The organism is Prauserella alba, assembly GCF_024171735.1.
Taxonomy (GTDB): domain Bacteria; phylum Actinomycetota; class Actinomycetes; order Mycobacteriales; family Pseudonocardiaceae; genus Prauserella; species Prauserella alba.
Genome location: NZ_JAMTCH010000003.1, coordinates 343,527 through 401,197, shown reverse-complemented (window position 1 = coordinate 401,197; position 57,671 = coordinate 343,527). Strand labels below are relative to the sequence as shown.

Sequence of the window (57,671 nt, the reverse complement as noted above, 5' to 3'; positions counted from 1 at the left end):
CGTACGAGCCGACGGGAAGCCCCTCCGCGACGAGCAGCTTCTTCGCGAACTCCTTGTCCATCGCCGCCGCGCTGGCGAGCACGCCCGCACCGACGTAGGGGATGTCGGCCATCTCCAGCAACCCCTGGATCGTGCCGTCCTCGCCGAAAGCGCCGTGCAGCACGGGGAACACGACGTCCACCTCGGACAGCACCTCGGCCTCCCTGCCGGGTTCGAGGCTGACGACGCTCTTGCTCGTCGGGTCGCCCGCGAGCACGAGCGCGCGGCCGTCGTCGACCGTCGGCAGTTCACGACCGCGGATCTCGAGGGCCTTGGGGTCGTCGGTGCCCAGTACCCAGCCACCCGCCGGGGTGATGCCGACGGGCACGACCTCGAACCGTTCGGGGTCGAGATTGTCCAGCACGCAGCCTGCGGACACGCAGGAAATCGTGTGCTCACTGCTGCGGCCGCCGAACACCACGGCCACGCGCGTCTTGCGGCTACTCATGACCGGTCACCCTACCGGTGCCGCATCCGGGTCAGGTCAACGAGCGTCGGCACGCATTCGGCGAGCTCGGACCGCGAGCACCCGGCGTAACCGACCAGTACGCCGTGTGCCGTCGGGGCGGTCGCGAAGTGCCGGGCGAGACCGTCGAGCAGCACGCCGCGGCGCTTCCCCGCCGCGATCCGCTCCCGTTCGTCCTCCGCCGACGGCAGCGGCACCACGAGGTGCGCGCCCGCGTCGTCCCCGAGCACGGGCACGCCCGCGGTGGCGAACGCGTCGACGAGGATCGACCGGCGGTCCGACAGCTCCCGCCGCAGCCTGCGCAGGTGCCTGCCCAGGTCGCCGTGCCGGGCGAGTTCGACGACCACGTGCTGGCCCGCGGGCGACGGGCGCGTGCCGGTCAGGTCGCGGTGTTCGAGCACGGCCCGCGTCACCGAGGGCGGCGCGACCATCCAGCCCGCACCCAACGTGGGTGTGAGGATCTTGCTCGTGGTGCCCAGGTGCACGACGACGTCCGGGGCGAGCGAGGCCAGCAACGGCAGCGGGGCGACGTCGTAGCGCAGCTCCCCGTCGTAGTCGTCCTCCACGACGAGGAAATCCCGATCTCTGGCCAGCTCGGCGAGCTCGACACGACGGGAGGCGCTCATCCGGCAGCCCATCGGGTACTGGTGCGCCGGCGAGCAGTACACGACCCGCGCTCCCGGCGGGATGCGGTCGGTGCGCAGTCCCTCCTCGTCCACCGGCACACCCGCGACGCGCATACCCGCGCGGGAGAACGCCTGCACCGCGCGCTGATACCCCGGTTCTTCGACGGCGACGAGATCGCCGGGGGCCAGCACGGCCGCCGCGAGTTCGATGACCGCGGCCGTCGTACCCCCGGTGGCCAGTACCGACTCGGTACCCGCGTCGAGTCCGCGGTGCCGCAGCAGGTGTTCGGAGATCACCTCGCGGTACTCCCCCAGCCCGGTCCTGGACAGGTACACAGCGGGAGGAGTGTCCGACGCCGCCCGCCACGCGCGCCGCCACGCCGACCGGTCCAGGCCTTCCGCCCACGGCACCCCGGGCAGCAGGGCGAGCCTGCCCGGCGGCAGCTCGTCCCGCGCGGCCGCGGAACGGTGTTCGGGACGGGCGCTCGGCGGTGACGTCGTGACGTACGTGCCGGAACCGTGTTTGCCGACGATCCAGCCCTCGGCGTGCAGCTGTTCGTAAGCGGCGGCCGTGACGGTCCGGCTGACGCCGAGCCTGCCAGCCAGCGCGCGGGTGGACGGCAGGCGGTCACCGCCGCGCAGATGTCCCGACGAGGCCGATTCGCGGAGCGCATCGGCGAGCTGCACGGCCAGTGGCACGTGCGATTCTCTGTCCAGCGTTACCGGCAGCGCCGTTTCACGTGTCGGCGTCGCCTCGGCGTGGGTCACACCGTCCCCTTCAAAGTGGACTCCTGAACTTGCCTGACTGTGGACATTCCACCATGCCACTGTGTCGACCATCGTCAGGCCCATGACGACGTCCCCGCCGCTGTCCGCCACCGCCCGCAGCACAGTGACCCGCAAACAGCAACGGGCCGCCACCGACCGCGCGGAGTTGCACGCCGTGCTCGACGCCGGTCTGATCTGCCACCTCGCACTCGTCTCCGGCGACTCCCCGCTGTGCATCCCGACCGGGTACGGCCGCGACGGCGACACGCTCTACCTGCACGGCTCCACCGGGTCCGGCAACGTGCGCACCGCCGCCCGCGGCGTGGACGTCTGCGTCACGGTCACGATTGTCGACGGCATCGTCTACGCGCGCTCGCTGAACAACCACTCGATGAACTACCGCTGCGCCGTCGTGCACGGCCGCTCCCGCGCGGTGACCGATGACGCCGAACGCGAGCACGCCCTTCGCGTGATCAGCGAGCACCTCGCACCCGGTTCATGGGATTACGCCCGCACCCCGGACGCCAAGGAACTGGCCGGCGTCGCGGTGCTCGCCCTCGACCTGACCGAGGCCTCGGTGAAGATCCGCGGCGGCGATCCGAGCGAACAGCCCGTGGACGACGATCGCGACGACGTGTGGGCGGGCGTGATCGACGTCCGCACCGTGTTCGACCCGCCTCGGGCCGCGGCGTACGTCCCGGACGACCTGCCGGTCCCGCCGCACGTCGCCGAACGAACCGCCGACCACTGACCGCGTGTCCTGCACTCAGTACCGCGTGTTCTGCACTCGCCCGTCACCCGACCACCGCCCCTCAACGCCGCGCTGTCGCGCGACTGCGCCCCGCGCGTCCTGCATTCGACGTCGTTCACACGTCGAGGCGGCCACCCGCCGGCCTGGCGCTGCCCACAGCGCGCCCTGGCACGGCCGTCCGAATTCGAATCCCGGTTGTCCGGATGCAGAACTCGGCCGACCGAGTGCAGGACACGCGTGCAGGAGTGCAGGACACGCGAGGAAGGGGTGAGTCAGCCGGGTTCGGACACGATTCCGGCGAACGGGTCGACGTGGACCGGCCGGACGGTGCGTCCCTCGGCGCGGTAGACGTGCACACTGATGGCCGGATCCGGACCGTCGTTGCGGACCTCGTGCACGTACCCGGGACCGAACACGCGGGACTGGCCCTGGCCGAGTGTGTGCACCTCGGCGGCCGCCTGCCCGGCCGCGCCGGTTCCCGCGTACTCACCGGCGGGCCTGCGCCTGACGGTTTCGATGAGCGTGCCGGACACCACGGTGAACGCTCCGGTGGCGAAGCCGTGGTCGTGCACGCCGGTGAACTGGCCAGGCAGCCAGCTCAGCAACCACACCTCGTCGTCGCCTGCGCGATCGATCAGCGCAGCGAACCGCTCGTCCGGGTCATAGCGCAACATCGTGCGCCACCGGTCACGGTCGAGCGCGTAGTCGCGGGCGACACGGACGGGGTGCCGTGCGGCGCGGGCGGCCGATTCGGGCAGGGCGACGGTGTTCTCGGGAACGGCGAACATGGGCGTGCAGGAATCCTTGCTGTCGAGAGGGAATCGTCGAAGAGACGTCGAGCGGTTGCGGTGCGGACTCGGAGGTCACCGGCAACAGCGACAACAAGGCGCGCAGCACGTACCGCGGCGACCGATGAGCGGTCGCCGTGGCGCGGATACGTTCTGCGTCAGCACATCTGCAAGAGAACCAGCCCTGCCGTGGAGCGTCAAGCCGATTCCACGGAATGAAACCTCGGGTGCGACGTGCGACACCCGCGGTGGCCGGTGCACCGGGTCGGCACACCGGCCACGCACCGGCGCCGGTGCCCAGCCGTCGCGGACGCTCACATGCGCTCGGGCTTCTGCTCCCGTCCGAGGAGTTCGGCGCCGACGGTCACGGGGTCGATGCCCTCGTGGCACACGCGGTACATCGCGTCCGTGATCGGCATGTCGACACCGGCACGGTGGGCCAGGTCACGGATCGAGCGGCACGACATGACACCCTCGGCGACCTGGCCGCCCACGGCCTCCTGCGCCTGCTCGATGGTCTCGCCGCGGCCGATGCGCTCGCCGAACGTGCGGTTCCGCGACAACGGCGAGGAACACGTGGCCACCATGTCGCCGACGCCCGCCAGGCCCGCGAAGGTCATCGGGTCGGCGCCCAGTTTCGCGCCCAGTCGCGCCGTCTCGGCCAGCCCGCGGGTGATGAGCGTCGCGACGGTGTTGGCGCCGAAGCCGAGTCCGGCCGCGATACCGCACGAGAGCGCTACGACGTTCTTGCAGGCGCCCGCGAGTTCGCTGCCGACGACATCGGTGTTGGTGTACGGCCGGAAGTACGACGTGAACGCCGCCTCCTGCACGGCGACCGCGCGATCGTGGTCGCCGCACGCGAACACGCCCGCCGCGGGCTGGCCCGCGGCGATCTCCTTGGCCAGGTTCGGCCCCGCCACGACGACGACGGAGTCCTCGGCGACACCGGCGATCTCACCGATGACCTCGCTCATGCGCTTGAGCGTGCCCAGCTCGACGCCTTTCGCCAGGCTCACGAGGATCGTGTCGGCCGGCAGCAGCTCCCGCCAGCGGCCGAGGTTGGCGCGCAGACTCTGACTGGGCACGGCGAGCACGACGGCGTCGGGGCCGTCGAGTGCCGCGGCGGCGTCCGACGTCGCGGTGAGGTTGCCCGGCAGCACCACACCGGGCAGGTACCCGGAGTTCGTGTGCTGCTCGGCGATCTCGGCAGCCACCTCGGGCCTGCGCGCCCACATCGTGACGTCGGTGCCCGCGTCGGCCAGGATCTTCGCGAACGTCGTGCCCCACGAACCCGAACCGAGCACCGTCACCGTCCGCACGGCCCGCTGCCGCGCCGGTCCTGCGCCGTCGGGGCGTCCCGGGTGTTCAGGCATCGCGGCCGGCCTTCGCGGGCGGCTCCTCACCACGAATGTCGGCCAGCAGCGTGGTGACCTCCGCCATGAGCAGGTCGGTGACCTCGCGCAGCACGTCGGGCGTCGGGGACTTGTCGCGATAGGCGCTCAGATCCACCGGCTCCCCCACCACGTGGGTCACGGTCTTGCGCGGCAGCGGGCGGAATTTCTTCGTATAGCCGTTGAGGACCTCCTGCGTGCCCCAGCGCGCACACGGGATGACCGGTACGTCGTTGGCCAGCGCCAACCGCGCGACGCCCGTCTGCGAGTGCTTCGGCCAGAACTCGGGGTCCTTCGTGATCGTGCCCTCGGGGTAGATCACGATGACCTTGCCGTCCTCCAGCGCCTGGTGTGCCGCCTTGAGGCTGTCGCCCGCCGAGCTCGTGCCGCGGGCGACCGGAATCGAGCCGGCGCCGGTCATGATCTTGCCGAAGATCGGGACGCGCACGAGGCTCGCCTTGGCGAGGAACCGCGGCACCCGTTTGGCCTGGTGCACGAACACCGCATCGACGGCCGGATCCAGGTGTGACACGTGGTTCATCACCAGCAGCACGGGACCGGTCCGGGGAATGCCTTCGAAGTTCCGGTACTCCCGCCTGCTCAGGTACGCCAACGGGTAGAACAACGCCGCCGCGGCGCCGACCCAGAAGCCGCCCTTCTCGCGATCCGCCAAGACTCCTCCTCGCACACTTCCACGCTACGGCGGTCGATCCTCCCACAGGCGCCGGACCACGAGAGATGCGCGAAGATGACCGATGTGACCGTCACACTCCTCGTGCCGATGAAGCCGCCGCACGTCGGCAAATCCCGGCTCCGCGGAGCACTCGCCTCGCCCGTTTCGCCTGGTTCTCCCGGTGACGGTGCGATGAGGGGCGCCGAGATGCACACGTCGCTGGTGCTCGCACTGGCCAGGGACACGGTGTCGGCGGCCCTCGATACGCCCGGCGTCGGCCGCGTGGTGGTCGTCACACGTGACGTCGACGGGCTCGCATCGCTGGCCGATCTGGGTGCCGATGTGATCGACGACCGCGGCGCACGGGATCTGAACACCGCCCTGCTCACGGCCGAACGGCTCGTCCGCGCCACCCTCACCACCGGGCGGCCGGGGTCGGGCTGCGCGGGCGGGACGAGTGGCACACGCGGGACGGGCGATGTCGTCGGGGCGTTGCAGGCCGACCTCCCGGCGCTGCGCAGTTCCGATCTCGTGGCGGCACTCGCCGAGGCCGACGGCCGCCGGGCCTACGTCGCCGACCGGCACGGAACCGGCACCACGCTGTTGCTGTCGGCACCGGGTCGGCCGCTGGCACCCGCCTTCGGGCCCGGTTCGGCCCACGCGCACGCGCGTTCGGGAGCGGTCGCGGTGACCGCCGCGGCGCCGTCGCTGCGCGCCGACGTCGACACCGCGTCCGACCTGCGCCACGCCCGCACGCTCGGTCTCGGCCCGGGCACCACCGACCTGCTGGGACGGGCAGGTGCCGTCGCGGCGGCGGCGCACCGTCGGGAGGGTTAAACCTGCCGACCGGACCTGCCCATCGGGCCCGGTGGTGGTGGACAATGCGTGCGTGAGCAACGACGAGAGCACCCCAGCCGCTGCGAGCTCTCCGGAAGCGAGGCGGGTGACCACCGAGCCTCCGCCGGAGGCGAACGTCGCCGACGCCGCGGGCCACGCTCTGCCGGCCGCGCTGCCCGCCGCGACGGCGACCGACCGCAGTCCGGACGAACTGCCGGACAACCGGTATTTCAACCGGGAACTCTCGTGGCAGGACTTCAACGCCCGGGTACTCGCGCTTGCCGAGGACGAGTCCCAGCCCCTGCTGGAGCGGACCAAGTTCCTCGCCATCTTCTCGTCCAATTTGGATGAGTTCTACATGGTCCGGGTCGCGGGCCTGAAACGCAGGGACGAGACCGGCCTGTCCGTACGCAGTGCGGACGGACTGACGCCGCGGGAGCAGCTCTCCCACATCGCCAAGCGCAACCAGGAGCTCGTCGGGCGGCACAACGCCGCCTTCGAGGAGCGGGTGCGGCCGGCGCTGGCGGCCGAGGGCATCCACATCGTGTCATGGTCCGGTTTGGACGAGGCGGACCACGAGCGGCTGTCGCGGTACTTCCGGGAGCAGATCTTCCCGGTGCTCACGCCGCTGGCAGTCGACCCCGCGCACCCGTTCCCGTACATCTCGGGGCTCTCGCTCAACCTCGCCGTCACGGTGCGCGATCCCGCCGAGGGCACCGAACGGTTCGCGCGGGTGAAGGTGCCGAACAACGTCCCCCGACTGGTCCGCACCGAGCCGGAGCGGGACAGCCGCACCGCCACGTTCCTCCCTTTGGAGGAGCTGATCGCGGCCCACCTGGGCGAGCTGTTCTCCGGCATGGAGGTCATCGAGCACCACGCGTTCCGCGTCACCCGCAACGCCGACTTCGAGGTCGAGGAGGACCGGGACGAGGACCTGCTGCAGGCGCTCGAACGGGAACTCGCGCAACGCCGGTTCGGCCCGCCCGTGCGCCTCGAGGTCTCCCGGGACATGAGCGAGCACATGCTCGAACTCCTGCTGCGTGAACTCGAGGTCGACCCGCGCGACGTCGTCGAGGTTCCTGGGCTGCTGGACCTGTCGTGCCTGACCCAGTTGCTGCCGCTGGACCGGCAGGAACTCAAGGACCGCCCGTTCGTCCCCGCGACGCCACCGTCGTTCGGTGAACGGGAAACGCCCAAGAGCGTGTTCTCGACCCTTCGGGACGGCGACGTGCTGGTGCACCACCCGTACGACTCGTTCTCCACGAGCGTGCAGCGGTTCATCGAGCAGGCCGCCGCCGACGACAAGGTGCTGGCGATCAAACAGACGCTGTACCGCACCTCCGGCGACTCACCGATCGTCGACGCGCTCATCGACGCCGCCGAGGCGGGTAAGCAGGTCGTCGCGCTCGTCGAGATCAAGGCGCGCTTCGACGAGCAGGCCAACATCACCTGGGCACGCACGCTCGAGCGTTCGGGCGTGCACGTGGTCTACGGGCTCGTCGGGCTCAAGACGCACTGCAAGGTTGCGCTGGTCGTGCGGCAGGAAGGATCGACGATCCGCCGTTACTGCCACATCGGCACGGGCAACTACAACCCGAAGACCGCGCGCCACTACGAGGATCTCGGCCTGTTCACCGCGGATCCGGCGATCGGGGCCGACCTGACGGACCTGTTCAACGTCCTCACCGGCTATTCGCACCAGGCGACGTACCGCAACATCCTCACCTCACCGAGCGGTATCCGGCGCGGCATCCTCGACCACGTCACCAGAGAGATCGAGCTCGCGAGGCAGGGCCATGCCGCCGGCATCCGCCTCAAGTGCAACTCGCTCGTCGACGAACAGGTCGTCGACGGGCTGTACCGCGCGTCGCAGGCCGGGGTGCCCGTCGAGGTCATCGTGCGCGGCATCTGCACGCTCAAGCCCGGTGTACCGGGGCTGAGCGAGAACATCACGGTGCGCTCGATCCTCGGCCGGTTCCTCGAGCACTCGCGGATCTTCCACTTCCGTGCCGCCGAGTCGTACTGGATCGGCAGCGCCGACATGATGCACCGCAACCTGGACCGCCGCATCGAAGCGCTCGTGCAGGTGCACAACCCGAGGCTGACCGCGGAGCTGGACGAGATCCTCAGCTCCACGATGGACCAGCACACTCGGTGCTGGATCCTGACGTCGACCGGCGAGTGGCACCCCTCCCCTGCCGATTCGTCCGAAGTCCGCGACCATCAACTCGAAACGTTACGCAAGCACGGAGCAACAGGGTGAGCACTACCACCGAGGCCGCAGACCACATCGTCGCCCACGCTGCGGGGGCGGTGCTCTGGCGCCCGGCCGCGAACGGGTCCCCGGGTGTCGAGATCGCGGTCGTCCACCGGCCGCGTTACGACGACTGGTCGCTGCCGAAAGGGCATCTCGACCCCGGTGAAACCGCGCCCGTGGCCGCGGTACGGGAGATCAAGGAGGAAACGGGCTTCCCCGCCGTCCTGCGCGCATTCCTGAAACGCGTCGAATACCGCATCGCCCGTGGCAGGAAAGTGGTGGACTACTTCAGTGCGCGCGCGGGCGAGGGCGTATTCGAGGCGAACTCGGAAGTCGACGAACTGCGCTGGGCGGCGCCGGACGTAGCGGCCGGGCTGTTGACCTACGGTTCGGACGCCGAGGTCGTCGAGCGGTTCGCCGCCCTGCCGCAGCAGGTCACGTCGATGCTGCTCGTGCGGCACGCCAAGGCGGGCAAACGGGAGACCTGGACCGGCGACGACGACCTGCGGCCGCTGAGTGATGCGGGGGAACGCCAGGCGCGGGCTCTGCGACCGGTGCTGGCCGCGTTCGGCCCCGACCGGGTCGTGTCCGCTCCTTTGCTGCGCTGTGTGCAGACCGTGCAGGGTGTCGCCGAGGACCTCGGCACCGAGGTGGGACACGACGACGCGCTGTCGGAGCGCATCTTCGCCGCAGACCCGGACAGGGCGGTGCGCCGCATCGTGGAGATGGCGGTCGAGGGCGGCACTTCGGTCGTGTGCAGCCAGGGCGGTGTGATCCCGCACGCCGTGGCCACGCTCGCCGACCGGGGTGGCGTGGTGTTGCCCCGGACCAAACCGGACGGTGTCGCGGCGAAGAAGGGCTCGGTGTGGCAGCTCACGTTCGACCGGGTCGGACGTCTCGTCGCGGCGGGCTACCTGTCGAACGCGCTGGCCACACCGCTCGCCGTCTAGGAGCCATCTCGCCGCGCTGTGCGGACGCCACGGGCACGGTCACCGGCCGGTCCCGCTCGGTCCCGCCGCGCCACGACCGGCCCACGAACGCGCCCACACAGCGACGGGCCCCGCACCAGGACTGTGGTGCGGGGCCCGTCTGCGCGCGGCGCGGCCGGCGCCACGTGAGCCGGCACGCCGGCTCACTTCTTCTTGGCGGCCGTCTTCTTCGTCGTGGACGCCTTGGCGGTGGTCTTCGCCGGCGTGGCTGCCGCCTTCGTCGTCTTGGTCGCGGTCTTCGGAGCGGCCTTGGTGGCGGGCTTCTTGGCAGCCGTGCTCTTGGTCGCCGTGGACTTGGCAGTCGTGCTCTTGGTTGCCGTGGACTTCGACGCCGTCTTCGGGGCTGCCTTCGTGGTAGCGCTCTTGGCCGTGGACTTGCCAGCGGTGGACTTCGAGGCCGTGGACTTCGACGCCGCCGGCTTCGACGCGGTCGACTTGGCAGCCGTCGACTTGGTGGCCGTCGACTTGGCCGTCGTCGCCTTGCTCGCGGTCGACTTCGACGCGGTCGACTTGGCGGCCGTCTTCGGGGCCGACTTCGTCGCCGTGGACTTCGACGCCGCCGTCTTCGACGCCGTCGACTTGGTCGCGGTCTTCGGAGCCGACTTCGTGGCCGTGGCACGGGTCGCGGTCGTCGCGCGCGAACGGGTGGTCGTGCTGCGCGTGGACGATGCGGTGGAGGTCGTGGCACGGGCGGTGGTGCCGCGCGCGGTGGTGCCGGACACCGGCTTGGCCTTCGTGGCCTTCGGCAGCTTCTTCGTGCCGCTCACCACATCCTTGAACGTGGTGCCCGCGCGGAAGGCCGGGACGTTGGTCTTCTTCACGCGGACGGTCTCGCCGGTACGCGGGTTCCGCGCGGTGCGGGCGGCGCGGGCGCGCTTCTCGAACACACCGAAACCGGTGATGTTCACCTTTTCGCCCTTGTTGACCGTCCGAATGATGATGTCGACGAGATTGTCGACGGCCTGCGTGGCGACCTTCTTGTCGCCCAGGCGCTCGCCGAGCGCCTCAATGAGTTGGGCCTTGTTGGCCATTCCAGTCCTCCATGAAGAACTACGTGTTACCCGGCCACACCGGCCGACATGCGCACACGGTATTACCTACGCAGCACAATTTCCAAACGGCACGCGGATTTTTCCCTTACCGGATGGGCGATCGCCGCCGATGAGCGGCGATCGCACCCGGGTGACTCGCGCGTCGTCTGGTGTCGGATGCCGACCGGTGGGCCGGGCCGGATTCCCTTGCTGAACAGGGAATCTTCGAGGTTCTCCTGGGAGGTCCGGGGCCTACTGCGACTGTGCGGCCGGAAGCGTGACCGGCTTGTGGGCCGGCCTGCCTCGTTCGAACTCGGCGATGTCATCCGCGTGGCGCAGCGTCAGCGCGATGTCGTCGAGCCCCTCCATCAGCCGCCAGCGCGTGTAGTCGTCGATCTCGAAGGGCGCACTGAAGTCCTTGGCCCGCACGGTCTTCTCCGCAAGGTCCACAGTGACCTCCGTGCCGGGGTCGTTCTCGAGGATCTTCCACAGCAGTTCGACGTCGTCGGGCGAGCACTGGGCGGCCACGAGGCCCTGCTTGCCCGCGTTGCCGCGGAAGATGTCGGCGAAGCGCGACGAGATGACCACGCGGAAGCCGTAGTTCATCAGCGCCCACACGGCGTGCTCCCGGGAGGAGCCGGTGCCGAAATCGGGACCCGCGACGAGCACGGTGCCCCGGTCGAACGGCTCGACGTTGAGCACGAACTGCTCGTCACCGCGCCAGGCGGCGAACAGGCCGTCCTCGAAGCCGGTACGGCTCACGCGCTTGAGGTAGACGGCGGGGATGATCTGGTCGGTGTCCACGTTGGACCTGCGCAGCGGCACGCCGATGCCGGTGTGCTCGGTGATCGGTTCCATGAGGGGTGACTCCCGTTGTGCGATCGGTCATGTGCGATCGCTCGTGTGCGATCGGTGTGAAGCGGTGGTGGATCAGAGGTCTTCCGGGGACGCCAGCGTGCCGCGCACCGCGGTGGCGGCCGCCACGAGCGGCGAGACGAGGTGCGTCCGGCCGCCCTTGCCCTGCCTGCCTTCGAAGTTCCGGTTGGACGTCGAGGCGCTGCGCTCACCCGGTTCGAGCTGATCCGGGTTCATCCCGAGGCACATCGAGCAGCCCGCCTGGCGCCATTCGGCACCCGCGTCGACGAAGACCTTGTCGAGGCCCTCCTGTTCGGCCGTCTTCCGCACGCGCATCGAGCCGGGCACGACCAGCATGCGGACGCTGTCGGCGACCTTCCTGCCGCGCAGCACGTCGGCGGCCGCGCGCAGGTCCTCGATCCGGCCGTTGGTGCAGGAGCCGAGGAACACCGTGTCGACGGCGATCTCCCGCAGCGGCGTACCGGGCTCGAGATCCATATAGGACAGGGCCTTCTCGGCGGCGAACTTGGCGCTCTCGTCGCCCAGCTGCTCCGGGTCCGGCACGCTCTCGCCCAGCGGAAGCCCCTGACCGGGGTTCGTGCCCCAGGTCACGAACGGGGTCAGCGCGTCGGCGTCGATGGTGACCTCGGCGTCGAACTGGGCGTCGGCGTCGGTGCGCAGCTCCCGCCATGCGGCCACGGCCTCGTCCCACTGCTTCCCCTGCGGGGCGTGCGGGCGCCCCTCCAGGTACTCGAACGTGGTCTCGTCGGGCGCGATCATGCCCGCGCGAGCACCCGCCTCGATGGACATGTTGCAGATCGTCATGCGGGCTTCCATGGACAGCGATTCGATGGCGCTGCCGCGGTACTCGAGCACGTAGCCCTGGCCACCACCCGTGCCGATCTTCGCGATGACCGCGAGGATGACGTCCTTGGCCGTGACGCCGGGGCGCAGCGTGCCTTCGACGTTGATCGCCATCGTCTTGAACGGCCGCAGCGGCAGCGTCTGTGTCGCGAGGACGTGCTCGACCTCGGAGGTGCCGATGCCGAACGCCATCGCACCGAAGGCGCCGTGGGTCGAGGTGTGACTGTCGCCGCACACCACGGTCATGCCGGGCTGGGTCAGGCCGAGCTGCGGGCCGATCACGTGGACGATGCCCTGTTCGGCATCACCCATGGGGTGCAGCCGGACGCCGAACTCCTCGCAGTTCTTGCGCAGGGTGTCGACCTGGGTCTTGGAAACCGGGTCGGCGATCGGCAGTTCGATGTCCACCGTGGGCACGTTGTGGTCCTCGGTGGCGATCGTCAGGTCGGGCCTGCGCACCTGACGGCCGGCGAGACGAAGACCGTCGAACGCCTGCGGGCTGGTGACTTCGTGCACCAGATGCAGGTCGATGAAAAGCACGTCGGGCTCGGCGCCTTCGCCGCGGCGTACCGTGTGCTCGTCCCACACCTTTTCGGCGAGTGTGCGGCCCCGTTTCTCCGCCATCAGGGCTCCTCCTGAACGTCGCTGGGAAGTGTCTTCCCGGGAACTGTGGTGGGTCGGCCGGGCGCGAGCGCCCGGAGCGTTCCGAACTCTGGAGTGTCCCAAATCCTGGACGTCCCAGACTTCGGGATTGTAGTATCGCTGTGTGGGACAGCATAACTCTGAGGCTCAGCAGAGCGGTATCGGTGTCTTGGACAAGGCCATCGCCGTGTTGCAGGCGGCGGCACAGCAGCCGTGTGGTTTGGCGGAGTTGTGCGCCGAGACGGGGCTGCCGCGGGCGACGGCGCACCGGCTGGCGGTGGGACTCGAGGTGCATCGGCTGCTGCGGCGCGGCCCCGACGGCCGGTGGCGTCCCGGTGCTGCGTTGGCGGAGTTGTCGGGGGGCACCGCGGATCCACTGCTGGATGCGGCGGCGGTCGTGTTGCCCAAATTGCGGGACATGACGGGTGAGAGCGTGCAGGTGTACCGCCGCGACGGGGTACAGCGGGTGTGCGTGGCGTCGGCGGAGCCGCCGAGCGGACTGCGGGACACGGTGCCGATCGGGTCGCGGCTGCCGATGACGGCGGGGTCCGGGGCGAAGGTGCTGACCGCGTGGGCGGACACCCATACGCAGCAGGCGATTCTCGCCGACGCGGTGTTCGGCGAGCGGACACTGCTGGAGGTCCGGCGTCGCGGCTGGGCGCAGAGCGTCGCCGAACGGGAGCCGGGGGTGGCGAGTGTGTCGGCACCGGTGCGGGATTCGTCGGGTGCTGTCGTGGCGGCGGTGTCGGTGTCGGGTCCGGTGGACCGGATCGGCCGCAAACCCGGCGCTCGCTGGGCGAGCGACCTCCTCGACGCCGCGGAAGGCCTCCAGGAACGCCTCTGACCCCGCGAACCGCACCCACGGAACCCGGTGAGCGTCAGCGAACCGTCGACCGAAGCGCACCGAGGTCGACGCCCCCACCCGAGCGAGGCCGGTGAGCGCCAGCGAACACGGCCGACCCACTCACCCCACGCAACCCACGAACGCCACGCAACCACAGGCAGGGGGTCCGGAGGCGGAGCCCGCCGGGCTGGGGGTGTGGGGGCTGCGCCCCCACAAGACACAACGAGAAAAGCCCTATCTGCGCTTTCCGCAGATAGGGCTCTCCCGTTTTTCTCGTACCCCCGATGGGATTCGAACCCACGCTACCGGCGTGAGAGGCCGGCGTCCTAGGCCGCTAGACGACGGGGGCTTGTTCTTTTATGTTGGAAGAGAACTTACCAGAGCGGCTTGTTCGCTTCGCAGCTGGGGTACCAGGACTCGAACCTAGACTAACTGAACCAGAATCAGTCGTGCTGCCGATTACACCATACCCCAACGGATACGTTGTCCGAGCCGTTCTGGATCACTGCCGTTCACCAGGCCCGTCCCGGTCCGTATCGCGTTGTTGAAGAAAGCATAGACCACGCTCTGTGGCCGCTTGCAGCCGGGGCCCGTTTCGTCGGCCGACTCCCCTGTTGTCGCAGGTATTGCGCGCGAGGCCGCCCTCAGCGGGGCGCGGGGACGCCGACGCGCACGAACTCGGACACCAGCAGCTCGGGCAGCGCGGCGAGTGTGGTGAGGACGTGGACGTCGGCGGGCGCTCCACCGCGGACGGCGTCATCGGCGTCGGCGGGCGCACCTCGCCCGTTTCCGGCCGTGCCTTCCGGCTCGCGGTGGAGCCAGATTCCGGTGAGACCGGCGTCACGCGCACCGACGGCGTCGGTGGTGAACTTGTCCCCGAGGTGCACGGCCTCCCGTGGATCGCAGCCGAGTTGGAGGCACACGGACTGGAACATCGCGGGGTCGGGTTTGGCGACGCCGAGCTCTCCCGCGATGGCGACGTGGTCGAAGAACCGGGCCAGACCGAGCGCGGCGAGCTTGTCGCGCTGGTGGCCGCCGGAGGCGTTCGTCACGGCGGCCAGTTGCACGCCTGCGGCGGCGAGCCATTCGAGACACGGCACGACGTCGTCGAAGAGCCGCCACGAGCGGTTCAGCAACGCCTTTCGGCGGGTTTCGAACGCGGCCACGTCGGCGAGATCGACGTCCATGCCGAGCCCGCGCAGGAACGCGTGACTGCGCCACACGTGCATGTCGGCGTAATCGAGCTCACCCGCGACGACGCGCGCGACGTGGTCATCGGTGACGCGTTCCCATTCGTCCCAGATGTCGCCGCGTCCGGTCAGGACGGCCAGCGTGCGCTTGCCCGTCGCCGTGAAGTCGATCAGCGTGTCGTCGATGTCCAGGCACACGACCCGGAGTTCGGGCGGTGCCCAGACATCGACGTCGTCGCGATCGGCGTCGGCGACGGATTGCGGAGCTGTCGGGGAGCCAAGCGCAAAAGCCACTCACGCGAGGCTAGGGGTTTTTGCGCGAGCCCGACTCTGCTATCGAGGTGATATGGCCGAGTCTGTTTCGGTCCAGCTCGTCTACGCTCAGTTGCCCGGCAATGCCCGGCGCAGCCGTCCGAGTGACACGTCACGGCCGAGCAATTCCATCGATTCGTAGAGCGGCGGTGACACCGTGCGTCCGGTCACAGCGACGCGCACGGGCGTGAAAGCCTTGCGCGGCTTGAGTCCCAGACCTTCCACGAGGGCGTCCTTGAGCGCCTGCTCGATGTCGGCCGCGGCCCACGACGACAAGCCTTCCAGCGCCTCGATGGCAGCCCGCAACGCCGGTTCGGAGTCCGGGCCGAGCGCCTTCGTGGCCGCGGCCTCCTCGGGAGCGAACTCGGCCTCGTCGACGAACAGGAACCGCAGCAGGTCGCAGGCCTCGGACAGCACCGCGACGCGTTCCTGCACGAGCGGGGCGATCGCGGCGAGCTTGGCCTGCTGGTCCCCCGACGGCTGCTCCGGCAGCACACCCGCGTCGACGAGGTAGGGCGTGACGCGTGCGACGAAATCGTCGTGGCTCAGCGCGCGCACATGGTTGCCGTTGATCGACTCGGCCTTCTTGAGGTCGAACCGCGCGGGGTTGGCGCTGACCTTGGTGATCTCGAACGCCTCGATCAGTTCGTCGACGGTGAAGATGTCGCGATCGTCGGCGATCGACCAGCCGAGCAGCGCGAGGTAGTTCAGCAGGCCCTCGGGGATGAACCCACGGTCCCGGTAGTTGAACAGGTTCGACTGCGGGTCTCGTTTGGACAGTTTCTTGTTGCCCTCGCCCATCACGTAGGGCATGTGGCCGAAGTCGGGGACGAACTCGGCCACGCCCACCCGCTGCAGCGCCTGGTACAGCGCGATCTGCCTCGGCGTCGACGGGAGCAGGTCCTCGCCGCGCAGCACGTGGGTGATGCGCATCAGCGCGTCGTCGACGGGATTGGTCAAGGTGTACAGCGGCGCGCCGTTGGCGCGGACCAGCACCGGGTCGGGAATGGTGCCCGCCTTGAACTCGATCTCGCCGCGCACGAGGTCGTTCCAGGACAGGTCCTCGTCCGGCATCCGCAACCGCAACACCGGTTCGCGGCCTTCGGCGCGGAAGGCCTGCCTCTGCTCCTCGGTGAGGTCGCGGTCGTGGTTGTCGTAGCCCAGCTGCGGGTCCTGCCCGGCGTCCCTGCGCCGCTGCGCGGCCTCCTCACCGGTGGAGAACGCCTCGTACAGTTCGCCCGCTTCGAGGAGTTTCGCGGCGACGTCGCGGTAGATGTCGGCGCGTTCGCTCTGGCGGTACGGACCGTACTCGCCGCCGACACCCGGCCCCTCGTCCCAGTCGATGCCGAGCCACTGCAGGGCGTCCAGCAGCGCCGAGTAGGACTCCTCGCTGTCCCGTGAGGCGTCGGTGTCCTCGATGCGGAACACGAGCTTTCCGCCGTTGTGCCGGGCGAACGCCCAGTTGAACAACGCGGTGCGGATCAGGCCCACATGCGGCGTACCGGTGGGCGAAGGGCAGAAGCGAGCACGAACGGCGGCGGGCTTGTTCTCAGTCATAGCCCACCCAGCGTAGCGCTGTTGACTTCGGCCGCCCGCGAGCGCATGCTGGGAATTATTCAACAGACGTTGAATACGAGACGTCGAATTGCTGGTGTGCCGGCCGGCACACCGGAAGGACCGCGGCGAACGGATCGAGGTGGTGGTGATGACCGCACCGGGAAACTGCGTCATCGCCGGCGGTGGCCCCGCCGGCATGGTGCTCGGATTACTGCTCGCCCGTGCGGGTGTCGAGGTGACGGTGCTGGAGAAGCACGGCGACTTCCTCCGCGACTTCCGCGGCGACACCGTCCACCCGTCGACCCTGACCCTGCTGGACGAACTCGGTCTCGGCGGGGAGTTCGCGGCCCTGCCGCACACCCGGCTGTACGAGATCGCCTTCCCGGCGGCGGACGGCACCTCCGTGGTCGTCGGCGACCTGCGCAGGCTGGGCCGCTGGACGCGGCACCCGTACATCGCACTCACGCCGCAGTGGGACCTGCTGAACCTGCTCGCGAAGGCCGGCGCCGACGAGCCGTCGTTCACCCTGCGCATGAACACCGAGGTCACCGGGCTCCTGCGAGAGGAAGGCCGCGTCGTGGGCGTGCGCTACCGCGGGCAGGATGGCGACGGCGAGCTGCGCGCCGACTTAACCGTGGCCGCCGACGGCCGCTGGTCGTTCGCCAGGCGCGAGGTCGGCCTGACACCGAAGGAATGGCCGGTGCCGTTCGACGTCTGGTGGTTCCGACTCGGCCGTGATCCCGACGACACGACCGCCGCGCTGTCGCCCACGATGCGCCGCGGCCGGTTCGTCCTCGACATCCCGCGCGAGGGCTTCCACCAGCTCGCCTATCTCGGCCGCAAAGGCACCGACGGCGAGCTGCGCGGGCGCGGCGTCGAAGCGTTCCGACGCGACATCGCCGACGTCGTGCCGCACCTCGCGGACCGGGTGGGCGAACTGACGTCGATGGACGAGGTCAAACACCTCGACGTGCGGCTCAACCGGCTGCAGCGCTGGCACACCGAGGGGCTGCTGTGCATCGGGGACGCCGCACACGCGATGTCGCCGATCGGCGGGGTCGGTATCAACCTGGCGGTTCAGGACGCCGTGGCCGCGGCGAGGCTGCTGGCCGGGCCACTGCGCCGCGGTGGCCCGACGACTGCGGAACTGGCCGCGGTGCGCAAGCGCAGGCTGCTGCCGACGGCCGCGGTGCAGACGCTGCAACGGCTGCTGCACCGGATGGTGGCGGCTCCCGTCGTGGAAGGCAGGCGGCTGGGTCCGCCGAAACCCGCCCAGCGGCTGCTGCGCAGGGTTCCGGCACTGTCCCTCGTACCGGCCTACCTCGTCGGCATCGGGCTGCGGCCCGAGCACGCGCCGGAGTTCGCCCGCAGAGCGCCGTGACTCAGGCGTCCTCGACGGGGTTGGTGAGCGTGCCGATCCCGTCGACGGTGACGGACACCTCCTGCCCCGCGACGATGGGTCCGACACCGGCGGGGGTGCCGGTGAGGATCGTGTCGCCGGGCAGCAGCGTCATCACCGACGAGACGAACTCGATCAGTTCGGGGATCTTGTGGACGAGCTCCGAGGTGCGCGAGTCCTGTTTGGTCTCACCGTCGACCGTGGTGCGGATGGCCAGGTCGGCCGGGTCGAGTTCGGTCTCGATCCACGGGCCGATCGGGCAGAACGTGTCGAATCCCTTGGCGCGGCCCCACTGGCCGTCCGAGCGCTGGAAGTCGCGGGCGCTGACGTCGTTGGCGACCGTGTAGCCGAGCACGGCCTGGGCCGCCTGCGCCGCGGGAACGTTCTTCACGGGCTGGCCGATGATGACGGCCAGCTCGCCCTCGAAGTCGACCTGCTCGGACTGCTTGGGCCTGCGGATCGGCGCGTTCGGCCCGATGACGGTGGTCGACGGCTTGAGGAAGATCATCGGCTCGGGCGGGACCTCGTTGCCCATCTCCCGCGCGTGGTCGGCGTAGTTGCGGCCGACGGCGATCACCTTCGTCGGCAGGATCGGCGACAACAGGCGGGTGTCCGCCAGCGGCCACTTCCTGCCGGTGTAGTTCGGCTTACCGAACGGATGGTCGGCGATCTCCCAGACCATCGTGTCGTTGCTGTCGCCGTCTCCGTCGACCGAGACGAAGGCGACACCTTCCGGGTGAGCAATCCGAGCCAAACGCACGGTCCCCATCGTAAACAGTGGCGCGGAGCGTCTCCGCCGGGGAGGTGGTAGGCCAGGGTGGACTACGGTTACACGCGCATCGCCTTGTGGGCGAGTGCGTCGCACAGGGCCAGCCAGCTGGCCTCGACGATGTTCTCGTGCACGCCGACGGTCGTCCATTCACGCTCGCGGTCGGACGATTCGACGAGCACGCGGGTGACCGCGCCGGTGCCCTGGCGGTTGACGAGGATGCGCACCTTGTAGTCCGACAGCGACATCTCGTCCAGCCACGCCAGGTGCGGCGACAACGCTTTGCGCAGGGCGGCGTCGAGTGCGTTGACCGGGCCGTTGCCCTCGGCGGTGGCGATGACCCGCTCCCCCGCGACGTGGACCTTCACGGTCGCCTCGGACACGATCTCGCCGTCGGTCCGGTGGTCGAGCACCACGCGGTATGACTCGAGGGCGAACGGCGGGCCCACGGGTTCCTGCCCGTCCGATCCGGCGATCTCCCGCCGCATCAGGAGTTCGAGGGAGGCGTCTGCCGCCTCGAACGACCAGCCGCCCGCCTCGAGGTCCTTCACCTTGTGGACCGTGTTGCTGAGGGCGCGGGGATTGCCCGCCAGGTCCACACCGAGTTCGTGCCCCTTGAGTTCGAGGCTCGCCTTGCCCGCCATCTCCGTGACGAGCACGCGCATGTCGTTGCCGACCAGCGCGGGGTCGATGTGGTTGTACAGCAACGGGTCCACTTTGATCGCGCTCGCGTGCAGCCCCGCCTTGTGGGCGAAGGCCGACGACCCGACGTAAGCCTGGTGGGTGTCGGGTGCGATGTTCGCGATCTCGGCCAGCGCGTGCGAGACACGCGTCAGCTCGGCGGCTCCCCCTGACGGCAGGACCTCCATGCCGAGCTTGGCCACGAGGTTGCCGGTGACGGCGAACAGGTCGGCGTTGCCCGCGCGTTCGCCGTAGCCGTTGGCGGTGCACTGCACGTGGGTCGCGCCCGCCTGCACCGCGGCGATGCTGTTGGCCACGGCGCAGGAGGTGTCGTCCTGGCAGTGGATGCCGATGCGCAGCCCGGTGCGCTCGCGCACCTCGCGCACCGTGTCGGCGAGACCCAGCGGCAGCTGTCCGCCGTTGGTGTCGCACAGGACGACGACGTCGGCGCCCGCCGATCCCGCCGCCTCCAGCACGCGCAGGGCGGTGTCCGGGTCGTAGGCGTAGCCGTCGAAGAAGTGCTCCGCGTCGAGGAACACCCGCCTGCCCTCGCCGACGAGGAACTTCACCGTGTCGGCGACCATCGCGCATGCTTCGTCGACGTCCACACGCAACGCACGCTCGATGTGACGGATGTCCGATTTGGCCACGAGGGTGACCACCGGCGCCTGCGAGTCGAGCAGCGCGCGGACCTGCGGGTCGTCACCGGCCGCCACACCCGAGCGCCGGGTCGATCCGAACGCGACGAGCGCGGCGTGCTTCAGCGGCAACTCCCCCGCCGCGGCACGGGCGAAGAACTCGGTGTCCTTCGGCATCGCACCGGGCCAGCCGCCTTCGATGAACCCGACGCCCAGCTCGTCGAGGTGCCGCGCCACGGCGATCTTGTCGGCGACCGAGTACGAGATGCCCTCACGCTGCGCACCGTCGCGCAGCGTCGTGTCGTACAGGTGGAAATCGTCGCCGAGCGGGGTGCCTGCGGGTTCCGTGCGGGTCACGGGTTCGTCTCCTCGTCGCGGTGTGCGAACAACAGCGGGATGGCCGACAACTGTGCCGATGGCGCGCGGCCGGCAGCGGCCACAAAAAAGACCCCCCGCGGTGGATGCGAGAGGTCTGCGCGCCGGGTGCTCCTACGGGGCACTTACCCGGCGCGCCTGCCAATAATGATCACGCGAAACGTGTCCATGCGCCGCATCATGCCACACCGCACACGAGCAAGTCCAACCACTGGGCTTCGTTCCCACATTCCGGACCCGACGCAGCCGCCCCGCCTCGGCGTGCCCGGGTGACGGCGCCGGTGTGACGGTGGACGCCTCGCCCGGCACCCCACCCGGACACACACAGGCGCCCCGGCCGCGTGGGCCGGGGCGCCTGTCGTCGGTCGGCTGTCGTCGGTCGGCTGTCGCCGGATCGGCAGTTCTCAGAGCGCGGGACGGGGCGCGGCGTTGGACGACACCAGCGCCGCGAGACGGTCACCGATCGCCGTCGTGGTGCCCGGCGACGCCTGGTCGCGCGTCGCGAGGTCGAACGCCACCGACGCCTCGATACGGCGGGCGGCTTCCTTCTCGCCGAGGTGGTCGAGCAGCAACGACACCGACAGCACCGTCGCCGTCGGGTCGGCGACGTTCTGCCCTGCGATGTCGGGCGCGCTGCCGTGCACCGGCTCGAACATGCTCGGGTTACGGCCCGAGATGTCGAGGTTGCCGCTGGCCGCGAGGCCGATGCCGCCGGTCACGGCGGCAGCCAGGTCGGTGATGATGTCGCCGAACAGGTTGTCGGTGACGATCACGTCGAACCGGCTCGGATCCGTGACCATGTGGATCGTGGCGGCGTCCACGTGCGAGTACGCCACCGACACCTCGGGGTACTCGAGCGAGACCTCCTCCACGATCCGCGACCACAACGACCCGGAGTGCTCCAGCACGTTGGTCTTGTGCACCAGCGTGAGGTGCTTGCGCGGGCGCTCGTTCGCCCTGCGGAAGGCATCCGACACGACCCGGCGGATGCCGAAGGCCGTGTTCAGGCTGACCTCCGTCGCGATCTCGTGCTCGGTGTCCTTGCGGAGCAGACCGCCGTTGCCGGCGTACGGCCCCTCGGTGCCCTCGCGGACGACGATCATGTCGATCTCGCCGGGGTCGGCCAGCGGGCCCTTCACGCCCGGGTACAGCCTGCCGGGGCGGAGATTGACGTGGTGATCGAGCTCGAACCGCAGCCGCAACAGCAGGCCGCGCTCGAGAATGCCGCTGGGCACGCTCGGATCGCCGACCGCACCCAGCAGGATCGCGTCGTGCTCGGCGAGTTCACCCAGCACCGACTCGGGCAGCAGTTCACCCGTCGAGTGCCAGCGGGAGGCACCGAGGTCGTAGCTGGTCGTCTCGGCGTTCGGGACAACCTCCCCGAGGACCTTGATCGCTTCGGAGACCACTTCGGGCCCGATCCCATCACCCGGGATCACAGCGAGCCGCATCCACACACCTCCGTCAGACCGGGCCCCATCGACCGCGGGTACCCCATTCGCATCCAAAGCCAGCGACGGCAGGTTACCGGGCGTCGACGAACTGTCGACCCACGACCACCCCAACGGCGCAAGCGCCACCGTCGCGGGTCCCCCGTCCGGTGGCCTCACAGGTGTGCCCGGGACCCCGCGAGATGGGGTCCCGGGCACATCATCGCCACCCGTCGGCACGGCCCGCCGGAGCAAGCCGCCGCACCCGGTCAGCCGCCGTTCGTCGACACCGGCCGGTGGTCGAGCTCGTGGACACCGACCGTCGAGGCGCGCCTGCCGGAGGCGTTGTGGTGACTCAGCACCAGCAGCCCCTCGGCCGAGTCCGCCGATTCCGGACTCCGCGTCACCGTGAACCGGTCACCGCGACCCGCCACGTACGACAGGGCCGCGGCGCCGTCGGCACCGGCGACGGTGTACTCCGGGTTCAGCGGATCGAACGCGATCGGCTCGTCGATCGTGTCCACATCGCCCGTCTCGGGGTCGCCGTAGAAGCCGGAGACGCCGACCGTGTAGCTGATCTCGTGCGAGTCGGCCGAAGGGTCGATCCCCAGCGCGCTCAGCGACACCGGCAGTACCGCGACGTTGCTGTCGAACGTGTTCGTGTCGACGTCACCGAACTGCCCGTTGACCGGCTGCAGGTCCACAGTGGAACCGTCGGACAGTCGCACGGTCTGGGCGACCAGGACGTCCGTGGCGGGCATCGGCATGGCGTAGGTCTCGTAGTCGGCCTCGCCGTCACCATCGGTGTCGGTGTGGATGTACGGGATCGTGTGCCCGCCGAGGCTCGACCAGTCGCCCCATGTGGACAGTCCGAAAGCGAGCATCGCGCCGTCTCCCTCACCGACCGATGTGGCGCCTGCGTACCGCAGGTCTCCGCCCTCGGCCGTCTCGTTGACGGTGCAGCCGTTCGTCTGCTCGCCGAAGCAGGGCGGCAGCTTCGGCGACCGGGCGTGCAGCTCCATGATGCTCAGCAGCGACCGGTAGGCCTCACTGCCGGAACCCTGGTCGAGGCCGCGGCCCAGCACCCGCACGTCCGCGGTGTCGGAACCACCCCGGAACGCGATGTTCCGGGAGTGGTGCAGTTTCGCCACCGGCTTCGGCGCGGCGTGCACCGGGAGCCGCAGCGTCGCACCGTCGCCCGCCGGCTCGAGCACGAGGCGGCCGGCCGCCTCGGCGACGAACTGCCGCGCCACGCCGAGCTGGTTGCGCTCCAACGTCGGGTCGACGGTCTTGCGCATCGCCGCGGGGTCGATCCGCAGCTTCACGCGCACGTGGGCGCTGCCGTGGGCCGGTACCGTCACGGAGTCCCGCGAGAGTTCGTAGCTCACGCCCGGGATCGTGGACGAGGCCGCATAGCTCAACGAGTACCGCTCGGTCTCGTCGCCCTTGTTGACGATGCGGACGACCTTGCGCTTCGTGGTCGGCTGACTGACCTCCAGCACGCCGAACGACACACTGACGGCCTTGCGGTCGCGCAGCGAGTACGCCATGACGTCGTTGCCGACCGCGGCTCGCGCGTCGATGCGGCCCGCACCGACCCGCTGCGGCCCGACGGCCGTGCCGTCGGAAGTCACCTCGTGGGCCGCGGTGTTCATGACCGAGTTCTTGACCTCGGTGGCGGTCCAGTCCGGATTGGCCTCACGCACGAGCGCCGTGATGCCCGCCGCGTGCGGCGAGGCCATCGACGTGCCCGACATCACCGTGGCGGCGTCCCCGCCTCCCATCAGGGCCGAGGCGATCGTGTCACCCGGCGACGCCAGGTCGGGCTTGACCGCAGGACCGCGCACGCCACGCGAGGTGAACGAGCTCGGCGTGTCCTCGATGGACTCGTCCTCAGTGGGCAGTGACGTGCGCCCGTCGCCGTTCATGGCGATCTCCAGCGTGCCCTCATCGAGCGAGGGCCGCAGCTGCTCGGTGGCGTCACCGGTCAGCTGGAAGACCGGAACGTCCTCGTTGCCCGCGATGGCGGCGCCGAAGTTCTGCACCCCGGAGGTGAACACGACGCCCGCGGCACCGGCCGCCGTGGCGTTGTCGGCGCGGGCGGCCGAACCGCACTCCCGCGTCCCGTCGTTGTCGTCCCATTCCAACCAGGCGATCTTGCCCTTGACCGCGGCGGCGTCGGACTCGGAGAACTCACCGCAGCCGGATGCGTTGCCCTCGGAGAGCGCCACGACCGGTTTCGTGATGTCGAGCGAGTCGTAGTCGGTGTAATAGAGGCTGAACTGGCCTGCGACCTTGCCGGCCACATCGGACGGTTCGGTCACCTCGACCGCGTCACGCAGCACGTAGGAATCCCGGATGCTCGCCACGCCCAGTCCTTCGGGCGTGTTGCCGGGGCTGCCGCCGACGTCGTACAGATCGCCGCCGTTGCCGGCCGACATCACCGGCAGCACGTCGTTGGCGACGAGCTTGCGCACGAAGTCGGACTCCGGGTCGTCCGGCGCACCGTAGTCGCTGCCGACCGACATGTTGACGACGTCGAGCTTGTCGGAGAAGTCGCCGTCGCCGTTCGGGTCGAGCGTCCAGTCCATCGCCTGTGCCATGACGGCCGTCGACCCGGCGCAGCCGAACACCTTGATGTCGTACAGCTCGGCCTTCGGCGCGCTGCCCGGCGCGACCTTCATATCCATCAGGTCGTCGCCGTCGAGCTTCGAGTAGTCACCGGTGAACGTCGACCCGTCGGCCCCGACGCCGTAGCCGGCCGCGGTGCCGGCCACATGCGTGCCGTGGTCCATGCAGGGCAGCGGGTTGGGGTCCGGCTTCGGCGTCTCGGAGCCGTTCTCGCCCGAGGCGTCGTAGTCGTCACCGACGAGGTCCGTGCCGCCCGCGACCTTCGCCGACGGGAACAGCTCGGGGGCCTCCTTCGCCGGGTCGACCGACTCGTAGGCCTCCTTCGTGCCCGGCCCGCCGAAGGTGGCGTGCGTGTAGTCGATGCCGCTGTCGATGACACCGACCTTGACGTCCTCGCCGTAGTGCCCGGTCTGCTGCCAGACGTTGATGGCCTTCGTCAGCTGGTCGGCACCCGCGTTCTGGTGCTTCTTCGGCACGATCGGCTTGACGGACACGACGTCGTCGCGGCCGGCCAGCTCACGCAGCCGCTCCGCATCGGCGGAGACGAGGGCACCGGGGATCGCGTTGGCCGTGCGCGCCAGCACCGTGGTGCCGGTGTCGGTCGCCCTGAGAGTGCCGACGACCCTGTCGACGGCACCCAGTGCTGCGGACCTGGCACGTTTCGCGGCTTTCGCGGCGGCCTTCGTGCCCTTGGCCTTCTCGTCGTTGAACGCGTCGACCGCGGCCTGTTTCCGCACTTCGACGAAGGCCGAGGTACGGCCCTGCGAATCGGCCAGCCGCGGGGAAATGCCGCCGTCGGCGCGACCGGGGTCGAGGTCGTCGGCCGAGGCGGTCGGCAGCGGTTCGATACTCGCCGCGTCCTGCGCCGACGCCCCGCCTGCCGCGAAGGTGGCGGCAAGCAGGGCGGTCGAACAGGTCGCGAGCAGGCGTGCTCGCCAGCGGTTCATATTGGGGCGCCCCCAATGGGTCGGGAGGTTGACAATCGATGGTCAGCCAGCCAACACCACCGGGACGTCACCCAATAGCGCCATTCGTAGCGATTTATCCGAATGTGATGGTTTGTACCTGGTATCCGGCGACCGCGGTCACGGGAACGAGATCGAACGGATCTTGCGGGCCGAGACGGCGGCGCCGATCGGGTCGAGCAGCGCCGGGTCGACCGGACGGTCCACCCGCAGCAGCATCACCGAGTCGGAACGGTCGGTGGTCTGGCTGATCTGCGCGGCGTCGATGTTCACCCCGGCCTCGCCCAGCACCGTGCCGACCCGGCCCATGATGCCCGGCTTGTCGGGGTACTCCATCAGGAGCATGTTCCCCTCGGCCCGGATGTCGAAGTGCCTGCCGTCGATCTCGATCAGCTTCTGCACCTCCTCCTTGCCGGTGACCGAGCCCGACACCGTGTGCGCCGTGCCGTCGTCCTGCACGGCGCGCACCGTCAGCTGGCTGCGGTAGTTCTGGCTCTCCGGCTCCGTGCTGACCGACACCTGCACGCCCAGCTCCTCGGCCAACCGCGGGGCGTTCACGAACGTGACCTGCGACTCGACGACATTGGCGAACACCCCGCGCAGCGCCGCCAGCTGCAGCACGCTGACGTCCTCACCGGACAGTTCACCGGAGGCGATGACCGACACCGACTGCGGTGCCTTCGCGCTGAACGCCGACAGCACCGTGCCGAGCTTCTGGGCCAGCGGCAGGTACGGCCGCACCTCGTCGGTGACCGCGCCACCCGCGACGTTCACCGCGTCCGGCACGAACTCGCCGCGCAGCGCGAGCAGCGTCGACTTCGCGACGTCGGTGCCCGCACGGTCCTGCGCCTCCCCCGTCGACGCGCCGAGGTGCGGCGTCACCACGACGTTGGGCAGGCCGAACAGCGGGCTCTCGGTGACCGGCTCGGACTCGAACACGTCGATGCCCGCGCCGCCCACGTGGCCGTCCGACACGGCGCCTGCCAGCGCATCCTCGTCGATCAGGCCGCCGCGCGCGGCGTTGACGACGATGACGCCCTTCTTGGTCTTCGCCAGCGCCTTCGCGTCGATCAGGCCCTTGGTCTCGGGCGTCTTCGGCAGGTGGACGGTGACGATGTCGGCCCGCTCGAGCAGGTCGTCGAGGGTGACGAGTTCGACCCCGAACTGCTTGGCGCGGGCCGCCGAAGCGTACGGGTCGTAGGCGAGCAGCTTCGTGTCGAACGCGCCGAGACGCTGCGACACGAGCTGGCCGATCTTGCCGAAGCCGACCACGCCGACGGTCTTGCCGTTCAGCTCGACGCCGGTGTAGGAGCTGCGCTTCCATTCGCCGCCCTGCAGGCTCTGGTCGGCGGCGGGGACGCGGCGCAGCACCGACAGCAGCAGCGCGACGGCGTGCTCGGCCGCGGAAACGATGTTCGACGTCGGCGCGTTCACCACGAGCACACCGTGCTGGGTGGCCGCGGGCACGTCGACGTTGTCGAGACCGACACCGGCGCGGGCGACCACCTTCAGTGAGCTGGTGGCGTCGAGCACCTCGGCGTCGACCTGCGTCGCGGACCGTACGAGCAGCGCGTCGGCGGTCTTCACCGCCTCGAGCAGTGCCGGCCGGTCCGTTCCGTCCACGTGCCGGATCTCGACCTCGTCCCCGAAGACGCTCACCGCGGAGGGGGCGAGCTTCTCGGCGAGGAGGACGACGGGCTTGGTGGAAGTGGTCACGTTGCGCCTTTCCGTAGCTCGACTCACTGGTCTTGCGCGGCAGGCACGCCCGCTCTCGCGGTGTCACATACCGCAGGCCGGAGCGGCGGGCGGTGCGCCTCGGCTCCGCTGCCACCTGCGTGTCACGACCCGCGCCTGCCCCGCACTCGCCGACGGACCTGCCCGGTGCTGCTCGCCAGCCGTGGCGATCGTCGGCGTGGTCGAGGTCACGTCGCTGTGCCCTCGATCGCAAGGAGTCTATCCGCCGGAGTTAACGCACACGCAATGCTCGGACGGCAAATCGGCGCCATCGAGGACAATTCTCCGCGCGTCGTCGCTGGTCACAGCCGCCGAATGCGAACTTCGTTCGTCAGGTCACCATGCCCGGTTCACCGGCTCGAATCGGCGCGAGGCGATGCGGTGCCTCGACGTCGACGGCCCGACCTGCCGTCGATCCGGGTCGGGCCGTTGCCTCATCGCGTCGTCACCGTGATCGATCCGAGACACGGTGCGGTCATTCCGGTGGCCGGTCGAACTCGCCGTCGCGCACCCCCGCGAGGAACGCATCCCATTCCGACGGCGTGAACACGAGCACGGTCGGCGCGGGGGCGGCGTGCCCGTCCCCGGGTTCCGTGTCGTGCCGACCGTCGTACCGGCCGCGGTGGTGCCCGCCGGCCTCGTGCGTGCCGCCGCCGGGCACGGACCGCAGGACGACGTACGTCACGCCGTCGGTGTGGCGCACGAACGCGTACTCGACCGGGCCGTGCTCGGTGCCCGCCTTGTCGCGTAGCCGCGTCCACGTGGCGGAGCTCAGGTCCAGTGCGGCCGACACGTCGTGCTTCGCCTGCTGAGCGCGGGCCGGGCCTGCGGTCCCGCCCGGGCCCGCGGCCGAGGGCGCGCCAGGGTCAACGCCATCGGTCATCACCCCGCACGGTAGCCCTGAGCAGCACAAACCCCCAAGACGTAGCGTACGTCCCGGGGGTCTGCGCCGGAAGAACGAGCCTATCGAATGAATCAGGCCGTCTCGGTGATCGGACGGTCGACCCACGACATCAGGTCGCGCAGCTTCTTGCCGGTCTCCTCGATCGGGTGCTGCTCGCCCGCCTCACGCAGCTTGGCGAAGTTCGGCCGGTTCGCCTCGTCCTCGCCGACCCACTCGCGGGCGAACGTGCCGTCCTGGATCTCGGCCAGCACGGCCTTCATGTTCTCCTTCACCTCGGGCGTGATCACACGCGGACCGCGGGTGAGGTCGCCGTACTCGGCGGTGTCGGAGATCGAGTAGCGCATGCGCGCGATGCCGCCCTCGTACATCAGGTCGACGATCAGCTTGAGCTCGTGCAGCACCTCGAAGTACGCGATCTCCGGGGCGTAGCCCGCCTCGGTCAGCACCTCGAAGCCCGTCTGCACGAGCGCCGACGCACCGCCGCAGAGGACCGACTGCTCACCGAACAGATCGGTCTCGGTCTCCTCGGTGAAGGTCGTCTTGATGACGCCGGCACGCGCGCCACCGATGGCGGCCGCGTACGACAGCGCCAGCGCCTGGCCGCCGCCGCTCGGGTCCTGCTCGACGGCGATGAGGCACGGCACGCCCTTGCCGTCGACGAACTGCCTGCGCACCAGGTGACCCGGGCCCTTCGGCGCCACCATCGCGACGTCCACGTCGGCCGGCGGCTTGATGAGGTCGTACCGGATGTTGAAGCCGTGGCCGAAGAAGAGCGCGTCACCGGCCTTGAGGTTCGGCTCGATGTCGGCGGTGTAGATCTCGCGCTGCTTGGTGTCGGGCGCGAGGATCATGATCACGTCGGCCCACGCGGAGACCTCGGACACCGTGCCGACCTGCAGGCCCTCCTCCTCGGCCTTCGGGCGCGACTTCGAACCCTCGGCCAGGCCGATGCGGACGTCGACGCCGGAGTCGCGCAGGCTCAGCGCGTGCGCGTGACCCTGACTGCCGTACCCGATGACGGCGACCTTACGGCCCTGGATGATGCCGAGATCGGCGTCGTCGTCGTAGAAGATTTCGACTGACATGAGGGGCGGTACTTCCTTTCCCATCGCGTGATGTGCCCGCGACGCGCCTCGTGGCGGACGCGCGGGCTCGGCGGCGCTCAGCGGCCGCAGGTTCTATCGGGTTGAGTTCGCGGTGATCGACCGGGCGCCCCGGCCGAGCGCGACCATGCCGGATTTCACGAGCTCACGCACACCGTACGGTTCCAGCATGCGCATGAGCGCGTTCAGTTTGTCGTGCGTGCCCGTGGCCTCGACGGTGACCGCCTCCGGCGAGACGTCGACCACCTTCGCGCGGAACATCTCCACGGTTTCGAGGACCTGGCTGCGCACGGTGGCGTCGGCCCGCACCTTCACCAGCAGCAGGTCGCGCTGCACGGAGCTGGCCGGGTCGAGTTCCACGATCTTGATGACGTTCACGAGCTTGTTGAGCTGTTTGGTCACCTGTTCGAGCGGTTGCTCCTCGACGGCGACGACGATCGTCATCCGGGACACCTCGGGGTTCTCCGTGGGCCCGACGGCGAGGGACTCGATGTTGAAACCCCGGCGGGAGAACAGGCCGGAGACACGGGCGAGCACGCCGGGGACGTTCTCCACCAGGACGCTCAGCGTGTGCATGCTCATGACTCTTACTGCTCCCCTCGCACGTCGGTAACGGCCCTGTCGGCGACGATCCCGCCGGATGCGGGTCCGTCGGCGACGTCGTCGTCGTCGAACAGCGGCCGGATGCCGCGGGCGGCCATCACCTCGTCGTTGCTGGCGCCGGGGCCGACCATCGGCCACACCTGAGCATCCTTGCCGACGACGAAGTCGATCACGACAGGGCGGTCGTCGATCGCCATCGCCTGTTTGATGACGTCGTCGACCTCGTCGGCGGTCTCACACCGCAGGCCCGCACAGCCGAGCGACTCCGCCAGGAGAGCGAAGTCCGGAATGCGGTGCTTGTGCGTACCGAGGTCGGTGTTGGAGTAGCGCTCGGCGTAGAAGAGGTTCTGCCACTGGCGCACCATGCCCAGGTTGCCGTTGTTGATCACGGCGACCTTGATCGGGGCCCCTTCGAGCGCACAGGTGGCCAGTTCCTGGTTGGTCATCTGGAAGCAACCGTCGCCGTCGATCGCCCACACCTGCGATTCGGGGTGACCGAACTGCGCGCCCATCGCCGCGGGCACGGCGAACCCCATCGTGCCGAGTCCGCCGGAGTTGATCCAGCTGCGCGGGTGGTCGTACTTGATGAACTGGGCGGCCCACATCTGGTGCTGGCCCACGCCCGCCGTGTAGTAGGCGTCCGGGCCGGCGAGCGCGCCGATGCGCTCGATGACGTACTGCGGCGCGAGTGCGCCGTCGTCCGGCCATTCGTAGCCTGCCGGGAACGTGTCGCGCCACGAGTTGATCTGCGTCCACCATGCGGTCAGGTCGGGCCGGTCGCCGCGGTCGTGCTCGAACTTCACGGCTTCGATGAGCTCGCGGAGGATCTCCTTGCAGTCGCCCACGATCGGCACGTCGGCCTTGCGGTTCTTGGAGATCTCGGCCGGGTCGATGTCGGCGTGCACGACGGTGGCCTCCGGCGCGAACGAGTCGAGCCTGCCGGTGACCCGGTCGTCGAAACGCGCGCCGAGGGCCAGCAGCAGGTCCGCACGCTGCATCGCGGCGACGGCGGACACGGTGCCGTGCATGCCGGGCATGCCGACGTGGTGGTCGTGCGAATCGGGGAACGCACCGCGCGCCATCAACGTCGTCGCGACCGGGATGCCGGTCAGCTCGGCCAGCTCGGCCAGCTCCTCCGAGGCCTCGGCCTTGAGCACGCCGCCGCCGACGTACAGCACCGGCCTGCGGGACTGCGAGATCAGTCGCGCCGCCTCGCGGACCTGCTTGCCGTGGGGGCGCAGGGTGGGCCGGTAGCCGGGCAGTGTCATCTCCGGCGGCCACGCGAACGACGTGTTCTCCTGCAGCACGTCCTTGGGGATGTCGACCAGCACCGGACCGGGACGGCCCGTGCTCGCCAGGTGGAACGCCTCCGCGATGACCCGCGGGATGTCGGCGGGGTCGGTGACGAGGAAGTTGTGCTTGGTGATCGGCATCGTGATGCCGCAGATGTCGGCTTCCTGGAACGCGTCGGTGCCGATGAGCGCGCGCGTCTGCTGCCCGGTGATCGCCACGAGCGGCACCGAGTCCATGTTGGCGTCGGCCAGCGGGGTGACCAGGTTGGTGGCGCCGGGACCCGACGTCGCCATGCACACGCCCACCTTGCCGGTGGCCTGGGCGTACCCGGTGGCGGCGTGGCCGGCGGCCTGTTCGTGCCGCACCAGCACGTGGCGGACCTTCGTCGAGTCGAGGAGCGGGTCGTAGGCGGGCAGAATCGTGCCGCCCGGGATGCCGAAGACGACCTCGGAGCCGACCGCCTCGAGCGCGCGTACGAGCGACTGGGCGCCGGTGACGCGGACGGGGGTGCCCGCGGGCGGGGTGGGCTTCGGACGGGGTCCGTTCGGCTGGGCGGACTTGCGGGACGCCTCGGAGGCGTCCGTGGCTCCGGTGTCTCCGGCGGAGCCGGATTCCGATCGCGAGGTCGCGCTAGTCATCGATTTCTGCCTCGTGTCCTGGTGCTCTCGAGTGTGCTGAGTCGATCCTGGTGGGCTCGTCGGCTTCTCGGTCGGTTCTCGGTTCGCTTTCTCGGGTGCCGGTCCGTCCGGGTGGTCCGGACGGGCCGGTTGTCTGTTCGTCGCCGTGTTCGTCGTCGTGCCGGTTGTCGTGTTCGCCGTTGGGGCCGATCGTGGTGGTCGGTTGCGGTTGTGCGGTTGTGGTTGTGCGGGTGCGGTTGTCGCCGTGGCGGTCGCGATCGTGGCGATCGCCGCGGTGGCGACCTCCACGGTGCTGGCCGTCCAGCGGTGAGTCGCCGTGACCTCACCCGGTGTCACCCGATCGATCCCGTGACACCGCAACCTCGACATCAAAAAACCCCCGCCGACCGGGGTGGCCGTACGAGGGTCGCGCGTTGATGCAGAGGCGGCTTCCTAAGCGTCGCTCTCGGCGTCAACGCGCTTGGGAAGTACGAGAATCGTCTGCGGTGTCACAGCGGTGACGGTAGTCGGATCGCCATCCGAGTGTCAACTCTGCGGGATAGTGATTCCGAATACTGGAACACTGATCCAATCAGCGGACACCCGGAGCATCCGGACGGCCGCCCACGCCACCTCTCCGCCGTGTTGCGAACCCAGGGGATCGTGTTGCGAATCCAGGGGGCCGTGTTGCAGATCCCGGGGATCGTGTTGCGGCCCCAGGGGACCGTGTTTCGGATCCGGGGGGCCGTGTTTCGGATCCGGGGGGCCGTGAACCGCGACTCGGGTGCCGACCCCTGGCTCGTCCGCCACGTCCCACGCCTCCGGTGACGCCCGTGCGGCACTGTTCACCCTGCGCAGATGCCGCCCGCAATGCCGGAAGGTCACCCTGCGGTGGCACCATCGAGGTGTGGCAGACGAATCAGGTGACCCGCAGCAGTCCGGTACCCAGGTCGGCGAGCGGCAGGCCCGTGACGAACAGGTCGTGCGCAAACAGCGCCGTGCCGTGTTCCGCGTCCCGGCTGCCTCCCTGCTGACCGTCCCGATCCTGCTGTTCTGCGTCACCCCGATCGCGTTCAGCGCACCCGGGCTGCAGTTGCTGTACCTGATCCCGATCGCGGTCGTGGTCTGGGTGGTGCGCGTCCGCACGACGGCCACCCCGGACGGACTGACCGTCCGCACCCTCACGGGAACGCGCTCGATGCGCTGGGAGGAACTCTCGGGTCTGTCGATCACGGAAAAGGCCATGATCCGCGCGGTTCCGACCGACGGCACGCCCGTCCGGCTCCCCTATGTCCGCCTGCATCACGTGCCGGTGCTGTCACTGCTGTCCGGCGGCCGCATTCCCGACCCGTCCGGCGCACTGACAGACGACGCCGGGTCCACGAAGGACAGCGACTCCACGAGCGACAGCGACTCCACGAGCGACAGCGACTCCACGAACGGCGCCGGCGCCGACGACGTCGGGTCTGGAACCGACCCCGCACACGGAACCGACCCCGCACACGGAACCGACCGCACTCACGGAACCGACACTGCCCACGGAACCGACCGCGCCCCCGAACCCTCCTCCGAGGGCACCGACGAGGCGGGCCGGCCGACGAGCCCGGCCTGACGCCGAGCCGCCCGCCACCGCCTCAATCGCCGCCGAGGCCCGTCAACACGGCGCGGAGCGTGTTCCGTGCCGCACGGAGCTCGTCGACCGACACGGCCGACACGGCCTCCGCACGCGGCGCATCGGTGTCGGCGATCAACTGCTCGAGCCTGCCCAGGCCCGCCTCGGTCGCCCGGTACAGCGATGAGCGTGCGTGCTCCGGATTGTCGTGACGGGCGGCCAGGCCCGCACCCACGAGTTCACCCGCCACGCGTTGCACGGCCTGCCGGGTGAGTCCGAGCCGGGACGCGATCTCCGGCACCGTCGCGTCGCCGCCGGACAACACGCTGAGCACGTGCCACTGCGCGACGGTCACGCCGCGCGCGGCCGCGTCCGCCTCACTGATCCGACGGCTCACCGCGGCGAGTTCGTACACGTCCGCGATCAGCGCACGGTACGCCCGCGCCTTGGCCGACGAGGAACCGGACCGGGACGCATCGCCGGACGACGACCCACTCCTACTTGACAACATGTTGTCATTCTAGTCGACTTGTCGCATGACCGGAACAGGACATCGCGGACTGGGCAGGGTCGCTGCGATTCCCCTCGCGTTCGGCTCGATCGCGGGCTCGGGCATCCTCAGCCTGCCGTCGGCGGTCTACGCCGAGACCGGTCCGGCGAGCCTGCTCGTGTGGCTCCTCTCCGGCGTGCTGTGCGTGCCGATGCTCGTCATGTTCCGCGACACCGTGCGACTGTCCCCGAACGGTGACGCGCTCCAAGCACTCGTGACCCGCGGCCTCGGCGACACCATCGGCCGGGCCATGCCACTGATGTTCCTGTTCGTCGTCGTCCTCGGCCTGCCGACGGGCTGCATCGTGGCCGGCCGCTACGTCGAACGCGGCCTCGGCGTCCCCGGCGCGACCGGAGTGGTCGCTGCGGCACTGCTGCTCACCGCACTACTGATCAGCGCTCACGGCGCCGGCGCCAAGCAGTGGACCCAGCTCGCGGGCAGTGCGGCACTGACGGTGACCGGCGTCGCCCTCGTCCTCCTCGGCACGCTGGGATCCTCCGATTCGCACCCCACGTCGGTCGACCTCGTCCCCGGCACCGAGACGGCCGAAGTCCTGCTGCCGGGCGTACTTCTGGCGTTCTGGGCCTTCGTCGGCTTCGAGAACCTGACGTTCCTGGCCCGCGAACTGCGGGAGCCACGTCGGGATTTTCTGCCGGTCAGCATCGCCGCCCTGGCGCTGTACGGCTTCTTCGCCGTGGCGCTCACCGTGACCGTCGCGCTGAGCGTCCCCCGCTCGGACGTCGACCCGGTCGCCGGTCTGCTGCAGATCGCGCAAACCCCGCCCGTGCCCGTGATCGTCGCCGTCGTGGCCGTGTCCGCGATGCTCATCAACGCCGCCGCGTGGGTCCGCGGACTGGGCACCGTGCTCAGCCTCGCGACCGCCGACGGCACGCTGCCGCGCCGAACGCCCGCTCCGCTGGTGACGATGGGCGCACTGTTCTCCGTCACGCTGGCCGTCCTGCTGTCGAACCAGCACCTGACCGTCGACGCGCTCGCCGCGAGCAGCGCCGTGTTCGTGCTCATCTATGCGGTGTGCATCGTGGGCTACGTCCGGCTGTACGGGTTCACGGTCCGCACCGCCGCGGGCGCGCTGCTGCTGGTCGTCATGGCCGCATCGCTCGTCCAGTCCGGGACGCGCAGCCTGTACGGCGTCGCCGTGGCGGCCTGCTGCCTCGCCTGGTGCGCAGGACGCCGCCGACGGGCGCGCGTGCGCTCCTGACCCGCTCACCGCAACCACTCCGCCCGCGTTCCCACATGCCGGACCCGCCCACGCGGCGATCACCGCATGTCGGGCCGACACCTGTCCACGCCATGAGACCCCGGGCGTAACCTGGGCAGCATGCCTGCTCTGCGTTCCCGTACCACCACCCACGGCCGCAACGCCGCCGGGGCACGTTCCCTGTGGCGAGCGACCGGGATGACCGACAGCGACTTCGGTAAGCCGATCGTCGCGATCGCCAACTCGTACACGCAGTTCGTCCCCGGTCACGTCCACCTCAAGGATCTCGGCGGAATCGTGGCCGAGGCGGTCGCCGAGGCGGGCGGCGTAGCGCGCGAGTTCCACACGATCGCGGTCGACGACGGCATCGCCATGGGCCACTCGGGCATGCTCTACTCGCTGCCCTCGCGCGAGATCATCTCCGACTCCGTGGAGTACATGGTCAACGCGCACCAGGCGGACGCGCTCGTGTGCATCTCCAACTGCGACAAGATCACGCCCGGCATGCTCAACGCCGCCATGCGCCTGAACATCCCGACCGTGTTCGTCTCCGGCGGCCCGATGGAGGCCGGCAAGGCGGTCGTCGTGGACGGCGTCGCGCACCCGTCGAGCGATCTGATCACGACGATCTCGGCGTCGGCGAACGACGCGGTCGACGAGAAGGGCCTGTCCGAGGTCGAACGGTCGGCGTGCCCGACCTGCGGATCGTGCTCGGGCATGTTCACCGCGAACTCGATGAACTGCCTGACCGAGGCGCTCGGCCTGTCGCTGCCGGGCAACGGTTCGACGCTCGCCACGCACGCCGCGCGCCGGGCACTGTTCGAGAACGCGGGCCGCACCGTCGTCGACCTGGCGCGCCGCTGGTACGGCGAGGACGACGAATCCGCCCTCCCCCGCACCATCGCCTCGAGGGAGGCGTTCGAGAACGCCATGGCGCTCGACATGGCGATGGGCGGGTCGACCAACACCGTGCTGCACGTCCTCGCCGCCGCCGAGGAGGGCGAGATCGACTTCACGATCGGCGACATCGACCGGATCGGCCGATCCGTGCCCTGTTTGTCCAAAGTGGCGCCCAACTCGGACTACCACATGGAGGACGTGCACCGGGCCGGTGGAATCCCCGCGATCCTCGGCGAACTGTATCGCGGCGGTCTCCTCAACACGGGCGTCGCGTCGGTGCATTCGCCGTCGATGGAACGGTGGCTGTCCACATGGGATATCCGCGCCGAGTCGCCGTCGGAGGAGGCCGTCGAGCTCTTCCACGCCGCACCGGGCGGGGTGCGCACCACACAGGCCTTCTCGACCGAGAACCGGTGGTCGTCGTTGGACACCGACGCCGCAGGCGGCTGCATCCGCGACGTCGAACACGCCTACACCGCCGACGGCGGCCTGGCCGTGCTGCGCGGCAACCTCGCCGAGAACGGCGCGGTGATCAAGTCCGCGGGTATCGACGAGGAGCTGTGGCACTTCGAAGGCCCCGCACGGGTCGTCGAAAGCCAGGAGGAAGCCGTCTCGGCGATTCTCGGCAAGCAGGTGCAGCCCGGCGACGTGATCGTCGTCCGCTACGAAGGACCGTCCGGCGGGCCCGGCATGCAGGAGATGCTGCACCCGACGGCGTTTCTCAAGGGCGCGGGCCTGGGCAAGGTGTGCGCACTGATCACCGACGGGCGTTTCTCCGGCGGCTCGTCGGGGATCTCGGTCGGCCACATCTCCCCCGAAGCCGCCGACCGCGGCACGATCGGCCTGGTGGAGGACGGCGACCCGATCCGCATCGACGTCCACGAGCGTTCCCTCGAGCTGCTCGTCGACGACGAGGTGCTGGCCGAACGACGGGCCAAGATGGATGCCAGTGAGCGTCCGTGGCAGCCGGCCGAACGGCAGCGTCCGGTGACCACGGCGCTGCGGGCCTACGCCACGATGGCGACGTCGGCCGACCGTGGAGCGGTGCGCGACCTGGGCGCGTGACCCATGGCAACGCGAAACGGCGCCGCACCCCGGGGTGCGGCGCCGTTTCGCGTTGCGAGCCCGCCGGTCCCGGGCGGACTCACGCGCGGGCAATGCCGTGCGTGAGTGCGCTCACGGGCCCGGCCGGGCGGGGGCCGGGACTCAGCGGAACATCACGATGACCACAATGGAGGCTGCCGCGGCGAGGAGTAGTCCGAACAGGCCGAACGCACCGGGCTTGCGGCGCCACGGGGTGTTCTTGTCGACGGCGATGCGGCCTGCTCCGGTGAACAGCAGTGCCAGCGCCACGAGCGCGAGCGTGAGATCGAACTCGACCTCGAAGAAGCCGCCACCGAGCTGGAATTTCGCGACGACGATGTTGACCGTGACTCCGAGGATCGCGGCCGCGCCGAGTGGCGTGAACAGGCCGACCGCCAGCAGCAGTGCGCCGCCGGTCTCCGCGACGGCGGTGATCCAGGCGAGCAGCGTCGTCTGGCCCGTGTAGCCCATGCCGGACAACGCGTCCGCGAAACCACCGATGCCGGGGCCGTCGAACAGGCCGAACAGCTTCTGCAGACCGTGCGCGCCCATCACCGCGGCGAGCCCCAGCCGCAGCACGAGCAGGCCGACGTCCAGCCCGGCGTGCCAGCGGTCGGGTTCGGGGGCGGTTTCCTCGACGTCGGCGAGCATGCTGTCGCTTTCCGGCTGGCTGTAACCGGATCCGTCGAACCTGCCGGAATCGAACTTCGTCGTCGGGGCGTCGACGTTGTTGTCGGGTGTGCTCATAGCCGCGCAGAGTAGAGCATCACCGCGACGACCGGGTGAACGCCACGGCACACCCGGTGTCGCGATGGTGACGTCTCGTCACACGTGCGGGTCGAAGACGATGTCCTCGGGCTTGGCCTTCTCGAGGTTGCCGGCGAAGGCGCCGTCGGAGATCGCCAGGCTCGCGCTCCCGAAATCGGCGCCGGTGAGGGTGTCACGGATGCCATCGGGGAAGTGTTCCCAGCTCACCAGGTCCGGGTATTGCCAGGTGCCGTAATGGTTCTCGGGCGGTTCGTCGCCTGTGGAGGCGAGCCGGAAGCAGTGCGTACCGGCGCCGTCCTTGTGGTAGACGATCTTCGGGTGCGTGCCCTCCCACTGCATCTCGGAGGCCGGGTGGGTCGAGTAGTCGCCGTGCGCCGACACCGACACGTACTCGGCGCTGTCGCCACCACGGACCCAGACGACGACGTGCTCGATGTCGTGCCGGTGGCCGAACGCGTCGAGTCCGGGAACGGCCTGATCCTTCTCGAAGTACAGGTCGTACAGGTAGGCGCACCAGTCACCGTCGCACGTGGACCGCGAGTAGGAGTTCGTGTTGTCCAGATCGGAGGCGTCGCGGCAGTTGCCGTTCAAGGCGCCCGAGTTGTCGAGTCCCTCGTTCAGGGCGCCGTCGGGACCGATCGCGGGCGTCGGATAGCAGCCGTCGGTGTCGTAGTCGAACGCCGGCTGCCATCGGCCGTCGGCCTCGGCGTGGTTCGCGGGCAACGCGGCGGGCGGGTCGGCGTAGGCCACCCCCGCCATGGGCACGACGAGCAGCAGCACCGTCGCCGCGAGCGTCTTCACCGCCCGCGCGAACCGGCGCCGTGACGGCAGCGGTCGCTGCGAATCGGGAAGTTGCGAATGGGGAAACTGCGATCGCGGAAGCTGCGTCGTGGGTCGCGGTGTCGAAGAGGGGGACGGTCGGGCGGACTCGGCCGGGGCCATCGGAGGTCCTCTCTGCCGGATCGATGATCGGCAGGCAGCCAACCAGCGGGCCGGACGCGCGAACAACCGACCATGGTCGACACCTTGCCCGAACCACCCCATTGTCCGAACCACCCCAACGGCCCATCCGCCCCAGGTGATCGACCGGCAGCGAGGCGACGAACCACACCTCGGCGTGATCACGGAGTCGCACATCACCATTATTGACCGTGCGGTCCAGATCGGGCAGAGTTATGGACGTACTGGTCAACAACTTGAGGAGGTGGGCGGCGTGGCCGTCCTGACGGGCAAGGTCGCAGTGGTGACCGGCGGCAGCAGCGGTATCGGGCTCGCGATCGCACACGCGTTCTGCGAGGAGGGCGCCACGGTGTTCATCACCGGCCGTCGCAAGGAGGCACTCGACGACGCCATCGTCGAGCTCGGCGCGAACGCGACCGCCGTGGTCTGCGATTCCGCCGTACCGTCCGACCTCGACGCGCTCTACGACACCGTCCGGGAACAGGCCGGGCACGTGGACATCGTGGTCGCCAATGCCGGTATCGGCATCGAGACCGTGTTCGGCGAGGTCACCGAGGAGCAGGTCGACGCCCTGTTCGCCACCAACGTCAAGGGAACCGTCTTCACTGTCCAAAAGGCATTGCCGCTGCTTCGCCCTGGGGCATCGATCATCTTGACCGGCTCGAGTGCGGCGACGCGCCCTCCGTACGGCCTCGAGATCTACGCAGCGACGAAGGCCGCGGTGCGGAACCTGGCCCGCGGCTGGGCCCACAGTGCGCGGCAGTACGACTTCCGGGTCAACGTGCTCTCTCCGGGCACGGTGCCCACTCCGGGGCTGCTCGACCTCGTCCCCGCGGAAGCACGGGAACAGGCCGAGGAAGCCACCCCGCTGGGCAGGCTCGGCACACCCGAGGAGATCGCTGCCGCCGCCACTTTCCTGGCTTCGAACGCGTCGAGTTACGTCAACGGTTCCGAGCTCGCGGCCGACGGCGGCGCCGCGCAGATCTGAGAGCTCTCCGCGCCGGGGACGGTCGACTCGGACGACGCATACCCGGGGCGACTTCGCGCTGAACCGCACCACGGCCGGGCCAGAAGGGCACCGCCCGCGCCCGCACAGGCCCGCGCCGTGGTGCGACGCGAACGTGTGTGCACAGACCGCTCCGCGAACGGCACCGCGAATGGCACCGTGGATCGACGGCCTCGACCGTCGGCACCGGGCGTGGCGGGCTACTCGGCGTCCGGCGGCGGCAGCAGTCGAGCCAGGGCGGACTCGGCCACCGAGGCAAGAGCGTCTACACCCATCCCGGTCCGCCCGAGCGCGACCACGCCGAGCTGGGCTGCCAGCACCGCATAGGCGACCTGGCCACCATCCACATCGGGCGCCACGTCGCCGTCGCGCTGGGCCCGCTCGATCGCCTCCGTCAGGATCCCGGCGGTCGCGTCGTAGCTCCGGCGGGCCTCGGCCGCCACGTCCGGCATGCTCGTCGCCAACTCGGCCGTGCTGTTGGCCAGGAGACATCCTCGCTGCGCGGATGACCCGGTGGTGTCACGACTCGGACCGTGCACGAACTCGCGCACCATGTCGACGGCCCGCGGCAGCTGCGCCAGCCGCTCGCGGAGCATTCGATCGTTGGCGTCGTTGTATTCGCGGAGCACCCGCAGGAACAAGGCGTGTTTGTCCCCGAACGCGCCGTACAGGCTGCCTTTGCCGAGACCGCTGGCGCGCATGAGATCGTCCACCGACGTCGCCGCGTAGCCCTTGTCCCAGAACACCTGGCGGACCGCCGCGACGACACGCTCCTCGTCGAACTCGCGGGGTCGTGGCACGCCTCGATGATACCGGTTGTTGACCAACCGGGCCAGAACCCGCCCGGCGCAGAACCCACCCGGCGCAGAGCCGATCCGACGACGACCCCGCGTCAGTACTCGCCGTGGACCAGGTTCTCCGGCAGCTCCCCGCCCGCGTACCGTTCCAGCTCCCGTGCCACGACGGCGTACGAGCGTGCGAGCCTGCCGCCGACGAACCCGCCGGTGTGCGGCGTGATCATCACGTTCGGCGCGGCCCACAGCGGGTGGCCCGCGGGCAGCGGTTCGGGTTCGGTCACGTCGAGGATCGCGCGCAGCCGCCGCGCCGCCAGCTCGTCGAGGAGCGCGTCCGTGTCGACGACCGGCCCCCTGGCGGCGTTGACGAGCACGGCCCCGTCGGGCATCGCGGCGAGGAACCCGGCGTCGACCATGCCGCGCGTCTTCGACGTGAGCGGCACCAGCAACGCCACGATGTCGGCCTGCCCCAGCAGCGACGGCAGCTCGTCGACACCGTGCACGCCGTCGCGGGCGGTCATCCCGACCATCGTGACGCGCACGTCGAACGGGGTGAGCCTGCGTTCGAGCTGCCTGCCGACGTCCCCCGCGCCGACGATCACGGCCCGTTTGCCCTGCAGCGTGTCCGTGCCGTGCGGCCGCCACACGCCCTCGGCCTGCGCGGCCTGGAAGTCCGGCAGCTCGCGATACAGCGACAGCAACGTGGCCACGGCCCATTCGGCGGTGCTGCCGCCGTGGGCGCCGCGGCACGTCGACAGCAGCACGCCCGGCGGCACGACGTCGATCCACTCCTCCGCACCAGCACTGCGCAACTGGATCAGCCGCAGTTTCGGCAGCTCGGAGAGCACCTTCTCGGTGACGCCGAAGCCCGGCACGAGCACCTCCGCGTCGACCGCGGCCCCGGGAAGGGCCTCCCCGGGTTCGTACCTGACAGGGTGAACCCCGTCGATGCCGGTCAGGGCTGTCATACCGTCGTCGTCGGGAACCAGAACCGTGATCGCCATGGCCCCATCCTCGCGGTCCGGTCGCGGACCGGAATCCGCGACCCGCTTACTCACGACTCACGACGTGGCACCTACTCTCGGAAACCGTGCGCGGTGGACGACTCGGACAGCGACGATGGTCGGTGCCGCTGGTCCTGGCGGTCAGCGGCCTGCTCGTGCTGTCCGGGTGCGCCGAGTTCGAGGACGACGCCAGCGGGCAACGGTGGTCGGCGGCGCCGGAACTGTCGCCGGAACGCGGACCGCAGCCGGAACTGCCCGAGGTCGAGGCCCCCGACGTGCCGAGCGCTCCCCAGGAACAGCCGACGAAGGTACCGCCGCCGCAGGGGTGCAAGGACTTCGACCGCGCCGTGATCGCCACCTGCCTGGACACGGTGTCGGCGGTGGCCCCGCTGCCGGGAAGCGGCCAGGTGATCAGCGCGCTGGCGGGTGAGCGCCGCAGCGGCCGGGTGATGCAGGTCGACAGCAACGGCACGAAGAACGAGTTCGCGACGCTCGACGTGGACGCTGCGGGCGACGGGGGGCTCACCGGCCTGGCGCTGTCACCGACGTACGAGGAGGACCGCCTCGTCTACGCCTACGTCACGACGCCGGAGGACAACCGGGTCGTGCGGTTCGCGCAGGGCCAGCAACCGAAACCGGTGCTGACAGGAATCCCGAAGGGGCGAACCGGCAACGCGGGAGCGCTGCTGGCCACGGCCGACGGTTCGCTGCTGGTGGCCACGGGCAACGCAGGCGACGCGGCGAAGGCCGACCGCGCGGGCACGTTGTCCGGCAAGGTGTTGCGGATCGACCCGTCCGGCGCGCCGGCCGAGGACAACCCGACGAGCGGTTCGCCGGTGCTCGCGTCCGGGCTGACCGCGCCGGGAGGCCTCTGCCAGACCCCGGACGGCTCCCGCACGTGGGTGACCGACCGCGGTGCGGACAAGGATGCGCTGTTCGCCGTGCCGGACGGCGGCACGTCCGAGGGTGGCGCGTCCGAGGGTGCGGCCGAACTGGGGGCGCCCGCGTGGACATGGCCGGACAAACCGGGCGTCACCGGCTGCGCCGACTGGACGGATTCGGTGGCCGTGGCGACCTCGCGCGGTGAGAACGTGCAGAACCTGCCGCTGACGCAGGACGGGTCCGTGGGCGGCGAACCGCAGGTCACGATGGACGGTGACAACGGGCCGAGCTACGGCAGGCTGGGGTCGCTGTCGCAGGTGTCGGAGAACGTCTCGGTGGCGGGCACGGTCAACAAGGACGGCGGCGACCCGGCGTCGAGCGACGACCGCGTGGTGCTGATCGTGCGCCAGCCGTCGGGCGGTTCCGGCCGCGACTGACCGGTGGCCGCCGGTTCGGCGCCGTATGAGCGGCCGTGGCGACCGGACGGACCGTGGCCGACGGCGGGACAGCGCGTGACCGCCGCCCCGCCCCCGAGAACGCAACACGAGCCCCGCGAAACGCAACACGGCGCCCCAGAAGCGCAACACGGGGGCTGTTATCGGGCGGGGCGGCTGCGGCGCGTCTCGCCGTGGAGCGCCCGGGTGTCGATCGCGGCGAAGACGGCACTCGCGACGACGGCGAGCATGCCGAGGTAGCGGCCGATGGCGGCGTCGACGGTGACACCGCCCGCCTCGAGCACGGCGCGTTCCTCGCTGCCGAACTGCCAGTCGGCGAACAGCCAGCCGAGCACTGCGCACAGCAGCGCCAGACAGGCGCCGATGAGCCACAACTGCGGAAGGCCGCCGGTACGCGCGGCACGGATCCGGCCTGCAGCGGCGACGGTGACGCCGAGGGCCACGATGAGCAGGGGCGGGAACCAGCCGAGGAACGTCGCCCGCCACACGGAACGGGTGACGTCGTCGGCCGGCAGTTCGGCGAGCGCCGACCGCACCGCGGGATCCTCGGAGGACAACACGGTCCACGGCAGCAGCAGCGAGACGACGGCGAGCACCGCAGCCGCGAGCCCGCCGACCTCACGCCACGAAGGCCGAGCAAACATCGGCGCCACCCTCCAGTTCGTCGCGATCCGCACTGTCCCTACTGTCACCACGACGGCACCGTCACCGCGGAACCACGGCGAAGACGAGCCCGCCACCCGAGAACCTGCAAGTCGGAAGCTACAACGACGAACGGTGAGCCGCCGCTGCGACCGCCTAAGCAACCGGCACCGCCGGGGGTTCTCAGTGGCTTCCTGGCGAGGACAGCGACGACGTGGTGAATTGGACATTCATGAGGAGGCGATCCCGCAGCCAGGGAGCCACTGAGGTTCCCCTACCCGCACCGCCTATCAAGCCGCTCCAACTCGTTCCAAGATCAACTCGCGGACGCGGGCGGCGTCGGCTTGGCCCTTGGTGGCCTTCATGACGGCGCCGACGATGGCGCCTGCGGCCTGCACCTTGCCGCCGCGGATCTTGTCGGCGACGTCGGGCTGGGCGGCGAGGGCCTCGTCGACGGCGGCGAGGAGCGCGGAGTCGTCGGAGACGACCTTGAGCCCGCGCTTCTCGATGACCTGGTCGGGGTCGCCGTCGCCGTCGAGGACGCCGTCGACGACCTGGCGGGCGAGTTTGTTCGTGAGCTCGCCCGAGCCGACGAGTTCGATGACGCGCGCGACCTGTGCCGGGGTGATGGTGAGGTCGGCGAGTTCGGTCTCGCGCGAGGTGGCCTGCTGGTTGAGGTACTGGACCCACCAGCTGCGGGCGTCGGCCTGGGTCGCTCCCGCGTCGACGGTGGCGGCGACGAGGTCGATGGCGCCGGTGTTGACGAGGTCGCGGAGTTCCTCGTCGGTGAGGTCCCAGTCCTCCTGGATGCGCTTGCGGCGCTGCCACGGCAGCTCGGGAATGGTGGCGCGGAGCTGTTCCACCCACTCGCAGGTGGGGGCGATGGGCACGAGGTCCGGTTCGGGGAAGTACCGGTAGTCCTCGGCGGTCTCCTTGGTGCGGCCCGCGGCGGTGGTGCCGTCCGCCTCCTGGAAGTGCCGGGTCTCCTGCTTGATGGAACCGCCGTCGGCCAGGATCGCGGCGTGCCGCGTCATCTCGTACCGCACGGCGCGTTCGACGCTGCGCAGCGAGTTGACGTTCTTGGTCTCGGTGCGGGTGCCGAACTCGTTCGCACCCTTGGCCATGAGCGAGACGTTGGCGTCGCAACGCAGCGAGCCCTGGTCCATGCGGACGTCGGAGACGTCCATGGCCCGCAACAGATCACGGAGCGCGGTGACGTACGCCCGGGCGACCTCGGGCGCGCGCTCGCCCATGCCGGTGATGGGCTTGGTGACGATCTCGATGAGGGGCACGCCCGCGCGGTTGTAGTCCAGCAGCGAGTGCTCTGCACCGTGGATCCGGCCGGTGGCGCCGCCGACGTGCAGCGACTTGCCGGTGTCCTCCTCCATGTGCGCGCGCTCGATGTCGACGCGCACGACCTCGCCGTCGTCGAGCACGACGTCGAGGTGGCCGTCGAAGGCGATCGGCTCGTCGTACTGCGAGGTCTGGAAGTTCTTCGGCATGTCCGGGTAGAAGTAGTTCTTCCTGGCGAACCGGCACCACTCCGCGATGTCGCAGTTCAAGGCGAGACCGATGCGGATGGCCGATTCCACGGCGGTGCCGTTGACGACGGGCAGCGCGCCGGGCAGGCCGAGGCACACGGGGCACACGTGCGTGTTCGGGTCGCCGCCGAAGGAGTTGGGGCAGCCGCAGAACATCTTCGTGTCGGTGGACAGCTCGACGTGCACTTCGAGGCCGAGCACCGGGTCGTACCGTTCGACGACCTCGGCGTAGTCCATGAGTTCGGCGGTGGTGGTCACTTGGCGGCCTCCAGTTCACCCAGCTTGTCGAGCACCGGGCCGCGCGCCGTTTCGTAGGCGGCGCCGACGCGGTAGAGGCGGTCATCGGCGAGCGCCGGCGCCATGATCTGCAGCCCGACCGGCAGGCCGTCCTCGTCGGACAGTCCACTGGGGACGCTCATGGCCGCGTTGCCCGCCAGGTTTGCCGGGATCGAGCAGATGTCGTTGAGGTACATGGCGAGCGGGTCGTCGACCTTCTCGCCGAGCTTGAACGGCGTCACCGGCGTCGTGGGCGAGACCAGCACGTCGACCTGCTCGAACGCTGCGGTGAAGTCGCGCGTGATGAGGGTGCGCACCTTCTGGGCCGAGCCGTAGTAGGCGTCGTAGTACCCGGAGGAGAGCGCGTACGTGCCGAGCATGACCCGCCGCTTGACCTCGGCGCCGAACCCTTCCTCCCGGGTCAGCGACATGACCTCTTCGGCGCTGTGGTTCCCGTCGTCGGCGACGCGCAGCCCGTAACGCATGGCGTCGAACCGGGCGAGGTTCGACGAGCACTCGCTCGGCGCGATCAGGTAGTAGGCGGGCAGCGCGTAGGTGAAGTTCGGGCAGGAGACCTCGACGACCTCCGCGCCCAGCTCCTTCAGCTGCGCCACGGCGGCTTCGAACGATCGGAGCACGCCGCCCTGGTAGCCCTCACCGGAGAGCTCACGCACGACGCCGACCCTGACGCCGCTCAGGTCGCCGCGGGCACCCTCGCGTGCCGCGTCCACCACGGCGGGCACCGGTGCGTCGATGGACGTGGCGTCCATGGGGTCGTGCCCGGCGATGACCTCGTGCAGCAACGCCGCGTCCAGCACCGTCCGGCCGCAGGGGCCCGCCTGGTCGAGCGACGACGAGAACGCCACGAGGCCGTAGCGGGACACCCCGCCGTAGGTGGGCTTCACGCCGACGGTGGCCGTGACGGCGGCGGGCTGGCGGATCGAACCGCCGGTGTCGGTGCCGATCGCCAGCGGCGCCTCGTAAGCGGCCAGCGACGCCGAGGAGCCGCCGCCGGAGCCGCCGGGGATGCGGTCGAGGTCCCACGGGTTGCGCGTCGGCCCGTAGGCCGAGTTCTCGGTCGACGAGCCCATCGCGAACTCGTCCATGTTCGTCTTGCCGAGGATCGGCACACCGGCGTCGCGCAGCCGCCGGGTGACCGTCGCGTCGTACGGCGGCAGCCAGCCTTCGAGCGTCTTCGAGCCGCACGTCGTCGGCACGCCGCGGGTGGTGAGCACGTCCTTGAGGGCCAGCGGCACCCCGGCCAGCGGGCTGGCAGGCGCCGTGCCCGCGGCGATGCCGGCGTCGACCGCGCGGGCGGCCTCGAGCGCGCCCTCGGCGTCGACGTGCAGGAACGCGTGCACGTCGTCGTCGACGGCGGCGATGCGGTCCAGATGGGCCTGCGTCGTCTCGGCGGCCGACACCTCACCGGCGTGGATCTTCTCCGCGAGTTCGGCCGCGGTGAGCCTGGTCAGGTCGCTCACTGTTTCTCCGCTCACTGCTGTTCACCAAGGATGCGCGGGACGCGGAACCGTCCCTCTTCGGCGGCGGGCGCTCCGGCCAGGGCCTCGTCCTGGGACAGCCCGGGCCGGACCTCGTCGGTACGGAAGACGTTGGTCAGCGCCGCGGCGTGCGACGTCGGCGGGATGTCGTCACCCGCCACCTCGCCGACCTTGGCCACCGCGTCCAGGATCTGGTCGAGCTGGCCCGCGAAGGTGTCCAGCTCCTCCTCTGTGACGGCCATCCTGGCCAGTTTCGCGAGGTGCGCGACCTCGTCGCGGGAAATGTTCGACACGCAGCTGACTCCGATGGGGTGTGCTCGGACCGCAGGACCGCCGAGCGCCTGCGGAGGTCTGTCTTCTCCCGCGAAGTCTATGGCCGCCGGACCGGGGCGGTGCGGCCGGGCGGGGGTTGCCACGGGGGCCGACGCGGCGAGCGAGCCGGTGCCTATATTCGACACGCGTGTTCTGCAACAATCACCGGTCGGCGTTGCCCCTCCGCAGCCGTCGACGGCCGTCGGGGGACTCGCCCGGCCACGACGTGACACGACATGACGAGACGGCCGCGATGCTCCCGTTCCTCACCGGCCACCGGCGGGGGACGCATCCGGTTCTCGCACCTGCTTGAAGGGAGACCGCGGTGTCGTTCCTGATCCGTGTGCAGCTGCCGGACACTCCGGGCATCCTCGGCGCGATCGCCACCGCCCTCGGCACGGCCGGTGCCGACATCCTCAGCGTCGACGTCGTGGAACGCTCGGGCGGCACCGCCATCGACGACCTCGTGGTGGACCTGCCTTCGGACCGGCTGCCGGACGCGCTGATCACCGCGGCCGAGAGCGTCGACGGCGTCGAGGTGGACGCCGTCCGCCCGTACGCCGGTGTGCTCGACACCCACAGTGAGCTCGAACTGGTCGAGGAGATCGCCGAGCAGCCCGCGCACGGGCTGGCGGTGCTGGCCGGTGGGGTCCCCCGGATCATGCACGCAGGCTGGTCGGTGGTCGTGCAGCACAGCTCCGGCGGGGTGAAGCGGCTCGCGGCATCCGGCGCGGCCCCCGAAACCCGTATCGGCGACGTCCCGTGGCTGCCGTTGGAACGCGCCACCGTGCTCGACGGGGAAGCACCGTGGGTACCGGACACGTGGCGTGAGCTGGGCACCGAACTGGCTGCGACCCCGCTCGGCAAGCCCGACCTGGTGCTGCTGATCGGCCGGCCCGGCGGGCCGATGTTCCGCGCGGCCGAGGTCGCCCGACTCGCGCACCTTGCCGGTATTGTCGCGGTGGTCCTGGACGGCTGAACCGCGCCGGGGCCAGCCGACGATGCCGAGTCCGGAAGGTCGCCGAGCCCGCCGTGTCCGACCCGCCTCACCCCCACTCGCCTCACCCCCACTCGCCTCGTCCCGGCTCGCCTCATCCTGACGACGCCGGCGACACCGCAGGCCCCACCGGGCCGCAGGTCGTGGGCACCGGCGACGACACCACGGCTGACGGCATCTCGGCTGACGGCACTGCGGCTGACGACACCTCGCGTGGCCTGGCCTCGGGAGACGGCAGCTCGACGGGGAACGAGCAGTCGGACCGGGCCGACGAGTTCGAACGCAAACTCACCGTCCCGGTTCTCGTCGCGGCGCTCGCGTCGATCCCGGCGGTCTTCCTGACTCGTGCCGGCGGACCGGCCGCGGCGATCGGGACGGTGCTGAACTGGGCTTCGGTATCGGTGCTCGTCGGCGAGTCGGTGGTGCTGCTGTGGCTGGAAGGCAGCGTGCGGCGGTGGCTGCGCCGGTATCGCTGGCAGTTGCTCGTCGTCGCCGCGGCGATTCCCGCGGTGGTGTTCGTCATCGGGCCGTTGCAGGTGCTGCGGCTGGTGCTGCTGCTCGGCGGCTTCCACATCCTGCGGGCACGGCGGATCGTGAACGCGGGCCGCGTGGTGGTCGAACGACTCGGCCTCCGGCAGCGCCGGGCGCGGTGGGTGCTGGCGGGCGTGATCGTCCTGGCCGGGGCGTTCTCGCTGATCGTGCTGGCCGACCCGGATTCCCGGAGCCGCCACGTCGTCGACTGGCTCGTCGAACACGTCGGGGTGACCGGCACCGTGCTGGCCGGCGTCGCCGCAGCAGGGGCGGCCTACGGCATCGGGCGGTTGCTCACCCGCATCCGCGGCTGAAACGCGGCCCGGTCGCCGCGGCGTCTCGCGGTTCGGACCGGTGTGGCCGTGGCGGTCGTCGAATCGGCCGCGTCGACGGCTCAGACGTCCATCGCGAAGGCCAGGAGCGGCACGTCCGGGTGCGGGGCCCAGTCCCGTTCGGGGATGCGGGTGAAGCCGAGGCGTTCGTAGAGCCGGTGGGCCGTGGTCATCCGGTCGCGGCTGCACAGCACGACCCGACCGAACCGGCGCTCCCGCGCGATGTCGACGACGGCGCCGGTGAGCGCCTCGCCCACTCCCCTGCCCTGGGCGTCCGGCGATACCGCGAGCATCCGGAACTCCAGCTCACCAGGACGCGCCACCTCGGCCTTCGGCGTGCCGGCCTCGGCGACGGTCACCGATCCGAGCACCACGTCGTCGCCGCCGGTCGCCACGAGCACCTCGGCCGTCGCCGCGCGGCCGGCGACGTCCCGCAGCACCGCGTCGTACCCGACGTCGTCGGCGAGATGCCCGCCCGTCGTGTACGCCTCGACCGTCAATTCGCCGATGGCCGCGTACTCGTCGGGGCGTGCCATCCGCACCCGAATCTCACTCATCGGCGGCGACCTCCGCGATCTCGCGGGCGGCGTCAGGGCCCTGCTGCAGCAGCACGGTGAGGCCGTTGTCGTCGAGCACCGGAACCTTGAGTTGCAGCGCCTTGTCGTACTTCGACCCCGGCGCGTCGCCGACGACGACGAACGCCGTCTTCTTCGACACCGACCCGGCCGCCTTGCCGCCGCGGGCCATGATCGCTTCCTTCGCCTCGTCGCGGGAGTAGGTCTCCAGCGACCCGGTCACGACGATCGACAGCCCTTCGAGGTTGCGCGGGATCGACGTGTCGCGCTCGTCCTCCATGCGCACACCCGCGGCGCGCCACTTGTCGACGATCTCGCGGTGCCAGTCGACGGCGAACCATTCGCGCACGGCGGCCGCGATCGTCGGGCCGACGCCGTCGACGTCGGCGATCTCCTCCTCGGTCGCCGCATCGATGGCATCGACGGATCCGAACTCGCGGGCCAGCGCCTGCGCCGCGGTCGGCCCCACGTGCCGGATCGACAGCCCGACCAGAACCTTCCACAGTGGACGGTCCTTGGCGGCGTCCAGATTCGCCAGCAAGCGTGCACCGTTGGCCGACAACTCACCCGATTTGGTGACGAACAGGTCGACCCGGCTCAGCTTCTCCTCGTCGAGGGAGAACACGTCGCCCTCGTCGGTCAGCACGCCCGACTCCAGCAGCGCGGCCGCCGCCTCGTACCCCAGCACCTCGATGTCGAAGCCGCCGCGGCCCGCCAGATGGAACAGCCGCTCCCGCAGCTGCGCCGGGCAGGTTCGCGCGTTGGGGCAACGGATGTCGACGTCGCCCTCCTTCTGGTAGGCCAGTTCGGTGCCGCACTCCGGGCAGCGGTCGGGCATGACGAACGCCCGCTCGTCACCGGTGCGCACGTCGACCACGGGGCCGAGCACCTCGGGAATCACGTCGCCCGCCTTGCGGATCACCACGCGGTCGCCGATGAGCACGCCCTTGCGCTCGACCTCCTCGCGGTTGTGCAGCGTCGCCATCGCGACGGTCGACCCGGCGACCTTCACCGGTTCCATCACCGCGTACGGCGTGACCCTGCCGGTGCGGCCGACGTTCACGCGGATGTCCTGCAGCCGCGTCGTCGCCTCCTCCGGCGGATACTTGTAGGCGATCGCCCACCTCGGCGCGCGGGCCGTGGCCCCCAGCCTGCGTTGCTGCGCGACGTCGTCGACCTTCACGACCACGCCGTCGATCTCGTGCTCGGCGTCGTGACGGTGGCCGCCCCAGTACTCGATGTGCACGACCAGGCCCTCGGCGCTGTCGATCGTCGTGCTGTGGCGCGACACCGGAAGCCCCCATGCCGCCAGCGCGTCGTAGGCCTCCGACTGGCGCGCAGGTTCGAACCCCTGCCGCTTCCCGAGGCCGTGACAGATGAGCCGCAGCGGGCGGCTGCGCGTGACCTTCGGGTCCTTCTGTCGCAGCGAACCCGCGGCGGCGTTGCGGGGGTTGGCGAACGGCGGCTTGCCCGCGTCGACGAGTCCGGCGTTGAGCTCGGCGAACTCCTCGACCCGGAAGTAGATCTCGCCGCGCACCTCGACCAGCTCGGGCACGGGGAACTCGGCCGTGCCGGTCAGTTCGTCGGGCACGTCCTGCATGGTGCGCACGTTGAGCGTGACGTCCTCACCCGTGCGCCCGTCACCACGGGTGAGCGCGCGCGTGAGCCTGCCGTTCTCGTAGAGCAGGTTCACCGCCAGCCCGTCGATCTTCAGCTCGCACAGGTACCGGGCACGGCCGCCGATCTCCTTCTCCACCCGGTCGACCCAGGCGCGCAGCTCCTCGACGTCGAACGCGTTGTCGAGGCTGAGCATGCGCTCGAGATGGTCGTGGGCGACGAACTCGGTCGAGAACGTCCCGCCGACCTTCTGCGTCGGCGAATCCGGCGTCGCCAGTCCCGGGTAGTCACGTTCCAGCTCTTCGAGCCGGCGCAGCATCGTGTCGAACTCGCCGTCCGAGACGGTCGGCGAGTCCAGCACGTAGTAGCGGAACTGGTGGCCCTTGACCTCCTCGGTCAGCGCCGCATGCTCCTCGCGGGCATCGGCGGGCACGTCCTTGATGTCCTCGGCCACGTGGCCGCCCGACAGGTCCTCAGTGCTCACAACGCCTGAGAGTAGTCACCGGGCCCGACATTCCGCCGACCCGCTCCGGCCGCGACCGCTCTGCCGGGAGCCGCCGGAGCCGTATGCTGGAGGCGTGACCGCCCCCTCGAAGTCGAGCCCGTACGACGCGCTGAACCGGCTCCGAACCATGTCCGCGGACGGTTCACTCGCCACATTGTGTGCCCGACACGGGGTCGACCTGCTCGTCGCGCACGGCAGCGCCGTGGCGTCCCAACCACTTCGAGCGCCACACGACCTCGACCTCGCCTACCTGACAACGCGGCGGGAACGGGTCGACCGGCTCGCACTCACGAACGCGCTCCTCGACGCACTGCGTTTCGACGATCTGGACCTGATGGATCTGAACGGTGCCGGCGCCGTTGCGAAGGCTCGCGCGATGGGCCCCGGCAAGTGCGAGCTGCTCCACGAAGCCGCACCGAGCCTGTTCGCCACCACACAGGTCGCAGCCCTCAAGATGGAGATGGAAACACGCTGGCTACGCCGGCTCGACCTCGAACTGATGGCGGAGTGATGTCCGGAAGAGCCGTGCGCCGGACCCGGTGACCGGCTACCGGCCGGATTCCCCGCCGCCGTCACCGCCGCCGTCGTCGTCACCCGCGGCGTCGCCGTCCGCCGGAATGCCGGCGAGTTGCCGTACCAGGTCGCGGAACTCCGCCAGGGTGATCGCGTTGTCGGGCTCGGCCACGGCCGTTTCGACGCGGCGCAGCCGCTCGGCCGCGAGACGCTCACCGAGGGTCACGTCCAGCGGCAGGAACGTCATCGTCGTCCGCGCGAACCCGTCGACGTCGCCGAGCAGCGGATGGTGCACCGCGACGTCGACCAGGCCCGCGTCGTCGTCGACCTGCGCCACCACGCGCACGTCCCCGAGGTCGAATCGCTGCCCCGCGAAGTTCACGGCCACACCGGCCGGATCGGGCACGGGCGGCACCGAGTCGTGGAACTCCCAGATCGCGTCCTCCGGCGGCGCGGCCTCCCGCCAGGCGTCGGTGTACGGCCGGAGTTCCGGATCCTCGCGACTGCTGATCACCAGCGCGTAGATCGCACGACCGCCGCGGTCCACACTGAACTGCAGTCCGGGGTGGACCGCCGCCACCGGTTCGACCAGCAGGTTCTCTGCGCGCTCGGTGTCGCCCTCCCCCAACGCCGCACTCAGGTGTGGCAACAGCTGCGCCCACGCCGACCAGAACTCCTCCGCGGCCGCGTGCGGATCGTCCGGCACGGGCTGCTCGGGCCACGGCGTGCGCGGATCGGGCGCCTCCCCACCGGCCGCGCCGTCGACACCGGCGTCGGCGCGTGCGCCGTCCTCACCCGTGCGCCCGCTGCCGGCCGATCCGGATCGTTTTCTCCGGAACCATCCCATGATCTTCCCCCTCTACCACCGTTCCGGCGGTTCGACGAATGCCCTGCCGACGTCGCGGCTCAGCGCCAGCGCGCGGCGCAGCCAGCCTCCCGTCGCGCCCGCGAGGCCGCACGTCGGGGTCACGAGCGCACGCTCGGCCAGGATCGACCGGTTGAACCCGAGGCGATCCACCAGGTCGAGCGCGGGGCGCGCGACCCTGGCCAGATCCGGCCACACCGCCGGCGGTTCGGCGGGTATCAGTCCGAGACCCAGCTGCACGCCCGTGTCCCACGCCTCGCCGAGCTCGTCGAGCAGACTCCCCGGTGCACCGTCGAGCAGCGTCGCATCGAGGGCGATCGCGTGCGCGCCCGCCGCGCGCAGCAGCGCCACCGGCGGCCTGCGCCCGCAGCAGTGCACGACGACCGGGTTGCCGGTGATCTCGGCCGCGCGTGTGATGACGTGGTGCAGCAGCTCGCGGGCCTCCGGTTCCGGCACCGCGTCGACCGTGCCGTAGCCGGACGGCGTCGGCAGCGCACCGGCCAGCACGTCCGGCAGCAACGGCTCGTCGAACTGCACCACGACACCGGAACCGGTGCGTTGCGACAGCTCGGCCACGTGCGCAGCGATCCCTTCGAGCAGGGACTCGACGACGTCGCGCGTCGCCCCGTGATCGGTCAACACCCGACGGCCGCGAGCGAGTTCGATACCGGCGGCGGTCGTCCACGGCCCGGCGACCTGCGTCTTCACCGCCCACGGTGTGCCACCCGCACGGTCGGCGGCCTCCGTGACGGCATCGACGTCCCAGCGCCGCAGGTCGACCGCCCGCCGGTGGTGCCGCCCGGGACGGCCGGTGATCCGGTACGCGGTCGGCACGACGTCCACCGCGATGTCCACCAGCATTCCCGCGGTGCGTCCCAGCAGGTCCGCGCCCACCCCGCGGTCGGGCAGTTCCGGTATGTGGGGAAGGTCGGGCAGTTCGCCGAACACGATCGCCGCCGCCTCGGCGATGTCCGTTCCCGGCATCGATCCGATCCCCGTCGCCACGCCGCTCGGCCACACTCGCTGTTCCACGGACCCGATTGTTTCCCATCGGCCCGTCGCCGTGTCCCGGGCACCCGTCGACGCGGACCGGCCAGCCTCACGGCTCCGGCCGGGGCCGGTCAGCAACTCGGCGAGCCGCTCGGCGCCCGGCGACTCGACCGGGAAGTGACCACGACGGCCCTCGCCCGGCACGTGCGCCGTTGCGGAGTCGCCCCCGTCGGTGAGCAGGACCAGGCGGATCACACGGCGGCGCTGTTGGTGCAGACCGCCGAGGTCATCCTCCACCGCATCCTGCTCGCCGACACCCCTACCGGCACCGGCGCCGACCACGTGGCTGCACGTCTCGCCGAGAGGTTGCTGGCCCTCTGCCCTGCACCTAGCCGCTGAAGCGGTCTCGGAGTTCCCGCTTGAGGATCTTGCCGGACGCGTTGCGCGGCAGATCGTCGACGAAGTGCACCTGCTTGGGCACCTTGAACGCCGACAGTCGATCCTTGACCCACTGCGTCAACTCGTCCTCGTCGGGCAGGCCGTCGTCCTTGGGGACCACGACGGCGGTGACGGCCTCGATCCACTTCTCGTCGGGCAGGCCCACCACGGCCACCTCCCCGACCGACGGGTGGGTGTACAGCGCGTCCTCCACCTCCCGCGAGGCCACCATGACACCGCCGGTGTTGATGACGTCCTTGATGCGGTCGACGACGAAGATGTAACCCTCCTCGTCCACTCGCACCAGGTCCCCGGAGTGGAACCACCCGCCGGCTACACCCTCATCGGCCGGAGCACCCCCTCCCCCACCGCCGCCGAAGACCTCGGCCGTCTCCTCCGGCTTGTCCCAGTACCCCAGGCACAGCTGCGGCGAGCGGTAGACGATCTCGCCCTCGCCGCCCGGCGCGACGTCGTTGCCGTCACCGTTGACGACCCGCGCCTCGACGAACAGCACGGGACGGCCGGCGGACTCGGGACGCGTGTCGTGGTCCTCGGGGCGCAACACCGTGGCAAGCGGGCCGATCTCCGACTGGCCGAAACAGTTGTAGAACCCGAGGTCCGGCAGCTTCTCGCGGAGGCGCTGCAGGATCGGCCCCGGCATGATCGACGCACCGTAGTAGGCCTTGCGCAGCGCCGACAGATCGCGACTGCCGAAGTCCGCGTGATTGGCCAGCGCGACCCACAACGTCGGCGCGGCGAAGAACGCCCCGTGCCGGTCGTCGGCCATCCGGCGCAGAATGTCGGCGGGGTCGGGCGTCTCGACGATCGTGTTGGACGCGCCCACCGCCAGCCACGGCACGAGGAACACGTGCATCTGCGCCGAGTGGTACAGCGGCATGACGTGCAGCGGGTCGTCGTCGGCGGTGAGATCGAGATCGACGATGCACGAGAGGTACTCGTGCACCAGCGCGCGATGCGTCATCATCGCGCCCTTGGGCTTCGACGTCGTGCCGGACGTGTACAGCAGCTGGGCGAGATCGGTGTCCGCGACCGGGGTGTCGAGTTCGGCGTCGAGGTCCGGAACGTCTCCGGTGCTCGCGATCGCCAGCAGCGAATCGTTCTCGTCCCGCAGCGGCAGGATCCGCTCGACGGACAGGTCGAGAGCGTCGAGGTTGGGCCGCAGCGCCGGGTCGGCGAGCACCATGCGGCTGCCCGACTGGGTGATCAGGTAGTCGAGCTCGTCACCGGTGAGGTTGTAATTGACGGGCACGTGCACCAGGCCCGCACGGGCGCAGGCGAGGAATCCGATGAGGAAGGCGTCGGAGTTCTTGCCGTACGCGGCCACGCGGTCACCGTGGTTCAGGCCCGACGAGAGCAGGTACGAGGCGGCGCGCGTGACGGCGGCGTCCAGCTCGGCGTAGGTCCACGTGCGATCGGCGAACCGGACCGCCACCCGGTGCGGCGTTCGTGAGGCGCTGCGCCGCGGGATGTCGGCGATCGTGCTGGACCGGATACCGCCCGCCGCGGCGCCGTTGTGGATGGCACCGCCCGGCGCGGTAGCGCTCGAGCCGGCGTTGCCTGCGTTCGACATTGAACTCCTCCGTCATCGCGACGCGTTCGACCTGCGTCGTGGACGCGATCCTCCCCCAGCCGAATGAACCGTTCAACACCCGCATGTCCTGCACCCAGCACCGCGTGTCCTGCGCCCGCGCAGCAACCGAAACGGAGATTCCCGGCCGTGTTGCACTCTCCGGGGGCCGTGTTGCGCCCTCCGGGGGCCGTGTTGGCCGTTTCCGAAACCACGGTGGGGCTCAGACATCGTGTCGCGCCGCCGCGTACCGATGAGCAGTGGCGGCAGGGCGACGGACCGGAGCAACGCCGCCCGACGACGCGACACGAGTGCAGGACACGCCGTGCCGGACGCAGAACATGCGTGTCCGAACGCAGAACACGCGGTTCCGGACGCGGGACGCGCGCGGGGCTACGCCGTGGCCGAGATCTTCGCGCTGCCGAGGACGACGTCGCCTTCTTCCGCGTCGGGGCGGTAGAGGACCGCGACCTGCCCCGGCGCGACACCGGTCAGCGGTTCGCGCAGCGACATCCGCACGGCGTCCCCGTCGACCTCGGCCACGGCCGGTGCCATGCCGCCGTGCGCGCGCACCTGCACGACACACTCGGTCGGGCCGGACAGCGGCTGCTCCGACGGCCAGATCGCGCGGTCGGCGTCGATCGTGGACACCGACAGTTCCTGGGAGGAACCCACCTTCACCGTTCCGGACACCGGTTCCAGCGACAGCACGTACCGCGGCTTGCCGTCGGGCGCGGGCGCGTCGATGCCGAGGCCCTTGCGCTGGCCGACGGTGAAGCCGTGAACGCCGGTGTGCTGCCCCAGCACGGCACCGGTCTCGGCATCGACGAGGTCGCCAGGGCGCTCGCCCAGCCGGTTCTCGAGGAACTGCTTCGTGTCGCCGTCGGGGATGAAGCAGATGTCGTGGCTGTCGGGCTTCTCGGCCACGGCCAGTCCGCGCTCGGCCGCCTCCTCCCGCACGTCGGGCTTGCGTGAGGAGCCGAGCGGGAACATGGCGTGCCGCAGCTGCTGCGGTGTGAGAGAGGCCAGCACGTACGACTGGTCCTTGTGGTCGTCGGCGCTACGGCGCAGCTCCGGCACGCCACCGGAAACGGACAGCCTGGCGTAGTGCCCGGTGCACACCGCGTCGAAGCCGAGTGCGATCGCCTTCTCCAGCAGCGCCTCGAACTTGATCTTCTCGTTGCAGGTCACACAC

49 protein-coding genes and 2 tRNA genes (2 of these 51 cut by a window edge) are annotated in these 57,671 nt (G+C 70.2%); 15 read left to right on the top strand and 36 right to left on the bottom strand.

What is annotated here, in order from left to right:
- Together LY12_RS01690 and pdxR are read right to left on the bottom strand one after the other, a co-directional pair.
- A protein-coding gene (locus LY12_RS01690) for a D-alanine--D-alanine ligase family protein (RefSeq protein WP_253852876.1) crosses the window boundary here: on the bottom strand, positions 1–487 show its 5' end (the start). 611 nt of this gene lie to the left of the window's left edge; the window shows 487 of its 1,098 coding nt (coding positions 1–487); the start codon lies at positions 485–487; its stop codon lies beyond the left edge, outside the window.
- Between the two features lie 11 nt (positions 488–498).
- Positions 499–1,899: a MocR-like pyridoxine biosynthesis transcription factor PdxR gene (gene pdxR / locus LY12_RS01685; RefSeq protein WP_253852874.1), complete on the bottom strand. Its 1,401-nt coding sequence runs from the start codon at positions 1,897–1,899 to the stop codon at positions 499–501.
- A gap of 82 nt (positions 1,900–1,981) precedes the next feature.
- On the opposite strand from pdxR, the gene LY12_RS01680 reads away from it, so the two are divergent.
- Positions 1,982–2,650 carry a pyridoxamine 5'-phosphate oxidase family protein gene (locus LY12_RS01680; protein ID WP_253852872.1) on the top strand — a complete coding sequence of 223 codons (669 nt, stop codon included), beginning with the start codon at positions 1,982–1,984 and terminating at the stop codon, positions 2,648–2,650.
- A gap of 272 nt (positions 2,651–2,922) precedes the next feature.
- On the opposite strand, the gene LY12_RS01675 is transcribed toward LY12_RS01680, so the two are convergent.
- The 3 genes from LY12_RS01675 to LY12_RS01665 form a co-directional block, all read right to left on the bottom strand.
- Positions 2,923–3,438 carry a cysteine dioxygenase gene (locus LY12_RS01675; RefSeq protein WP_253852870.1) on the bottom strand — a complete coding sequence of 172 codons (516 nt, stop codon included), beginning with the start codon at positions 3,436–3,438 and terminating at the stop codon, positions 2,923–2,925.
- A gap of 314 nt (positions 3,439–3,752) precedes the next feature.
- On the bottom strand, positions 3,753–4,811 hold the full coding sequence (locus tag LY12_RS01670) for an NAD(P)H-dependent glycerol-3-phosphate dehydrogenase (protein ID WP_253852868.1): 1,059 nt from the start codon (positions 4,809–4,811) through the stop codon (positions 3,753–3,755).
- Positions 4,804–5,502, bottom strand: a complete 699-nt coding sequence (locus tag LY12_RS01665; RefSeq protein ID WP_253852866.1) for a lysophospholipid acyltransferase family protein — start codon at positions 5,500–5,502, stop codon at positions 4,804–4,806. The genes LY12_RS01670 and LY12_RS01665 overlap by 8 nt, the downstream gene beginning before the upstream one ends.
- Positions 5,503–5,577: 75 nt before the next feature.
- Here LY12_RS01665 and LY12_RS01660 point away from each other — a divergent pair, with 75 nt between their 5' ends.
- The 3 genes from LY12_RS01660 to LY12_RS01650 are packed head-to-tail and all read left to right on the top strand — an operon-like array spanning position 5,578 to position 9,546.
- The gene (locus LY12_RS01660) at positions 5,578–6,339 is read left to right on the top strand and encodes a CofC family guanylyltransferase (RefSeq protein WP_301301741.1); all 762 of its coding nucleotides are present in this window, start codon (positions 5,578–5,580) and stop codon (positions 6,337–6,339) included.
- A gap of 52 nt (positions 6,340–6,391) precedes the next feature.
- Complete coding sequence (locus LY12_RS01655) at positions 6,392–8,602, top strand: RNA degradosome polyphosphate kinase (protein WP_372493417.1); 2,211 nt, start codon at positions 6,392–6,394, stop codon at positions 8,600–8,602.
- Positions 8,599–9,546 carry an NUDIX hydrolase gene (locus LY12_RS01650; RefSeq protein WP_253852862.1) on the top strand — a complete coding sequence of 316 codons (948 nt, stop codon included), beginning with the start codon at positions 8,599–8,601 and terminating at the stop codon, positions 9,544–9,546. The genes LY12_RS01655 and LY12_RS01650 overlap by 4 nt, the downstream gene beginning before the upstream one ends.
- Before the next feature lie 182 nt (positions 9,547–9,728).
- On the opposite strand, the gene LY12_RS01645 is transcribed toward LY12_RS01650, so the two are convergent.
- The 3 genes from LY12_RS01645 to leuC all read right to left on the bottom strand — a co-directional run bounded on the left by LY12_RS01645 (position 9,729) and on the right by leuC (position 12,959).
- Complete coding sequence (locus LY12_RS01645; protein WP_253852861.1) at positions 9,729–10,616, bottom strand: HU family DNA-binding protein; 888 nt, start codon at positions 10,614–10,616, stop codon at positions 9,729–9,731.
- Between the two features lie 252 nt (positions 10,617–10,868).
- A complete protein-coding gene (gene leuD / locus LY12_RS01640; protein ID WP_253852859.1) occupies positions 10,869–11,474 on the bottom strand; it encodes a 3-isopropylmalate dehydratase small subunit in 606 nt (201 codons plus the stop codon).
- Positions 11,475–11,546: 72 nt separating this feature from the next.
- A complete protein-coding gene (gene leuC / locus LY12_RS01635) occupies positions 11,547–12,959 on the bottom strand; it encodes a 3-isopropylmalate dehydratase large subunit (protein WP_253852855.1) in 1,413 nt (470 codons plus the stop codon).
- 142 nt (positions 12,960–13,101) lie between these two features.
- On the opposite strand from leuC, the gene LY12_RS01630 reads away from it, so the two are divergent.
- Positions 13,102–13,821, top strand: coding sequence for an IclR family transcriptional regulator (locus tag LY12_RS01630; RefSeq protein WP_253852853.1), 720 nt, complete (start codon positions 13,102–13,104; stop codon positions 13,819–13,821).
- 276 nt (positions 13,822–14,097) lie between these two features.
- Here LY12_RS01630 and LY12_RS01625 read toward each other — a convergent pair.
- The 4 genes from LY12_RS01625 to gltX all read right to left on the bottom strand — a co-directional run bounded on the left by LY12_RS01625 (position 14,098) and on the right by gltX (position 16,880).
- A tRNA-Glu gene (locus tag LY12_RS01625) sits at positions 14,098–14,170 on the bottom strand.
- Positions 14,171–14,223: 53 nt separating this feature from the next.
- A tRNA-Gln gene (locus LY12_RS01620) sits at positions 14,224–14,295 on the bottom strand.
- A 170-nt stretch (positions 14,296–14,465) separates the two neighbouring features.
- Entirely contained in the window at positions 14,466–15,305 is an 840-nt protein-coding gene (locus tag LY12_RS01615; protein ID WP_372493416.1) for an HAD family hydrolase, read from the bottom strand.
- A gap of 87 nt (positions 15,306–15,392) precedes the next feature.
- Positions 15,393–16,880, bottom strand: a complete 1,488-nt coding sequence (gene gltX, locus LY12_RS01610; protein WP_253852851.1) for a glutamate--tRNA ligase — start codon at positions 16,878–16,880, stop codon at positions 15,393–15,395.
- Positions 16,881–17,028: 148 nt separating this feature from the next.
- On the opposite strand from gltX, the gene LY12_RS01605 reads away from it, so the two are divergent.
- On the top strand, positions 17,029–18,261 hold the full coding sequence (locus LY12_RS01605) for an FAD-dependent oxidoreductase (protein ID WP_253852844.1): 1,233 nt from the start codon (positions 17,029–17,031) through the stop codon (positions 18,259–18,261).
- Between the two features lies 1 nt (position 18,262).
- Here LY12_RS01605 and LY12_RS01600 read toward each other — a convergent pair whose 3' ends face one another.
- The 9 genes from LY12_RS01600 to LY12_RS01560 form a co-directional block, all read right to left on the bottom strand.
- On the bottom strand, positions 18,263–19,039 hold the full coding sequence (locus tag LY12_RS01600) for a fumarylacetoacetate hydrolase family protein (protein ID WP_253852842.1): 777 nt from the start codon (positions 19,037–19,039) through the stop codon (positions 18,263–18,265).
- Positions 19,040–19,107: 68 nt separating this feature from the next.
- Complete coding sequence (cimA, locus tag LY12_RS01595) at positions 19,108–20,724, bottom strand: citramalate synthase (protein WP_253852840.1); 1,617 nt, start codon at positions 20,722–20,724, stop codon at positions 19,108–19,110.
- A gap of 422 nt (positions 20,725–21,146) precedes the next feature.
- Positions 21,147–22,193 (bottom strand): 3-isopropylmalate dehydrogenase, encoded by a 1,047-nt coding sequence (locus LY12_RS01590; RefSeq protein ID WP_253852838.1) that lies wholly within the window; start codon positions 22,191–22,193, stop codon positions 21,147–21,149.
- 248 nt (positions 22,194–22,441) lie between these two features.
- Positions 22,442–25,750 carry a S8 family serine peptidase gene (locus tag LY12_RS01585; protein ID WP_253852834.1) on the bottom strand — a complete coding sequence of 1,103 codons (3,309 nt, stop codon included), beginning with the start codon at positions 25,748–25,750 and terminating at the stop codon, positions 22,442–22,444.
- A 138-nt stretch (positions 25,751–25,888) separates the two neighbouring features.
- On the bottom strand, positions 25,889–27,484 hold the full coding sequence (serA, locus tag LY12_RS01580; protein ID WP_253852826.1) for a phosphoglycerate dehydrogenase: 1,596 nt from the start codon (positions 27,482–27,484) through the stop codon (positions 25,889–25,891).
- 493 nt (positions 27,485–27,977) lie between these two features.
- A complete protein-coding gene (locus LY12_RS01575) occupies positions 27,978–28,385 on the bottom strand; it encodes a DUF397 domain-containing protein (RefSeq protein WP_253852821.1) in 408 nt (135 codons plus the stop codon).
- Positions 28,386–28,477: 92 nt separating this feature from the next.
- A complete protein-coding gene (gene ilvC, locus LY12_RS01570) occupies positions 28,478–29,491 on the bottom strand; it encodes a ketol-acid reductoisomerase (RefSeq protein WP_253852820.1) in 1,014 nt (337 codons plus the stop codon).
- Between the two features lie 93 nt (positions 29,492–29,584).
- On the bottom strand, positions 29,585–30,091 hold the full coding sequence (ilvN, locus tag LY12_RS01565; protein WP_183656297.1) for an acetolactate synthase small subunit: 507 nt from the start codon (positions 30,089–30,091) through the stop codon (positions 29,585–29,587).
- 5 nt (positions 30,092–30,096) lie between these two features.
- Positions 30,097–32,043: an acetolactate synthase large subunit gene (locus LY12_RS01560; protein ID WP_253852819.1), complete on the bottom strand. Its 1,947-nt coding sequence runs from the start codon at positions 32,041–32,043 to the stop codon at positions 30,097–30,099.
- 886 nt (positions 32,044–32,929) lie between these two features.
- Between LY12_RS01560 and LY12_RS01555 the strand changes: the two genes are divergently transcribed.
- A complete protein-coding gene (locus LY12_RS01555) occupies positions 32,930–33,634 on the top strand; it encodes a PH domain-containing protein (RefSeq protein WP_253852818.1) in 705 nt (234 codons plus the stop codon).
- A gap of 22 nt (positions 33,635–33,656) precedes the next feature.
- Here the strand turns inward: LY12_RS01555 and LY12_RS01550 are convergent, their stop codons facing one another.
- A complete protein-coding gene (locus tag LY12_RS01550; protein ID WP_253852817.1) occupies positions 33,657–34,145 on the bottom strand; it encodes a MarR family winged helix-turn-helix transcriptional regulator in 489 nt (162 codons plus the stop codon).
- 25 nt (positions 34,146–34,170) lie between these two features.
- On the opposite strand from LY12_RS01550, the gene LY12_RS01545 reads away from it, so the two are divergent.
- Positions 34,171–35,403 carry an APC family permease gene (locus LY12_RS01545; protein WP_253852816.1) on the top strand — a complete coding sequence of 411 codons (1,233 nt, stop codon included), beginning with the start codon at positions 34,171–34,173 and terminating at the stop codon, positions 35,401–35,403.
- 120 nt (positions 35,404–35,523) lie between these two features.
- A complete protein-coding gene (gene ilvD, locus LY12_RS01540; RefSeq protein ID WP_253852815.1) occupies positions 35,524–37,368 on the top strand; it encodes a dihydroxy-acid dehydratase in 1,845 nt (614 codons plus the stop codon).
- Between the two features lie 141 nt (positions 37,369–37,509).
- Here the strand turns inward: ilvD and LY12_RS01535 are convergent, their stop codons facing one another.
- Positions 37,510–38,133 carry a DoxX family protein gene (locus LY12_RS01535; RefSeq protein WP_253852814.1) on the bottom strand — a complete coding sequence of 208 codons (624 nt, stop codon included), beginning with the start codon at positions 38,131–38,133 and terminating at the stop codon, positions 37,510–37,512.
- 78 nt (positions 38,134–38,211) lie between these two features.
- Entirely contained in the window at positions 38,212–38,913 is a 702-nt protein-coding gene (locus LY12_RS01530; RefSeq protein WP_253854796.1) for an NPP1 family protein, read from the bottom strand.
- Positions 38,914–39,367: 454 nt separating this feature from the next.
- On the opposite strand from LY12_RS01530, the gene LY12_RS01525 reads away from it, so the two are divergent.
- A complete protein-coding gene (locus LY12_RS01525) occupies positions 39,368–40,102 on the top strand; it encodes an SDR family NAD(P)-dependent oxidoreductase (RefSeq protein WP_253852811.1) in 735 nt (244 codons plus the stop codon).
- Between the two features lie 218 nt (positions 40,103–40,320).
- On the opposite strand, the gene LY12_RS01520 is transcribed toward LY12_RS01525, so the two are convergent.
- Both LY12_RS01520 and LY12_RS01515 read right to left on the bottom strand, forming a co-directional pair.
- The gene (locus tag LY12_RS01520; protein WP_253852809.1) at positions 40,321–40,920 is read right to left on the bottom strand and encodes a TetR/AcrR family transcriptional regulator; all 600 of its coding nucleotides are present in this window, start codon (positions 40,918–40,920) and stop codon (positions 40,321–40,323) included.
- 92 nt (positions 40,921–41,012) lie between these two features.
- Positions 41,013–41,918 (bottom strand): 2-hydroxyacid dehydrogenase, encoded by a 906-nt coding sequence (locus LY12_RS01515; protein ID WP_253852807.1) that lies wholly within the window; start codon positions 41,916–41,918, stop codon positions 41,013–41,015.
- 86 nt (positions 41,919–42,004) lie between these two features.
- Between LY12_RS01515 and LY12_RS01510 the strand changes: the two genes are divergently transcribed.
- Complete coding sequence (locus LY12_RS01510) at positions 42,005–43,237, top strand: PQQ-dependent sugar dehydrogenase (protein ID WP_253852806.1); 1,233 nt, start codon at positions 42,005–42,007, stop codon at positions 43,235–43,237.
- Positions 43,238–43,395: 158 nt separating this feature from the next.
- On the opposite strand, the gene LY12_RS01505 is transcribed toward LY12_RS01510, so the two are convergent.
- The 4 genes from LY12_RS01505 to gatC all read right to left on the bottom strand — a co-directional run bounded on the left by LY12_RS01505 (position 43,396) and on the right by gatC (position 47,506).
- Positions 43,396–43,899 (bottom strand): hypothetical protein, encoded by a 504-nt coding sequence (locus LY12_RS01505; protein ID WP_253852805.1) that lies wholly within the window; start codon positions 43,897–43,899, stop codon positions 43,396–43,398.
- Between the two features lie 288 nt (positions 43,900–44,187).
- A complete protein-coding gene (gene gatB, locus LY12_RS01500; protein WP_253852804.1) occupies positions 44,188–45,696 on the bottom strand; it encodes an Asp-tRNA(Asn)/Glu-tRNA(Gln) amidotransferase subunit GatB in 1,509 nt (502 codons plus the stop codon).
- Positions 45,693–47,195: an Asp-tRNA(Asn)/Glu-tRNA(Gln) amidotransferase subunit GatA gene (gene gatA, locus LY12_RS01495; protein WP_253852803.1), complete on the bottom strand. Its 1,503-nt coding sequence runs from the start codon at positions 47,193–47,195 to the stop codon at positions 45,693–45,695. The genes gatB and gatA overlap by 4 nt, the downstream gene beginning before the upstream one ends.
- A gap of 11 nt (positions 47,196–47,206) precedes the next feature.
- The gene (gene gatC, locus LY12_RS01490) at positions 47,207–47,506 is read right to left on the bottom strand and encodes an Asp-tRNA(Asn)/Glu-tRNA(Gln) amidotransferase subunit GatC (RefSeq protein WP_253852802.1); all 300 of its coding nucleotides are present in this window, start codon (positions 47,504–47,506) and stop codon (positions 47,207–47,209) included.
- A 344-nt stretch (positions 47,507–47,850) separates the two neighbouring features.
- Here gatC and LY12_RS01485 point away from each other — a divergent pair, with 344 nt between their 5' ends.
- Both LY12_RS01485 and LY12_RS01480 read left to right on the top strand, forming a co-directional pair.
- Positions 47,851–48,504 (top strand): ACT domain-containing protein, encoded by a 654-nt coding sequence (locus LY12_RS01485; RefSeq protein WP_253852801.1) that lies wholly within the window; start codon positions 47,851–47,853, stop codon positions 48,502–48,504.
- Between the two features lie 161 nt (positions 48,505–48,665).
- A complete protein-coding gene (locus LY12_RS01480) occupies positions 48,666–49,367 on the top strand; it encodes a hypothetical protein (RefSeq protein WP_253852800.1) in 702 nt (233 codons plus the stop codon).
- 80 nt (positions 49,368–49,447) lie between these two features.
- Here the strand turns inward: LY12_RS01480 and LY12_RS01475 are convergent, their stop codons facing one another.
- Both LY12_RS01475 and ligA read right to left on the bottom strand, forming a co-directional pair.
- The gene (locus LY12_RS01475) at positions 49,448–49,942 is read right to left on the bottom strand and encodes a GNAT family N-acetyltransferase (RefSeq protein WP_253852798.1); all 495 of its coding nucleotides are present in this window, start codon (positions 49,940–49,942) and stop codon (positions 49,448–49,450) included.
- A complete protein-coding gene (ligA, locus tag LY12_RS01470) occupies positions 49,935–52,061 on the bottom strand; it encodes an NAD-dependent DNA ligase LigA (RefSeq protein ID WP_253852796.1) in 2,127 nt (708 codons plus the stop codon). The genes LY12_RS01475 and ligA overlap by 8 nt, the downstream gene beginning before the upstream one ends.
- A gap of 94 nt (positions 52,062–52,155) precedes the next feature.
- Here ligA and LY12_RS01465 point away from each other — a divergent pair, with 94 nt between their 5' ends.
- Positions 52,156–52,593 (top strand): nucleotidyltransferase domain-containing protein, encoded by a 438-nt coding sequence (locus tag LY12_RS01465; protein ID WP_253852795.1) that lies wholly within the window; start codon positions 52,156–52,158, stop codon positions 52,591–52,593.
- Between the two features lie 36 nt (positions 52,594–52,629).
- Here the strand turns inward: LY12_RS01465 and LY12_RS01460 are convergent, their stop codons facing one another.
- Both LY12_RS01460 and LY12_RS01455 read right to left on the bottom strand, forming a co-directional pair.
- The gene (locus LY12_RS01460) at positions 52,630–53,442 is read right to left on the bottom strand and encodes a hypothetical protein (protein WP_253852794.1); all 813 of its coding nucleotides are present in this window, start codon (positions 53,440–53,442) and stop codon (positions 52,630–52,632) included.
- A 12-nt stretch (positions 53,443–53,454) separates the two neighbouring features.
- Positions 53,455–54,492: a uroporphyrinogen decarboxylase/cobalamine-independent methonine synthase family protein gene (locus LY12_RS01455; protein ID WP_253852792.1), complete on the bottom strand. Its 1,038-nt coding sequence runs from the start codon at positions 54,490–54,492 to the stop codon at positions 53,455–53,457.
- 135 nt (positions 54,493–54,627) lie between these two features.
- Between LY12_RS01455 and LY12_RS01450 the strand changes: the two genes are divergently transcribed.
- Positions 54,628–54,849 (top strand): hypothetical protein, encoded by a 222-nt coding sequence (locus LY12_RS01450; RefSeq protein ID WP_253852791.1) that lies wholly within the window; start codon positions 54,628–54,630, stop codon positions 54,847–54,849.
- Here LY12_RS01450 and LY12_RS01445 read toward each other — a convergent pair.
- Complete coding sequence (locus LY12_RS01445) at positions 54,839–56,479, bottom strand: acyl-CoA synthetase (RefSeq protein ID WP_253852789.1); 1,641 nt, start codon at positions 56,477–56,479, stop codon at positions 54,839–54,841. The genes LY12_RS01450 and LY12_RS01445 overlap by 11 nt on opposite strands.
- A 390-nt stretch (positions 56,480–56,869) precedes the next feature.
- On the bottom strand, positions 56,870–57,671 hold the 3' portion of the coding sequence (gene mnmA, locus LY12_RS01440) for a tRNA 2-thiouridine(34) synthase MnmA (RefSeq protein WP_253852786.1). 290 nt of this gene lie beyond the right edge of the window; the window shows 802 of its 1,092 coding nt (coding positions 291–1,092); its start codon lies off the right edge, out of view; it ends in the stop codon at positions 56,870–56,872.

What these genes read in the sequence shown, in the direction of transcription:
- LY12_RS01550 (WP_253852817.1), bottom strand. Translation starts at nt 34,145, where the DNA reads ATGTTGTCAAGTAGGAGTGGGTCGTCGTCCGGCGATGCGTCCCGGTCC.
- LY12_RS01535 (WP_253852814.1), bottom strand. Translation starts at nt 38,133, where the DNA reads ATGAGCACACCCGACAACAACGTCGACGCCCCGACGACGAAGTTCGAT.
- LY12_RS01680 (WP_253852872.1), top strand. Translation starts at nt 1,982, where the DNA reads ATGACGACGTCCCCGCCGCTGTCCGCCACCGCCCGCAGCACAGTGACC.
- LY12_RS01590 (WP_253852838.1), bottom strand. Translation starts at nt 22,193, where the DNA reads ATGCGGCTCGCTGTGATCCCGGGTGATGGGATCGGGCCCGAAGTGGTC.
- LY12_RS01660 (WP_301301741.1), top strand. Translation starts at nt 5,578, where the DNA reads ATGACCGATGTGACCGTCACACTCCTCGTGCCGATGAAGCCGCCGCAC.
- gltX (WP_253852851.1), bottom strand. Translation starts at nt 16,880, where the DNA reads ATGACTGAGAACAAGCCCGCCGCCGTTCGTGCTCGCTTCTGCCCTTCG.
- LY12_RS01605 (WP_253852844.1), top strand. Translation starts at nt 17,029, where the DNA reads ATGACCGCACCGGGAAACTGCGTCATCGCCGGCGGTGGCCCCGCCGGC.
- LY12_RS01445 (WP_253852789.1), bottom strand. Translation starts at nt 56,479, where the DNA reads ATGTCGAACGCAGGCAACGCCGGCTCGAGCGCTACCGCGCCGGGCGGT.
- LY12_RS01675 (WP_253852870.1), bottom strand. Translation starts at nt 3,438, where the DNA reads ATGTTCGCCGTTCCCGAGAACACCGTCGCCCTGCCCGAATCGGCCGCC.
- ilvD (WP_253852815.1), top strand. Translation starts at nt 35,524, where the DNA reads ATGCCTGCTCTGCGTTCCCGTACCACCACCCACGGCCGCAACGCCGCC.
- LY12_RS01585 (WP_253852834.1), bottom strand. Translation starts at nt 25,750, where the DNA reads ATGAACCGCTGGCGAGCACGCCTGCTCGCGACCTGTTCGACCGCCCTG.
- LY12_RS01475 (WP_253852798.1), bottom strand. Translation starts at nt 49,942, where the DNA reads ATGAGTGAGATTCGGGTGCGGATGGCACGCCCCGACGAGTACGCGGCC.
- LY12_RS01545 (WP_253852816.1), top strand. Translation starts at nt 34,171, where the DNA reads ATGACCGGAACAGGACATCGCGGACTGGGCAGGGTCGCTGCGATTCCC.
- LY12_RS01645 (WP_253852861.1), bottom strand. Translation starts at nt 10,616, where the DNA reads ATGGCCAACAAGGCCCAACTCATTGAGGCGCTCGGCGAGCGCCTGGGC.
- leuD (WP_253852859.1), bottom strand. Translation starts at nt 11,474, where the DNA reads ATGGAACCGATCACCGAGCACACCGGCATCGGCGTGCCGCTGCGCAGG.
- ilvN (WP_183656297.1), bottom strand. Translation starts at nt 30,091, where the DNA reads ATGAGCATGCACACGCTGAGCGTCCTGGTGGAGAACGTCCCCGGCGTG.
- LY12_RS01515 (WP_253852807.1), bottom strand. Translation starts at nt 41,918, where the DNA reads ATGGCGATCACGGTTCTGGTTCCCGACGACGACGGTATGACAGCCCTG.
- LY12_RS01505 (WP_253852805.1), bottom strand. Translation starts at nt 43,899, where the DNA reads ATGTTTGCTCGGCCTTCGTGGCGTGAGGTCGGCGGGCTCGCGGCTGCG.
- LY12_RS01530 (WP_253854796.1), bottom strand. Translation starts at nt 38,913, where the DNA reads ATGGCGGGGGTGGCCTACGCCGACCCGCCCGCCGCGTTGCCCGCGAAC.
- ilvC (WP_253852820.1), bottom strand. Translation starts at nt 29,491, where the DNA reads ATGTCAGTCGAAATCTTCTACGACGACGACGCCGATCTCGGCATCATC.
- LY12_RS01670 (WP_253852868.1), bottom strand. Translation starts at nt 4,811, where the DNA reads ATGCCTGAACACCCGGGACGCCCCGACGGCGCAGGACCGGCGCGGCAG.
- LY12_RS01575 (WP_253852821.1), bottom strand. Translation starts at nt 28,385, where the DNA reads ATGACCGATGGCGTTGACCCTGGCGCGCCCTCGGCCGCGGGCCCGGGC.
- leuC (WP_253852855.1), bottom strand. Translation starts at nt 12,959, where the DNA reads ATGGCGGAGAAACGGGGCCGCACACTCGCCGAAAAGGTGTGGGACGAG.
- LY12_RS01460 (WP_253852794.1), bottom strand. Translation starts at nt 53,442, where the DNA reads ATGGGATGGTTCCGGAGAAAACGATCCGGATCGGCCGGCAGCGGGCGC.
- LY12_RS01560 (WP_253852819.1), bottom strand. Translation starts at nt 32,043, where the DNA reads ATGACTAGCGCGACCTCGCGATCGGAATCCGGCTCCGCCGGAGACACC.